Source organism: Mesorhizobium sp. M0028, assembly GCF_040323855.1.
In the GTDB taxonomy this organism is placed as follows: Bacteria; Pseudomonadota; Alphaproteobacteria; order Rhizobiales; family Rhizobiaceae; genus Mesorhizobium.
In genome coordinates, this window is the sequence record NZ_JAMYVG010000015.1 from 56,265 (window position 1) to 113,935 (window position 57,671).

Here is a 57,671-nt window from a genome sequence, read left to right on the forward strand (position 1 = left end):
CGACCAGTTGAGTTGCAGTGACGGTCGATTTGGTCTCGGCCGCCTCGCGCCGGACGCGGGCCACCATCGCGGCTGCCAGATCCGGGTCGAGATCGCGACCGCTTTCGCTCAGCACATGGGCAATCGCAGTGGCGCCGGAATGCTTGCCGATGACGATACGCCGGCAGCGGCCCACGAGAGCCGGATCGAGCCCTTGATAAGTACGCGAGTCCTTCAGCAGCCCTGCGACGTGAATGCCGGATTCGTGGGTGAAAACATCGGCGCCGACGACCGGCTTAATGGCCGCGGTCTGCCGGCGGGCGGCCCAAGCCACCTGGGCGGCGAGGTCGGGCAATGCGGTCAGCTCGATGCCGGTATCCGCGCCGTCGAAGACCGCCATCGCGGCGGCCACCTCTTCCAGCGCGGCATTGCCCGCACGCTCGCCGAGCCCCAGGACGGTGACGGACGCATGGCGCGCGCCTGCGCGGATCGCGGCCAGCGTGTTGGCGGCAGCAAGTCCGAGATCGTTGTGCGCATGAAATTCAAGGTCGATTGGAGACTGCGCCACAAGCTGGGCGACAAGTTCGAAGGTCGAAAACGGGTCGAGAACGCCGACTGTGTCGGCTAGCCTGACGCCGCTTGCGCCGGCGCGTGCAGCCGTCTCGATGATGCGGGCGAGATGATCCCGATTGGCCCGCGAGGCATCCTCGCAGCCCACCGCGACGAAGAAGCCGGCGGCGGCTGCGCGCCTCACCATATGTTCGATGACCTGGAGCGCTCCCGCCTTATCGAGGCCGAGCTTGGCGGCAAGTTGGATGTCCGACGCAGGCAGCGATAGATTGACGGCGTGGACGCCGCTCTCGATCGCTGCATCGAGATCCAGCGACGTCATCCGGCACCAGGCCATGAGCCGAACCGGGAGACACCGCGCGACCACGGCGCGAATTGTTTCGATCTCGTCGGCGCCCATGACCGGCGTGCCGATCTCGATCTCTGTGACGCCGGCCGCCGCAAGAGACTCGGCGATCTCCTGCTTTTCCGTCGTGGTAAAGGCGACGCCGGGCGCCTGCTCGCCATCGCGCAAGGTCGTATCGTTGAGAAAGACATGACGGGTCATGAACGGTAGCCGGTTCTGCTGCCGCTCAGGCATAGACCGGATTGAACGTCTTCGGAGCTTCGCTTACCCGGCCCAGAACTGTGAAAGCCACGCAGCTTCTCCACGATTGCCGGCATGACCTCGAGCACCCGGTCGACGTCCGCTTCGCCGTTGTCCCGCGCCAAGGAGAAGCGGACTGCCGCGTGTGGCGTTTTCATCGCGCTCAGGACATGGCTCGGTTCCAGAGAGCCGGAGGTGCAGGCAGAGCCGGAGGAACACGCGATGCCCACGCGGCTGAGGAGGAGTGGAATTCCATCACTTTCGACATGTTCGAAGGAGATGTTTGCGGTGTTGGGCAACCGTTCCAGGGGATCTCCAGTGACACAGGTGCTTGGGATGCGCTGGAGAATCCCGTCCTCTAAACGGTCGCGGAGCGACTTTACCCGTGTGGTCTCGTCGTCCATGAATTTCAAGGCGAGTTCGGCCGCCATGCCGAGCCCGACTATGCCGGGCGTATTCTCGGTGCCAGCACGCCGGTTGTGTTCTTGGTGGCCCCCCTTGATCAGCGAGTGGAAATTGACGCCACGTTTTACGAAAAGCGCGCCGATCCCCTTCGGCCCGTGCAGCTTGTGGCCGGAGAGCGACAGCATGTCGATTGCGGTCGACTTCAGGTCCATCGGAAGCTTGCCGACCGCCTGCACAGCATCGGTATGGAAAAGGGCGCCCACTTCCTTGGCCAACTCGGCAAGCCTGGCCACGGGGAAGATCACACCAGTCTCATTGTTCGCCCACATTATCGAGACGATTGCCACCTGTGGGGTGAGGGCGGCCATATAGGCGTCGAGGTCGAGCCGGCCACGGCAATCCACCGGGATCCTGTGCACCTTGACGCGGCGGGTCTTCTCAAGATGCGCGCAGAGCGTCAGCACGGCGGGATGCTCGACCGCGGACGTCACGATCTCGGTTCGGTTGGGCGCCGCCTCGAGCGCCGAAAGAAGCGCTGCATTGTCGCTTTCTGTCCCACCCGAGGTGAAGGTGATCTCATCGTCGAACTCCGCGCCGATCAGAGCTTGCAACTGCCTCCGCGCCTTTCTCACCGCCGCACTGACTGAGGCGCCAAGAGCGTGCGCCGACGAAGGGTTGCCGAATTGATCCCTAAAGAACGGCAACATCGCTTGCACGACCTCAGGATCGACCCGTGTGGTTGCGTTGTTGTCGAGGTAGACAGGTTTCATGTGCGATCCTCAGTTGACCGGAATGACGCGAGCGCGCGACCGCCTCATTGAGCCTCTGGCGTATGCCGTTGATGATGATGGGCCCAAACTGGCAGCCGGCGCAGACGCCCGAGAGTTTGACGTAGACCGGATCGGCGTCGACATGGACAAGTCCGCAGTCGCCGCCGTCAGCCCGCAGGTAAGGACGCCCGAACACGACAACGTTATCGGTAAGCCGAATTTGGCGCAGCGGCGCGATTTGGCGGCCAGCAGCTTGGGTGCCACCAGGAACCGAACTGTTTCGGGAGGCGACGTTCTTTGCGTCCTACCTGAAGCGATTGCCGGTCCCAAGATCGGCTTCGACCTTGCCTTGTTCTTGAGGACAGGGACATCTGTTGTGCCGGCCATATAAGCCTCCTCTGCCGCATATGAGTCCGTCGGCGGCAATCGCTTCATGGACCCGCACAGGCGCTTCGGGCGATCAACTGAAGGACTTGCCGCAGCCGCACTTCTCGCGCGCGTTGGGGTTATCGAAGACAAAGCCGGAAGATTCGAGCCCGGTGAGGAAGTCGACGGTCATGCCGGCGACATGCGGTTGGGAGCCCGCGTCCACGAACAGCTTGATCCCATCTGTCTCGGTGATCGCGTCGCCCTCGCGCGACACGCTCTCCAGGCCCATTAAGTATTTGAAGCCGGCGCAGCCGCCGGCCTGGACCATGATGCGAAAGCCTTCCGCCGGCTCGCTGGCGCGGGAAAGAGCAGTCTTGATGGCGGCAACAGCGTTGTCGGTGAGCGTAATCATGGCTCCATTCTCCTCAGTCCGGGACCTGCTTGCGCATCACGCTGCATGCACCGTGCCAAAGCGAAAACCGTTTCAACGCAGCGCGGCATCTCTGACCCTGCGGTGGTTCTTGTGAGTCCATTGCTGCGAAGGTGTCGGCCAACCGACACGTACGTCGGGTTTGTCGGGTCCGCCACGCGGGATGTTGGGCCTGAGTTGTTGGCTGAACTCACATTAAACCAATGACCATTACAGAAGACTCCTTCTGAGCTTGCTTGGGCGCAATTGGCACGGTTTTTGAAGCTCCACTGGCGAGGCGGCAAGAGACTGCCGATCCACAATTGTCGTGGGTGCCCTCGCGAACGATGCGGCGAAGCAAGGGAGCAACATGTCAGGACTGGGTCAGACACGCTTGGTTTGGCGAAGCAGCGCCGCCCGTGGCATCCGAATGACCGATTGGCCGATTGCGACAACACCCACAATCGCTCACCACCGCCCGGTGGCCACCGACCGGCTCGATGAGATTCCATCGGCATGTGCCTGCTCGTGTCACTCGGGTCTCGCCGCTCCGATAGCACCCCCGGTTTTCGCGCGGGTGCGACGACGTGCGCACGCTGTCCAGCGACATTTTGTTCACGGGCTAGCAGCAGATCAGGGTCGAGCATCGCGGCGCGCCCTATCGGCTGAAGATTCACCGGCAGGGCAGCTGATCCTCACACGTAGGTGGAAGCAGGGGTAAGACATGGACCAGCGCGAGAAACCGTCGCCGGACGAAATCCGGCGGGCGTGCGAAGACAATCCGAAAATCCGGGAGCATGATCTCGCCGCTCGATTGGGCATTTCGGAAGCCGAATTGGTCGCGGCGCATTGTGGTCACGGCGCGGTGCGCATCGAGCCGCGCGTCGATGATCTGCTGACCGGCCTCGAAGCGGTCGGCGAGGTGATGGCGGTCACCCGCAACCAAAGTGCCGTGCACCAAAAGATCGGCGTCTACGACAAAGTGGTCACCGGCAACCCGCATGCCATGGTGCTCGGCGACGAGATCGACCTGCGCATCTTCCCGAAAGCGTGGGCGTATGGCTTCGCCGTCGAGAAGCGCGAGGGAGCCGAGATCCGCCGCAGCCTGCAATTCTTTGATGCCACCGGCGAGGCGATGCACAAAGTACATCTCGGGCCCGCCTCGAACCTGCAGGCCTATCAGAATCTGGCGGCAGAGCTCGCATCCTCCGACCAGGAGCCGATCATATCGGTCGAGGCGAGCGGGGCGCTCGATAACGCAGTGAGTCCAGACCAAGCCGCCACGGTCGACGACCTACGCGAGCACTGGAGCCGGCTGAGCGACGTGCATCAGTTCTACCATATGTTGAAGGCACTGAAGCTCAGCCGCTGCCAGGCGATGCGTATGGCCGACGAGGATTACGCCTGGCTGCTCGACAATGATGCCGTTGGCGCCCTGTTCCAACAGGCGGCCGAAGACGAGATGCCGATCATGTGCTTTGTCGGCAATCATGGTTGCATCCAGATCCATTCCGGCCCGATCAAGTCGGTCAAGCAGATCGGGCCGCGGATCAATGTGCTCGACGAGACCTTCCATCTGCATCTTAGGACCCATCACATCCGCGAGGTCTGGGCCGTGCGCAAGCCGACGAGGGACGGTCACGTCACGTCCATTGAAGCCTATGGCGCCGACGGCAAGATGATCATCCAGTTCTTCGGCACGCGCAAGGAAGGCGAACGCGAGCGCAGCGACTGGCGGTTTCTGGCCGAGAGTCTGCCACGCGTTCCCGGGCCGACCGACAGGGATGTGTAGAGCCGACAGGCCCTCGGATTGAACCGGCCGCCATAGGACTCGGCACCACGTTCCGACAGCGGCTCGCGAGGAAATATAGGTCCATGTGCGATAGAGCTTGCCGTGTTAGCGCATACGCACGGTCAGGTGTGCACGCCGGAATTGACCGCATCGATACAGTCAGGCTCGTCGCCGGCCGGATCGCTGCGCACGAGTGCATCGCTCGTCTGACCGGAAATCCTTGCAGCGGCTACAACAACGCATATGCCATCAGCGCCGAACCGAAGCGGAAGCGCGGCCGGGTCTTGTCGGACCGCACCCGAACCTTGCGCTGGATCGCGTCGTTGCTCAATCGGGGCCGTGCGAGCGATCTCCTCGCTCGTCGACCGGAAGGCTGTGCAGCAGCAGCCAAGCCGAACAGCCCGATGTCGCGGACTCGACAAAACCGACCACGGATGTCGGTTGTCGGACGTTGTCCTAAGAATGGTGGACAGGTGATCATCAGCGGCGGGCCTAGTGCAGGCTGGCATTGCTTGGTGCAGCGCCATGGGTACGCCTATCCGGCACGCGACTTGCTTCGACAATTTGATCAGCAGGGCATCATGAGTGCGTCACGGAGCTCAGAGGTGATTGACCAGCCTCTCAACCCTAACGGGGATAAGCGGCGGCTTTGCTTCATGACCGCAGCGCGGCGGAGATGCCCCTTCTGATCGACTTCGCAACCGATCTCATCCGCGCTGGTGCAGGTGGGCTGTATCAGGCGACAGAATCTAGAAGGCGCCCGACAAGAGACGTGCCCATGCTGGAAATCGACTTTATGAACAGCGGTGCAATCTCAATCGAGCCATGAACGCCAATGTAGAGAAAACAAAATGGCGACCAACCCCGTTCCAGATCATGTCCCGCCCGAAATGGTGAGGGACTTCAGCCTGTTTACATCGCCAGGGATGCCACCAACACCCAACGGGGATCCACACGCAGCTGTCGCTTGCGTACATGACGGGCCTCCGATCTTTTACTCCCGCTACAACACGCAAGATGGCCGGGGTACCTGGGTCATCACCCGTGCCGCGGACCAGCGGAAGGTGCTGCAGGACGCAGAGACTTTTTCCAGCCATCGCAGCATCTTCTCCTCCATACTGGGTGAAAACTGGCCGACGATCCCGCTTGAGCTCGATCCACCGGCCCATGGCGTCTTTCGCTCACTGCTCAATCCGCTGCTTTCGCCAAAGCGGGTGTTGGCTTTGGAACCGGCTGTCCGCGAACGGGCGGTCGAGCTGATCGAAAGGATCGCCGCGTCGGGCACAAGCTGCGACGTGATGAAGGATTTTGCCTTTCCTTTCGCGGTGAGCACCTTTCTTCGCTTTCTGGGGTTGCCCGATGACCGACTCGATACATTCGTCGGCTGGGGGAAAGATCTGCTCCACGGCGACGATAAGGAACGACCTGTGGCTGCCCGGACGATCGTGGCATTCATCGACGAACTTGCAGCCATGCGCCGCCAGGAGGCGGTTGACGATTTCATGACCTTTATCGTGCAGGCACAGGTCGAGGGCCGCCGGCTGACGGACACCCAAGTCCGCGGCATCGGCGTGCTTGTCTTCGTCGCTGGGCTCGACACGGTCGCAGCAGCTATAGGCTTTGACTTGGCGTACCTCGCGCGCAACCTCAAAGATCAGCAATTGCTGCGGAGCGAACCGGACCGCATCCCGCTCGCAACCGAAGAATTGCTGCGGGCCTATCCGCCCATTCAGTTGATCCGCGTGGCTACGAAAGATATCGACTTCGAAGGCGCGCCGATCCGGAAGGGGGACTATGTTTCCTGCGCCACGATGATTGCCAATCGTGACCCGGCGGAATTCGAATGCCCCAACACAATCGATTTGGAGCGGGAGGACAACCGCCACGCAGCGTTTGGCTATGGTCCCCACCGTTGCCTTGGCTCACACCTTGCCCGGCGGGAGATTGTCATTGGCCTGGAGGAGTGGTTGGCGCGCATCCCGGCTTTCAGGATCAAGCAGGGTACGGCACCGATAACTTCTGGCGGCCATGTGTTCGGGATCGAAAATTTGATCCTGGACTGGTCTTAGGCCCGCCCCGACCCGGGGCACAGACAATGGAGGCAGCGCCATGCGCATCATCGTCCAAAAGGCCAAATGCCAGGGTCACGCGCGATGCGCGGCGCAAGCGCCGGACATCTTCAAGCTTGATGACGAGGGCTACATCCTGCCTGGTGACATTGAAGTTGCGGAAGGGGAGGAACTGCCTGCATCGCGGGGCGCGCGATCCTGTCCTGAACGTGCGCTGGAACTCACCCGCTGCGCGCTTTGAGGACTCATTCAACCGAGAGTCTGGCGGGCTTGAACCATGTGGCCGCACTCAGCACGCGACCTCTGTCCCGCACGGTTCACGTCCAACTCTGCAGGGGCATTTCCGGCGCCAGTGTTCCCCGTGAGGCGCAAACGGCAGGGCAGGGGTTCGCGAACACCTCTTCCAATCACAGAATTTGCGTCAGAGCCGATGGACCAGACGAGAATTGCCGAACTACTCGACGCGAGGCGACCCGGAGTGCCATACCGAAGAACTGCCCGACCCATGTTGCGGCAGGCCGGGTCTCTGCATGATTTGATAGGACGAAACCAGGAGAACGCACCATATTTGCCCAACATTATGCCCGGCTCAGCACCGGCCAATGGCCGCACATCGAGCTGGAGAGGAGGTTCGACCAGCATGTGCTTGCCTGTGTGCTTTCACGTGCGCTCGAGGAGATCGAGGCCGGCGAGGCGACGGCGACGGAGGCAACCGGACTTTCGCGCGCCGAGTTGCGCGATGTCCTGGTCCGCTGTTTCCCTGCTTTTCCTATCAACGCGTTTGCCTTGAAAGAGGTGAGCGAGCCCGAGCCGGATCTGGAAGAAGAACTTCTGCATGGACTGCTGCTGGCGCATGCCCGACATGGCGACCCGGCGAGCGCCCGCTTCGCCAAGATCATCGCCCGGCGTGCCATGCGCAATGACCACCTCTGGCAGGACCTTGGCCTTTTTAATCGAACCGACCTCGGCCGCCTGCTCGCCTCGCATTTTCCGACGCTGGCGGCCGGCAACACCCAAAACATGAAATGGAAAAAATACTTTTACCGAAAGCTCTGCGAGGCCGAAGGTTTTTCGCTGTGCAGCGCCCCCAGTTGCCGGGACTGCAATGATTTCGAAAGCTGCTTCGGCCCGGATGAAGGCGAAAGCCGCCTCACACGGACCAAGGACAACGCCTAGGATTGAGAGCCGCTTGCGTCAGTCGTACAGCGTCAGCGCTCGCGCCGCGCCATATGTCTGTTGTCAAATCTCGACGGACGCCATCGTTGAGACGGCCATTTCGGCAGCGATAGCCCTCTTTTCGGCCTCCTGGGCAAGATGACTGGCCGCGACCTGCGAATGGCCCCTGCGGCAAGCAAGGCGCCATAAATAACTGCGCCCAGCAGAACCAGTCGGCAAGAACGAACGGAACTGGCCACGTGGACGGGTATATCGAAGCGTCCATTGTTGACGTCAGCATTATACCTGGTAACGCCAGACTTCGACCGATTTTCAGCGGGCCGATAAGAAAGGCGCTCGAAGAGAAGGCGACTTTCGACCTGAACCGGAAATTGCAAAGCTGCAAGCCCAGTTGGAGCAGCAGTTGGCCCGGTTGAAGGATGCAGAAAAGTTGGCGATCAAGCTCAAGACTAATTCTGTTGGCCTCAAACGAATCAACGTCGCCGACGAAGCAATCGAGGTCGTAGCCGGTTTCACAGGACGGCGGACATTGCGGTCGGCAGTCTAGTCCCAGCCAAATAGGGCGCGCGCTTCTGCTACTGCGCAAACGCCTCTGGAGTCGATTTTATCAGCTCATTGGCGTGATCTTCAGTTCCTTCGCCACAAAGCCCGGCGGAGAAGAGTATGCTGCCTGGCCTATTCATTCGCCCAAGCCCGCTTGCCACGGCAGCTATCGTTGTCATTTTTACATCAGACGATCGTCTCGTGAGCAGTGGACCGCAGAGTTGCGAAGACGCAGTTGCCCTTTGCTTCTACTGTGCATAGAAGCCATTTGTGCGGGCAGAGGTACAAAATCTGGGTGCGGTGCTGTGGGAATAAAATTCGAAAAGCTAAATAAACTGCGAGAGTCTCTGCTAGAGGCAAATCACGATTTCCGCGCCAGCACCCAATTGTTCAATAGCTTGGATGTCGCGAAAATTGATCGCGAAATGGATCTTGGAGATCGCGGAAAGCAGCGGGGCGAGGCGAACCAACCTCCGAAGGCGGCCAAGAATTTCGACGACGTTGAGCATGCAGTCATCGAGAGGGTCGAGGACGAAAAAAAGGCGGCACACCACACCCTCGAGGATAGCCTGCAGCTTCTCTCCGGACGTTTGGCGGGCCTAGACTTTGAAGAGCAATTTGGTCTGATCCGTCAGGCGAACGCCGCCAGTGTTTCTGATTTCAAGGCCTCGATCGCGGTAGGCCTGGACGAACTTCACGGATTGCGAAAATCGCTCAACGACGCGGAGAAGGAGCACGCCTGGTTCAAACAGAAGCACGGGCTTGTCCGCGCCGTTAGGATTCAGCACGGAGCAGCCTACGTTTTCCGAATTTCCTTGCTGATTTTCCTGTTTCTGATTGAAACGGCGATGAACGGAAATTTCCTTGCCAAGGGAAATGAACAGGGATTCTTTGGCGGGCTCCTCGAAGCCGCCGCGTTCTCGTTTTTGAACATCGGCGCCGCACTGCTGTTCGCAATATTCTGTGCACGCCTGGTGACTCACAGATCGGTTTTTGTGAAGTTGATCGGCGCGCTGTCGATAGTGGCCTATGTTGGCTTGGCGTTGACCATAAACCTAGCGCTTGCGCATTACCGCGAAGTCAGTGGATCCTTTGTAGACGGAGCCGGCGTCGAGGTCGTGCGCAGCATGCTCGCCAATCCCGCCGGCCTTATGGACGTGAAATCCTGGCTTCTGTTCGCGATCGGCCTCATGTTTTCGATCTTTGCGTTTATCGATGGCTGGTTCGTTCTAGATCCATACCCGGGCTATGCGGGTGTCGAAAACAGATTGGTCGCTCGCAGGGAAGACTACATCGAGCGCAAGAGCGAGCTCATCGAGGCTCTGCAAGAGGTGCGCGATGAGCACAACGAGAAGGTGGAGGACATCGTCAAGCGGCTGGGGAGCAGACGCAGGGAGCATCGGGCGATCATCGATCATCGGTCGAGGCTGCTGACGCTCTTTGCGCAGCATCAAGACCAGCTAGAGCGAGCCTGCAACCAGCTTCTCGCAAAGTACAGGGAGGCCAATATCCAGGCCCGCACAGAGCCAGCGCCAAAACATTTTGCCACACCATACAAACTTGAGCGCATCAAACCCCTGATATCGTCCGACGATGAATGGAGCGAGAAGGACCTGGGCGCCTCAATTCGTGACGCGCAGGAAGAACTAAACGCTCAGGTGCGGCTCATCGGGCTGGAATGCGAGCGCGGGATCGAACAGTACCGAGATCTCGACAAGCTTCATCCGGATAGCGTGAATGGCTAGGCGGGGTCGCAGAAGAAAGAAAGGCAGTGGCGGCACAATTGTCGCAGCAGCCGGATTGGCCGTGCTGTCGGCTGTGATGCTGGCCGGTTTTGTTTGGATGTGGTCGAGATCCGGGAAGGACCAAATCGACACCAGCACGAATTGCCCACTGAACGGACCTGTGAGCCTGACAGCGGTCTTGATCGACGCCACCGATCCGATTTCGCCGATAACCATGGCGGATCTGAAGAATGAATTCCGCAAGACCATTGGGCGCGTCGAGCCTGGCGGCTATCTGAGGATATTGACGCTAGGCCCAACGCCTGGCGACCTGACTGTGATGTTTGACGGATGCAACCCGGGCGATGGCTCAACGGTCGACAGCTGGACGAACAATCCGTCCCGGCGGCAGAAGAAATGGGAAAATGCATTCGAGGACCCTCTGACGAAGCTTCCCGACCAGATACCCAATGGAGAATCCTCGAACCAATCTCCAATCATGGCCGGAATTCAGAAAATCAAACTGTCGCTATTCGACAGCGGTTTGGCGAAAGAGAAGACCGCAAAGCGAATAATAGTCGCGTCAGATATGATTGAACATACGCCGCTATACTCACAATATCGTTCGGGCCTCGATTATCAGAAGTACCTTGATAGCGCGGCTGACAGGACTTACGGGACATCGCTTGATGGCGTTGGGGTCACGTTACTCTACGTCGACAGGGCGAAGAAGCCATTTGGCTCTTACGAACATGCAGAGTTCTGGACCCGGTGGGTTCAAAGCCATCATGGTGATTTTGAGAAGCTGGTAGGATTGGAGGGGTTAAACTGATGGCCAAGAAGCGAGGGGAGTCGTTCTTAGGACATCCGAGCCTGCCCCTTGTCGTCTTTGCGACGCTAACCCTGGGTGGCTGCGTGTTCATCGCAATAGCCAAGCTGTCGGGCGTAGACCCGATAATGGCGGCGAGCGCACCGGTGTGCCTGATGCTCATCTATCTTGCCGCGTCCGTCTTCACCGGCAAGCTACGGCTCCACGATGAGCAAACTGGCGACAATCTCTACTACATGGGTTTCCTGTTTACGTTGACGAGTCTCGGCGTATCGCTGTTTCAGTTTGGGTCCGAAGGATCCACTGACACAATCGTGCGGAACTTTGGCATCGCCGTGACGTCGACGATCACCGGCATTGCTCTACGGATCTTTTACAATCAGATGCGCCGCGATCCTGCCGACATCGAACGGACGGCCAGGCACGAACTCGCGGATATGACGCGGCGTGTAAGAGCTGAGATGGAAAGTGTAACCAGGGAATTCGCTGACTTTCGCCGCGTCAGCAATCAGATGTTGGAGGAGGGTTTTGCCGAAATTGCCGTCCAAGCGGAGCGGAACGGAGAGCACATAAGATCGGCACTGGATAAAATCGCGATGGAATCGATCAAACCGGTTCAAGAGGCCTCGGGAAAGCTCAGCAACGCTTTGAGCGATAATGTTGGGCAGATCGAAAGTCAGTTCTCCTCGATCGCACAGCGCCTCGAGGCGGCAGCCGATCTGCTCGACAAAGCCAACGCCTCAATGTCCTCTTCAGTTCGCAGACTGGGTGAACAGGCCGACAGCGTAGCCACCAAATTGGAAAAGGTTGTCGTCCCCGATGAGGTCCTTAAGAACGATCTGGCGCCGATGGTAAAACTCCTTGGCAGCGCGGTCGCTCAGTATGCTGTCAAAACAGAGACGGCTTCGCAGGAACAGCAAGGCCGCATGGCTGGCATCGTGGATGCTGTGGCTAAAGTGGCCGCAGGTGTGGAAAGGGCTGTGGCAGCCGCAGAGCAAACAGCGGAGAGCGTTCAGGCACAACAGCGCTTGACCCAGGCGCTTGCTGCAGTGGTGCAAAAGCAAAGCAAGGACACCGGAGACCTTGTCGCAACCTTGGCAGGAAGAACCCTTCACGCGCCGAGGCCTGCTCCCCCTCTCAACGCTCCTATCGCGATCGAACAGCACCTGGCAGATCTGGTCGCAAATGACACCGTCGAGAGCGCACCGATTAGGGTCGAGCCTGCGCCCGAACCAGACGCTTTCCAATCTCTGGGAAGCGAGCCTCCCGCCGAACGAACGGAACCGCCTAAGCGAACCAGTTGGTGGGGCAGGTGAGCGACGCTGGTGGGACTTCGGTCGCCTTCGAGCGCAAGGGTTACGGCCGCGGTTTGATACTGGGCCTGACCATGGCCGAGACGATGCTGCTTTTGGTGTTCTGCCTGCTGCTAGCAGCCGGTGCTATCATCACGAAAAAGCAGAGAGAGACCGATGAGGCACTCCGAGCCGCTCAATCAAACAAGGAAAACGTGCAGAGGCTCGAAGCCGAAAACAAGCGGCTTCTGGCTCAGATAAAAGCGGTGTTTCAGCCCGCGAGCGGAGGAACCGTTCCCGACGAAGAATGGCGCGAGCTGGTCCTGGCCAAGGATGCTGTTAAGTCGGTTAAGGAAGCAGGTATTTCCCTGGAGGAGGTCGTGCGAAATGCCCCTGTCGCGAAGGTCCTTGCGAACAACGACATAAGCGTTGACCAGGCTAAGGCCATGATAGATGCGGCGAAGGTCTTGAAAGAATTTGGTTACATCGGCTCCGACAAAGGGCTGCAGGATCTGACTGACGCGCTCAAGAAGGCTGCAGAGCAGACGCAAGCAGCAAAACCTCACGACTGGCCGCCGATAATTAGTCTTAGCGAACTGGATGGCTATAATTTCGATACCGGAAGCGCAGAGCTTTCGGATCCGTTCAAAACAAAGTTGCGCGATCTTGCGAAGACAATCGCCGGCACTGCGACCTCTTACGGTGTCGACGTGATTGAGGTGATTGGACACACGGACGAACAGGCAATGGCGGGCGAATCCTCCAACATGGACAAGGGGCTCCAACCGGTCCTGTCAGGGAAAGTGGAAATCGGCTCACTCCATCCCGCCGACAATGCCGGCCTTGGGCTGGCGCGCGCGATTTCAGTTACAAGTGTGCTCAGTGACATGCCCGCATTAAAGGGGTTTACGATTTTGCCGATGTCTGGTGGTCAGCTCATCCTGCCCGGCGATCATCTCACCGACGGAGCGCAGATGGGCGATGTGCGGGCTCGAAGGCGCATCGAGATTAGGGTGAGGCAGCGATCAAAATTGGCGCCGGTTGGTGGCGCCAAGCCATGAATGGGGACGAGAGACTGGCGCCTTAGCCGGTACGGCAGTTGAGTTGGGGGATTGGGCTATGGGGTTTTACGTTCGAAAATCGATCAGTGCGGGACCATTCCGCTTTAACTTTTCGTCCGGCGGGGTTGGCGCTTCCGTTGGCGTGAAGGGCCTCCGCATCGGCACTGGGCCACGAGGTCACTACATCCACGCCGGCGTCGGTGGGCTCTACTATCGTGGCACTTTAGGCAAGGCTAGCGCCAAGAAGGTAGTACAGCTCTCTCAAACCCGATCTGCGCCGCAACCCCGTCCACAATCCTCGCCCCCGGAGTACGTCTCTGACGGCGTCGTAATGAGGGAAATCGAGTCCCGCGATGTGGTGGAGATGCGTGATGAGACATTTGCCAATGTGCTCGATGAAATCAATGCAAGGCAATCGCAGACGCGGCTGTCCGTAGCACTCGCGGTTCTGTTCGGGATTGCAGGTTTCCTTGTGGGGACCAAGCTCGGAGGTGCCGCACCGGCGCTGGGCGTCGGTGCCGTTGTGCCGGGTATGCTCATTGGCAAATGGTTTGACAGCTACCGCCGGGTAAGCGTGCTCTATTACGATCTGGAAAAAGACGCGGAGGCTGCCTACGGGCGACTTGTCGGCGCGTTCGAAACTCTCACTGGCTGCGCAGGGAGATGGCATGTCGCCGCCGGCGGCAAAATAGAGGAACTGACGGCTTGGAAGCGAAATGCGGGCGCGACGATGTTGGTCGACAAAAAGCCGACCACGCTTGAAAGCTCCTTGCCTAAAATTGTTCGTAGCAACGTCACTCCACCTTCGCTCCATGTCGGCCGGCAAGTCCTTTATTTCATGCCAGACCTCGTCTTGGTGAAGGACGGAAACCGATACGGCGCAGTCGGATATGCCGATCTGCAGACCCAATTCGCCCCGAGTAATTTCATCGAGACCGGCAAAGTTCCATCTGATGCGGAGATCGTGAGCTACACCTGGGCTCACCCAAACAAAAACGGCGGGCCCGACAAGCGCTTCAAAGACAATCGGCAGATCCCTGTCTGCCGCTACGAAGCGTTGCGGTTTTCTAGCCCGTCCGGACTTAACGAGCTGGTGGAATTTTCCAAGACAAACGTCAGCCAGCCCTTTTGCCAGGCTCTATCGGCACTCGCGCAATTGCATCGAAGCTCCGACCGCCAATCCATAACGCTGAACGCGCACTCAAGGGACTGATAGTGGCGATGGCTCAAAGCATGGCCAGGTCAGCAAACGCCTTCGCATGGAATCCCATCGCTATCTCGATCCAACTTGCTCCCCCATGAGCAGTTGGCGAGATACCAACGCGCTTCTTCGCAAGATGAAATCTCCGTGCAAAAGCGGCGAGGTTGGCATGAGTAGCTCTGTGCTACTTGGCGACGGCTGACAAGCCCAAGGGGGCTTTTGGTTGGGCTCGCAGATTCGGCATGTTGTTCGCGCCAATCCCAAGGGTTGTCAAAAGTCCCAATCCAGATTCCAACCTTTGCGGCTACAGCATTAGTTTGCTGTTGCGCATAGGCGCCGTGGCTATAGCGGGGCCAGTCCAAGGCTCGGCCATGTTCGACCATCCAGGACGCGACGCTGACACCGTCCGCGCGCCGACAATCACCGACGAAGCGACGGTACCGATCCCATGAAACAAATGTGCATTGGACAGGCTGCGAAGCCGCAAGGAAATTCGCCAGTGCTTCGGCCGCCTGGCGCCCGCAGGGGTATTGATGTGCGCTAGCGTCATTGCAGTATTGGCGGCTTTCGGGTGCATCCATGCCGTTGAAGCGGACGCGCTGCCCGTGGATCTCTATCGTGTCTCCATCAATCACCGATGCTATGCCTACAATCCGCGCCGGTCTCGACCCGGTCGAGTTTGCTATATCCAGACCACGTAACTGGTCGCCCGAGCCTGTAAAATAGTGGGTCGCGTAAGCAGCCAAGGCCACCACGATCACCAGGATCAGAGGCAAGGGCACATCTGGAAAGAAACGTCTGCGGACGATTGGTTCCGCGCCGCGCCTTGGTCGCGCGCGGCGACGATGAGAATAGCGATTGTTATTCAATTTCCGATCCTTTGCGAAACGCAGGCTGCATGATTTCTAACGTGCCTCTGCACGCTTCGTAGGCGCCTTTTTCGCTGGCGCTGGTTTGCCTTGTAGTTCGGCGCTTTGAACACCATGGTGCCTTCGCAGATCAGCCCGAAGTCACGACTTTGTAGTTGCCCTTTTCGTGAACACGACCATCTTTCCGCGCTGGAGCCTACAAGTTTTCTCGGAATGCAATTAGGAGGGCCGATTGAAAAAGAAGTCGGCTTGCGCCAGTTGGTCGTGGCCGGCGAGGCAGATGCCAGAGCTGCCAACACCTCGTCCAGAGGTATGATGGCATTTTGTCCGAAAGGGAACCTCGAGATCAAGGTGGGGATGCGAAGTGTCCGGAACATTAAACAAACATCCGCAATTTTCCACTAAGCCGCGGTGCTCACAATACTAAAACGATTGAAGTGTTGGTGGCAGCCATTCGAAGTTGAAAAACGAGCATTTTATGTTGCGGACAGCCCTTGTGTAGGCTCTATGTGTCCAGCCTATCAGGGGGGTGTGAGTGTCGGAAGTTGAAAAATCGGTCTTCCAAAGCGATCTGCCTTTAAAGGAAAAGCTCGAGCGAGCCAGGATGGAATTGCTCGACCTTTCTGCTCGCAACCGACTTTTGAATGTGCCACGGTTTTCAAAGAGCGCGAAGACGATCGATATTGTCGACGAGAGGTCGTCTGAGATCTATCGATTGCTGGTGAGCGAAGGAAAGGCTTTTACCTTCCTGGCCGGCAAGCCGGATCGGCCGAAGGCAGGCCAGGTTGAAAGCAGCCCTCCAGACGAGGAAATCGACTATTCCCCCGTTGCTCTTGCTCAGCCTGAGGACGAAGGATTCGACGATAGAGGGGTATCTGCGCGACATTCTGACACCAAGCTTCAGACGAGGATGACCCCAACGGGGCTGCAGCGCCGGCTCCTTGATCTCTACCACGATGCCCGCACACTTGAGGAAGAGCAGGGCGTCAATATCCTCTTTCTGGCCCTTGGCATGCTGAAGTGGATTGACCCGAACAACAAAGAAAACATCCGTCAGGCTCCTCTCATTTTGGTGCCGGTACGGCTTGAGCGAGGGGCCGCTGGAGAAAAGTTTCGGCTGCGAGCTCGTCCGGAAGATCTTACCGCAAACCTCTCCTTGGAACTCTATCTCGACCGCATCCGCAAGCTCGCCCTGCCGCGTTTTGAAGTGGGAGACGACTTCGACGTCTCGGCCTATCTCGATGCCGTTGCCGAAGCAGTGTCGACGAAAGAGGGTTGGCAGGTGCTTGCCGATGATATGGTGCTCGGCTTCTTCTCGTTCGCTAAGTTCTTGATGTACCGTGACCTGGATCCGGATCTCTGGCCGGATGGCGCAAAGATTATCGAACAACCGAAGATCCGCTCGCTTCTTTCAGATGGTTTCGAAGCACGCGAACCGCTGATGTCGGACGACAATGCGATTGATCCGCATATTGCGCCTGCCGAAATGTTGCATATCGTCGACAGTGACAGTTCTCAGACGCTGGCGATCCATGATGCAAGAAAAGGTCGCGACCTCGTTATCCAAGGTCCGCCTGGGACAGGAAAATCGCAGACGATCGCAAACATTATCGGGTCGGCCGTTGCCGACGGAAAGACCGTGCTGTTCGTGGCCGAAAAAATGGCTGCGCTGGAAGTCGTGAAGCGACGGCTTGATACTGCCGGAGTGGGGGACGCCTGCCTCGAGCTCCATAGTAACAAGGCGAACAAGCGCATGATGCTGGAGGAGCTGCGGCGCACCTGGCAACTCGGATCGCCTAGGGGACAGCTTCCTTCTTCCCTGACTGAGCGCTTGCTGGAGGCTCGGGATAAACTCAATGCACATGCTGCACGAATGCACGTTGCATTTGGAACGTCCGAACTCACTCCATACCAGGTTCTTGGCCAGCTAACCCGACTAAGGCAGAACGGGCAAAAACCAGTTGATATTGAACTTGAGGATGCCACCGCTTGGACGAATGACGGTGTCTCGCAACGTCGCAAACTTCTCGATGAGGTGTCTCAGCGGATCAACGAGATCGGCTTGCCGATCCACCACCCATGGCGGGGAGTTGGCCTGGATGTCGTTCTACCAACGACTATTGAGAGGCTCGTCCCACGCATTGCGTCGTCGCTGGATCAAGCAAAGGCTCTGCACGCCAAACTGGCCGATATTGCTGAGCGGATCGAGGCGAAGCCTCCGCAAATCCTCAGCGACAGCGGCGAGGTAGAAGATCGTGCTGAGCTTCTCGCGTCCGCACCTGGACTTCCTGCCGAGGCGCTAGTCTCGCCGGTTTGGGATGAGCGTCCAAAGGACATTGCATCGCTTCTCTGGACAGGAACGGATTTCAACCGCAAATCCGAGGAACTGTCGGAGCAGTTGGTGGCGACGGCTATCGACACGCCAATCGAAGGTCTCGAGACAGAGCTTGCTAAGCTTCCTTCAGACTTTCCGAAAGATGGTTTCGTTCGTGCGCGCCAGCTAACCGTGTTGCTCCCACGCTTACGGGAAGAAGCTGAGCGGCTAAATCAAGAACTGGGGTCTACGGTTTTACCGGACACGCTTGCAGGACTCCTCAGGCTAGTGATGACCGGCGAGAGAGTTGCGGCAGCCCCCGATGCGAGCCCTGAGGCATTTGCAGCCACAGTTTGGGACTCCGGGCTGGAACAGGCTGGTGACCTTGCCGACAGCGTAGCAACGCTAGAGACTGCTAGAGCCGAGCTTCAGGGCAAGGTTGTTGATGCCGCGTGGAGTACCAACGTGGCCGCGGCGCGGCAAGCGCTCGCCACGCACACGGGAATATTGAAAGCATTGAATGGCGACTACCGTCGCGCCACTGCACTTGTGCGGACTATTTTGGTAGCCCCTAGCGCGCCTGCGGCGGAGATAGTGGGTCTCCTCGACATTCTGATGAAGGGCCAGGCGGCCGCAGCAAAAGTGCGCGAAGGCGACGCCTTTGGCCGTTCCGCCTTCGGAGCGGATTGGCGCGGGGAGAGATCGTCTTCGGCACCACTCCAGGCCTTAGTGGAGTGGATGCGCACGCTGAGGGGACTTGGCTCGGAACCGCGAATTATAGCCGGGCGGATGGCGGAGCGCTCTGAAGCGGGCGCGCGTGCGGTCCGAGTTCGTAAGGTGATCGAGATAGGTCAGCCGATTATCGAGGGGTTCTGGAACGATTTAGGCCACCTTGCGTCATCCATGCTAGGTGACGTGGCTTCCGCCGAGCGGGCCTCGCTGCAACTGATGGAAGCGAAGGCAAGCACTGTAGCTCAAGCCGATGACGCGTCACGACAGGTTCTGACTGACGTTCCAGATCTGATCAGTGAGCGGGTGGAGATACTGCGCCGACTAGGCAGACTACAAGCGCTTGCTCAAGAGATCGACGACGGGGAAAGCCTTGGCAAGTTCGCATTCGGCTCGTCGTGGCTCGGTCGAGGATCCGATTGGGCCGCTCTCGCGCAAGCCGAACTTTGGCTGAGAGAAAATGGCTCAATCCGGCATTTGGCTGCGCGGTTGCCTGAAAGAAAAGAGATCGCAAACTTGGCGCGTTCAGCGCGTGAAGCGGCCCAAGCGGCAGCGCGGGAATTGAAGGCGCTTGCAGGGGATTTGAAAGCCGATGCTCCCTCCTTGTTTGGAGTAGACGATTTTCCAGACGTCGCGATAGTCGAGGTTGTTTCTCGACTGGAGGGGTGGCTCGATCATCAGGAACAGCTCTCGAAATGGGTTGCCTATGAAGAGCGATCCGAAACGGCCCGAAAGGCTGGACTGGGACAGTTGATAGACGGCCTAGCCGACGGCCAGATTACAACAGGATCGGCGCGATCAGTCTTCGATATGGCCTACTACGAACGAATGTTTCTAGCGATGGCGACCGATGAGCCGGAGCTGGCAAGGTTCGACGGGGAACTGCATTCCAGGGCTGTACGTGACTTCGCGGATCTGGACCGACAGAGGATCAAGGCCGGTGCCATTGAAGTTGTGACGGCTCATCACCGAAAAATTCCTTCAAGAGACGGCGGAGCTGGACCAGTCGGACTGCTTCGTTCTGAGATGGCGCGCAGACGGGGCCACATGCCTATCCGGCAGTTGATGCAGAAGGCAGGGCCTGCCATCCAGGCACTCAAGCCAGTGTTCATGATGAGCCCGCTTTCGGTGGCCCAATTCCTGTCGCCCGGCAGGATGTCCTTCGATCTGCTTGTGATGGACGAGGCGTCTCAGATACAGCCTGTGGACGCGCTTGGCTCGATCGCCAGGGCCAATCAGGTGGTCGTTGTTGGCGACGAACGCCAACTGCCACCCACGACATTCTTCGCGAAGATGACAGGCTCGCAGTCTGAAGATGACGAGGGTGAGGGCGCGCAGGTCGCCGACATCGAAAGCATCCTCGGCCTGTTCACGGCCCGCGGCTTGCCGCAGCGTATGCTCCGCTGGCACTACCGTAGCCGTCACCAATCTCTGATCGCCGTATCGAACAGCCAGTTCTACGAGAACCGGCTTTTCATCGTGCCAAGCCCCTATACCCAAGAGGCAGGCATGGGGTTGCGGTTTCATCATGTGCCGGAGGGGGTCTTCGATTCCGGTGGCACAGGAACCAATCCGGTAGAGGCGAGAGCAGTAGCCGAAGCGATCATCCGTCATGCGAAGGTGAACCCGCAAGAGACTCTAGGCGTTGCAACATTTTCGGTTACCCAACGCCGCGCGATCCAGGATGAACTCGAAGCGCTGCGGCGACTAAATCCCGATACGGAGGAGTTCTTTCACGCGCATCCCAGCGAGCCATTCTTTGTCAAGAACCTTGAGAATGTTCAAGGCGATGAGCGCGACGTGATCATGATCTCGGTGGGGTATGCCAAGAATGCGCAGGGATACATGGCCATGCGTTTCGGCCCTCTTGGTGCGGAAGGCGGCGAGCGTCGGCTCAACGTCCTCATAAGCCGAGCCAAGCGCAGCTGCGAAGTATTCGCGTCCATCACAGACGAAGACATCGACCTGGAGCGTGGCAAAGGGAAAGGCATCTTCGCCTTCAAGCTCTTCTTGCACTACGCGAGAACAGGGCGAATTTCGCTTGCCCAGGCCACGGTTCGCGAAATGGATTCGATCTTTGAAGAACAGGTAGCCAACGCGCTGATCGAAAAAGGTTATCAGGTTCATGCTCAGGTGGGCATTGCCGGTTTCTTCATCGACCTCGCGGTTGCGGATCCAGAGAGGCCAGGCCGGTATATACTCGGCATCGAATGCGATGGTGCAGAATATCATTCGTCGCGCTCGGCCAGAGATCGAGACCGGCTACGGCAATCCGTCCTTGAGGATCATGGTTGGATTATTCATCGGATCTGGAGCGCTGACTGGTTCCAACGACCTCATGAGCAGCTGGAGCGAACCATACTAGCGATTGAGGCTGCCAGAAAGGAACTCGATGAGCGGGCCGAATTGGGGGTTCAGAGAAATCGTGCTGTAGCCGTTCAGGTTGTTATGGTCGACCGGGGCAACGTGACGGAAATCGGTCTCGAGAGCACAAACGGATCCGAGACTCCCAATCGAGCCTACGAAGAGACTCAGCTAAGGCGACCGGGATCGTTCGAACTCCACGAGACGCCCAGCGGAATCATGGCCGGGCTGGTCGAGCAGGTCGTGGCTACAGAAACACCAATCCATGTCGACGAAATAGTTTCGCGTATTCGGGACGCGTGGGGTCTGCAGCGGGCCGGTGGCAGGATTCAGGATGCAATCGAGCGAGGTGTAGGCATAGCACAGAGAGGTGGTGCAGTAGCCCGTCGAGGCAACTTCTGCTTCAAGCCGGGTGCTCCTGTTCGTCTTAGAGATCGCAGTGCGGTCGTGTCCCCTGGATTGCGTAAGCCCGAAATGATTGCGCAGGACGAGGTCGCCCAAGGCGCTATGGAAGTCGTGAAATCCAATCTCGGTGCGACAGAGGAAGAAATTGCCACAGGCGTTGCGAGGATGCTGGGCTTCAAAGCCACAAGCGCACAATTGAAGCAGCTAATTTCGGCCGCGGTCGCCGATTCAGTTGCCAAGGGATTGTTACGGTCCCAAGACGGCTTGTTGGTGGTCGGCGACTCCACGAGCGAGAAATTAGCCGAAGTGTAATGGGGCGTTGCAGCGACCTCGCTGCAATTTCAGTCGAGCTCAGAACACCTCTTTCCCTGGCGGAGGCCGAATGGCATTTCGATTCGTACACACGGCCGATATTCATCTCGACTCGCCGCTTCGTTCGCTGGCGATGCGAAATCCCGATCTTGCCGGGCTCGTGGGCGACGCCAGCCGCCAGGCATTCGTTTCGATAGTGGATCTCTGCCTTGAGGAACGAGTCGACGCGTTGGTCATTGCTGGCGACCTATACGATGGCGAGCAGACCTCGATGAAAACTGCGCGGTTTCTGGCATCGCAAATGACACGCCTGCACCAGACCGGCATCAGGGTTTTCAAGATCCGCGGCAATCATGACGCCTTGTCGCGGATTTCCAAACAGCTGGTGTTTCCCGACACCGTTACCCTCTTCGGCGGTCGTGCTCAGTCGGTATTGCAGACAGCCGGCGGTCTGGACATCGTTTTCCACGGTTTGAGCTTTGCGAACCCAAAGGCCCCGGACAGCCTGCTGACCAAATATCCGGCTGCTCGTGAAGGGGCCGTCAACATAGGCATCATGCATACCAGTCTGGCTGGATCGCCCGGTCACGACGTTTACGCGCCCTGCAGCATCGCTGACCTGCACGCCCACGGTTTCGACTATTGGGCCCTCGGCCACATTCATGTTCGTCAAGTCTATTCCGGCGCAAGCACCGTGGTGATGCCGGGAATACCTCAGGGGAGGGATATTAACGAGGCGGGTGAGAAATCAGTCACCCTGGTGACGGTGCGCGACGACCGTTCGGTGGAGATCGAGGAACGGCTGACCAGCGTTGCGCAGTTCGAACGGGTGAGCGTCGACCTTACCGGGGCGGTGGAGTGGCCCGAGGCCGTCGCGCGTATTCGTTTCGCGCTCGAAGAGATGCGGGCCACCGTCCGATCGCGTCATGCTGTGGCCCGCGTTGGCCTGAGAGGGACGTCACCATTGTTATGGGCGCTGATCCGCGACAGGGACCTCCTTCTTGCCGAAGCCGAACAGGCTGCGGAACAGCTGGGCCATACGTGGGTGGAGAAGCTCGAGCTTGACCTCGCGCCGCCTCGGACGGAGACCGCCGAGGATATTGCTGATCCGATTTTCGAACTCGGGCAATCAATGCGTGCCGATGCCACCTCGGAGGCCTTCCGCGCTGAGGCGAGGGCGTTCGTCCAAAAGATGGTCGCCGACCTTCCGGCTGACGGACGGGATTTTGCTGGGAAGGACGAAGCCGGGCTGGAGCAGTTCCTCGATCAGGTGCTTTCCAAGGGTGCGGACTTGGTCACTGCCCGCCTTAAGTCCGGTGGATCGTCATGAGGTTGCGGCGACTTGACCTCATTCGCTATGGAAAGTTCACCAATAGTACGATCGACTTCGGACCCAAACCGGAATCCGGACCTGACGTGCATATCGTGTTCGGCCTGAATGAGGCCGGCAAATCGACCGCGCTTTCCGCCTACTTAGACTTGCTGTTCGGCATCGAGGAACGGAGCCGCTACAACTTCCTGCACGAGTACAGCGCCATCCGCATTGGCGGCGTGCTGGAACTGGCCGGCTCCGAGCACACGTTCACGCGTACGAAACAGCGTACTAATTCGCTATTGAACGCGACGGGCCAACCGGTGAGCGACGTCGCGATCACGGCGCATCTCGCCGGACTGTCGCGTGACGCTTACACGACGATGTTCTCACTCGATGACGAGACGCTGGAAGCGGGCGGGAAGTCGATTCTGGAGTCGCGGGGCGATCTCGGCAAGCTCCTCTTCACGGCAAGCGCCGGTCTTGGGAACGCAAGTGATACGTTGAACACCCTCGAGGCCGAAGCAGACGCTCTGTATCGGAAGCAGGCGCATGGCACCGAACTGGCGCTCCTGAAGAAGCGCCTTGTTGACGTGAAGTCGCGCAGGGATGCGATCGATACCCTTGCATCAACCTACGAGGGCCTGGAGGCCGAACGTCTCGATGCAGCGCAGCAATACGACCGGACCATCAGTGACCGAGCGGTGCTGGTGGCCAGGCTGGATACCATTGCTCGTTACGTGCGTGCTGCGCCGATGCGGGCGGATATCCGGCGCAAGATTGCCCGGCTGAATGAGCTGCCGGACATCGCCTCCCCAGCTCGCACGTGGACGGGTAGTGTCACCGGACTCATCGATGACGATGCCAGCCTCAGAACGCGGCTGTCCGCAAACATCGACGAGGTCCAGCGCTTGGCGGCAAAAGTCACTGCGGTCGATGAGGATGAATCGGTCCTGTCGATTTCCGAACGAATTCGCGGGCTTGCGGAGAGCAAAGTGCGCCATACCGCGGCTGGCTTTGACTTGCCCACTCGCAGGATGGGGCTGCAAATCCTCAACAACACCGTGGCAAGCTGCCTAGCCGCCTTGGGTCGATCTTCCGAGCCGGATCCTGCCGCGCTGCTTCTGCCTGCCGTCACCGTTGGCGTCGTTCGCGCTATGGTCGAGCAGAGGTCCGGGATTGCTACCGGGGTGCGCGCCGCCCGCGACGAGGCGGCGGCAGCACTCGATGCGCTGCAGGCGGCAAGGCAGCGGGTCGGCGAGGAAAGGGCAGTGCCCGAACCTGCCAGGGCAAGGCTGGGCTCGGCTTTGTCGAAAGCGCGAGCAAGCGGACACCTGGCGGAGATCAGGACGGCTCGCGAGGCAGAAGATGCGGGAACAATTCGATGGGAGGTGTCGCTCGCGCGCTTGCGTCCATGGAGAGGAGATGCCCTTGCTCTCGCCAACGTCGCGGTTCCGAGCGCCGGGCACATTGCCGCCTGGAAGACAGTAGCGTCAGAACTGGCAAGAAACACCGCCGTACTTGCCGAACGCCTCGCCGAATACGAGGGCAACCGTGCCATGCTCAAGGCTGGATTGGATGCCCTTCGTGCCTCGGTCGACGTTGTCGACGATGATGGGGCTGCCGCGATCCGCCGTGTCCGCGATGATGCGTGGGCAACACACCGCGCAGCGCTGACCGGTGACACCGCTGACGATTTCGCCGTGGCACTGGCGCGCGATGACATTGCCAGCGCGGGCCGGCTGGCCGGCGCGGCGGATCTTGCCGAGATCCGGGCAACGACTCGCGAACTGGCCGAGGTCGCGGCCAACCTGTCACGCAACGGCATCCAACGCACACAGCTCGGCAAGGATGTGGATACCCAATTGTTGGAAATCCGCGCGGCCGCCAGAGACCTGCTCGGAGACGCCGTGGAACCTTCGTCTGAGCGCCTGATCGAAAGGATCGAGGATCAGATCGAGGCGCGCAGCGATGCGCTCGCTGCCTGGGAGCAGATCGAACTTCTCCGCAGGAAGGCGGAGCGAGCCGCTGACGCCGGCGAGCAGATACGCTTGGAAATGAGAGCAGCGCTGGAAAGCGTCGGCATAGTATCAGAGCCCGGCGACACCCTCGAAGCAATCATGGCCATCGCTGAGCTGTTTCTGGATCGGCAGCGCAAGGTGGACGCAGAGTATGCCGAGGCGCTCAGAATGGTGGGCTCCAAAGAAGAGGATCTAGCGGCCCGACGGGTTGCCGTAGGCGTGGCGGAGCGTCGCGAGGAGGAATGGCTGGCCGGCATTGTCGAAGCACTCAAGGGAAGTTGGCTCGAAAGCGGGCTCTCAGCATCCGGCGTCGGCACTGTGCTCGATCAATTGGCCGAACTGTCAAGAAGCCTGCAGGAACGGGACGATCTGCAGCTGCGTATCGACAAGATGGCGGCCGACAGGGCTAATTTTCTGGTCGAGGTCATCGCCGTAGCGGTTGAAGCCGACGAGCCGACGGAGGATGGCGAGCCGGAGCAGTTGGCCATCCGCCTTGCCGAGCGCCTGGAGCGCGCCGAGCGGACACGCGAAACGAAGGCAAGCCTCGGCCACGACCTGAAGCGCCTGAAGGAGGCGCGCGACATCCTCGACAATGAGATTTCGGCGCACGAACGCCGCAAGAACGAAGTGCTGGGCGTTTTTGGCGTCGCCACTTTGTCCGAGGTAGTCGAACGCGATGAGCTGCTGCGCGAGCGGGATGGATTGCGCGCTGCCGTCGCTGAACTTGAGGAACGGGTAGTGGCGGAACTTGCAGTCGACGGATTCGAGGAGGCACGCTCGATCCTGGACGCGATCGATTTCGACAGCCTCACGGTCGAGAAGGCTGAGGGCGAGCAGCGGCTTCGCCAGTTCGATGAGATGATCCAGCAACAGCTGATCCGGCAGACACGCGCGGCCGATAAGCTGGACGCCATCGGCGGCGACAGCGCGGTTGCACACCTGGATGCCGAACGGCGCACAACCCTGTTGGAAATCGAGGAGAAGGCCGTTCGTTACATCGAGCTGAAGCTCGGCATCATGTCGGCTGGAAATGCTTTGCGGATCTACCGTGAGAACCACCGTTCGGGGATGATGGCGCGTGCATCAGACGCATTCAAGCTAATGACCCGTGGGCAGTATTCAGGCCTTACAACCCAGCCCGTGAAAGGCGGGGAGGTTCTCATCGCGGTGCAGCGCGACGGGCAATCCAAGCTCGCTGACGCGCTTTCGAAGGGCGCGCGCTTTCAGCTCTACCTGGCACTGAGGCTCGCCGGTTATTACGAGTTCGCGCAATTCCGGCCCTCGGTTCCCTTCATCGCCGACGACATCATGGAAACCTTTGACCATATTCGCTCGGAGGAGGTTTTCAGATTGTTTGGGGAGATGGCGAACACAGGTCAGGTCATCTATCTCACGCACCACAAGCACTTATGTGAAATCGCCAAGGCTGTTGTGCCACAATCTACCATTCACCAGCTGGATTAGGCTCGATTAGAATTCGCCTCAAAACGGTTCAACTAACCAACTCGTCTGACATAGGAACTTTCGATCGAATCCGTCATGACGTCCCATAGAGGTTGAGAAATGCCTATTTTGTTCTGCAATGTTGCGTGGATGAACGACTACGCCGGGCGGAGCGCGGATGACCCGCCTCTCGGTGGCGGGGCATTTCCGAGTAAGCAGGGTTATTGCGCGGAAGAATGCAACTGTTGCAGCCGATGACGGGTACGTTTACGGCTCTTCGAGACGATTAAGGGCGAATTGGATCGGCAGGTGCGCATCCAGAATCTGGGTTCAGGCAAGCACGACGAATTTGTCGACGGGATCGACATCGTTTTGGACGGCTCCGGAGGAAGGCAAAGATCCGCGCGTGGTGGTCGGGTGGTATCGCGGTGCGCGACTGTATCGCCACCGCCAGCACTTCAAGGGGCGTAACCCTTCCGCCCAGCATTACAAGGATAAGATCAGGTCGTTCAGGGCTAGGACACTCGCCGAAAATGCATTCGTGCTGCCCCCGGAGGATAGGCACCGTGGCAAAGGGTGGAGTGGCCAGGCAAGCTGGTGGTATGCGAACGATACGACAGATCGATCCGCCAGAGCATTCGTCAAGAGAGTAAAGGCATTTATCGAAGGCGAGCCAGTCGCTCATGATGGAGGTCGTGGCCGACCGGCTGGAGCGGCAGCGTCCGACGTCTACAAACGGTATGTGCGGAAGTACGAGATCAATGTCCATCCTCAGCATGACAGTCTGCACAAACAGTTCGTAGCGTTTCTCAGCGAGCGATATCCGCGGATTGATTTTCCCGCTTGTTTTCGCGACGACCTTCGGTTGCGGTTGACGCAATGCCGGAAGTGATGGTCGAGATCAAGCCTGCTGATGCGGCTACGATGCGCTTCGCGATTCGCGCCGCGACCGGCCAGTTGCTCGACTACCGCCAGCATCAGCGGTGGACTGGCCGACAGGTAATTCTCGTCGGTGCGAAGGTGACGAGAAAGAACGATCTAAGTCTGGCGTTTGACAGCGGCTTTGGCCTGGCCTGGCCCATTGGAACCGGCGGATTCGAGATCCGCTGGCCCGACGGCGCTGGTTGATTGGCAAGCAAGCGCCGAACGTCCGGAGGCTAAAGCTCAGGGTCGCGATGGATCGGCATTGCTGCTTTCGGTGCCGAACCCAATCTCTCATGTGGGGATATCGCAGTCCTCCAAACGATGCTCAAGTCGGTAGTAATGGTCCCTCATGCTTCGCAATCGTGCAATCAGTCCTTACTCGCCGGCGCGCAGAGCTGTGACGAACTCGTTTTCCTCCGCGAACCTGCTTGGGAGAGATCGTATCGCGTACGTGCGACATCGATGTTTTGCGCCAGCTCAGTGCGGCCAATCGGCGAGGCGCTTGCGCTGGTCCATGAGTAATCGTGCGGAGGACCGCGCCGTGCATCGCATCTCTCGTGCCGCTTGCGCTGCTGAGGCCTCTTCTGTCAGGCGGTCTAGGTTTCGCGCTTCGGGCCGAGCAGGAACACTGTCAGGGCGGCGGCGAACGTGGCAACAGCACTGTAGGCAATGGCACTGGTAATCCCGGCATTGTCCACCAATACTCCGCCGAAAATCGCGCCGGCTGCGATTGCCACTTGGAATGCTACGACCATCAGCACACCGGCGCTTTCGGCCTGCTCGGGAACGGCCCGCCGCACCATCCACGTCTGTAATCCCACCGGCACGGCGCCGAAGGCAAAGCCCCACCCGGCAACCGCAATCGCCGAGGCGAAGGCCGATGCTCCCGCCATCAGCAGCGAAACAGCAGCTATCGCTATGAGCAGCGGTGCAAGGGCCGCGACTGCCTTGAGACTGTACTCGGCCAGAAGCCCGCCGGCCAAATTGCCGAAGAATCCCCCGATGCCAAAAGCAAGCAACACAAGCGAAATCGTTTCGACGTCCAGAGCGGGAACCTTCTCGAGGAAGGCGCGGATATAAGTGATTCCGGCGAAGTGGCCGGAACCGACAAGCAGGACGACCACAAGCGCGACCTTGACCATCGGAATCTTAGCCACATCCAGCAGGCTGCGGAAGCTAGCCACTCCAATCGGAGGCAGTCTCGGAATGGTTATGAGTTGCACCAGCAGTGTAGCCGCGCCGCCGACTGCGGCGAGCATGAAGGCACTTCGCCATCCCCAGATATCGCCGACATAAGCGCCGATTGGAGCTGCGCAAACGGTAGCCACGGAAACGCCGGTGAGGATGATCGCCATAGCGCGCGGCAGGAGGTGGCTTGGAACGAGCCGCATCGCCAGTGCTGCCGACATCGACCAGAAGCCTCCGAGCGCTATGCCGAGCACGACGCGTGCAGTCAGGAGAACCGCCAGCGACCACGCGCCGGCCGCCAGAACGTCCGACAGGATCAGCAGCAGCGTCATCGCCCACATGACGAGCCTGCGGTCCAGGCGCTTTGTGATGATAGCCACTGTCGGCGCCGAGATCGCCCCGACGATAGCGGTCGCCGTCATCGCCTGTCCAGCCGCACCCTCGGTGACACCGAGATCATGCGCGAGGGGCGTGAGCAGGCTGACAGGCAGAAACTCTGCGGTCACCAGCCCGAAGGTGCCCAAGGAAAGCGAAATGACCGCACCCCATGCGGGACCAGACGGTGGGACGGGCTTTTCTGGGTCGTGCAGAACAGCGTCCACAACGCCTGCCGCGGATTGGGTCATGAACGAAGTCTCCACTTTGATGCAATGCAACCTGATGTTGGCTGCCTTGACCCAAATTTAAAAACACAAGCGCATTTCCCGGCGGCGTTGCACGGAGGAGGGGATGTTCATTGCTTCGCGATATTTTGTGACGGTGCGGCGCGCAACATCGATGCCGGTTTCCTTCAGCCGGGCAGCGATGTCCTCGTCGGAAAGCACGTCGCCGGGAGATTCTGCGGCAATTATCGCTTTGATCCGATGGCGGACAGCTTCGGCGGAGTGCGCATCGCCGCCTTGGCAGGACGCGATCGCGACGGTGAAAAAATACTTCAGTTCAAAGACGCCGCGCGGGGTAAGCATGTACTTGTTCGAGGTCACCCGGCTTACCGTCGACTCGTGCACGCCGATCGCGTCAGCGACGGTTCTGAGATTGAGAGGCCGCAGGTGGGCGACGCCATGTTCCAAAAAGGCATCCTGCTGACGCACGATTTCAGCCGCAACCTTAACGATGGTCTTGGCGCGCTGATCGAGGCTGCGGATTAGCCAGTTCGCGTTTTGCAAGCATTCGTCGAGAAATGCTTTATCCTTCGCACTTTGGGCAGTTTGACGCGAGACTTCGGCATAGTAGCTTTGGTTGATCAGCAGCTTTGGCAGTGTGGCGGGATCGAGTTCGATCTGCCACCCCCCTTGCGGTGAGGGCGTGACCCAGATGTCGGGTATGATTGATTCAGACGCACCGGATTGGAATCGGTTCCCAGGCTTGGGATCGAGCGCCCGAATCTCATGCATCATGTCGAGAAGGTCTTCTTCATCGACTCCGCAATGCTGCTTCAGTGCCTCAAAATCGCGCCGCGCAAGCATTTCAAGATGGGCAACCAAAGCTGCCATTGCCGGGTCGAGCCGGTTACGCTGGCGCAACTGGATCTCGAGGCATTCTCTGAGACTTCGCGCAAAAACTCCCGGTGGATCAAATTGCTGCAAGGTTCCGAGAACCCGTTCCACAACAGCCTCACGGACATTCAGGCTCTCGGCCAGCTCCAAAAGGTTTGCCCGAATATAGCCAGTGTCTTCCAGATCGGCGGCAAGCTGGCCAGCGATCAGCCGCTCCTGTGGTGTGAACGCAGTGAGGGCGATCTGACGAGCGACATGGTCGTGCAATGTTTCGGCGAGGGTGGCAAACTCGTCGAGGGAAGGGCCATTGCCCGGCGGGTTGTTGGTCGTGTTGCGAAGTGATTTCCATTGCCCGAGCCGTTCAGGCGACCCGCCCCCGGTCGGTCCGTCAACGGCGTTTGCGCGTGGGCCGATAGGCTGATCCGCTCCCGAACTCGAAACATCGCCAAAAGGCCCGCCATCGTTTGACGCAGATTCCAAGAGCGGGTTCTTCTCGATTTCCCGCTCCACGAACTGATGCAGTTCAGTATGCGCCAGTTGCAGCAAGCGAATCGACTCAATGAGTTGAGGCGATGCGACCATGGATTGCTTCTGGCGCTGAAGCAGGCTTGCTGAGGATTGCATGGTGAGCGCGATAATCCTGTCGAGGGAGCCTCTTGGGGCGGGCAATGGCACCAGTGAGACGTTTTCTAGGTCATGCGGCGGCTTTCAGCGTTTCGAGAACGTTTTGCGGGGATGAGACGCCATAGGGGTCGGCCTCGCAGTTGTCGGAGAAACCTTCCTCCTCGAACCACTGCTCCACCACGCCATTGTTGATCAGGGCGGCGTAGCGCCAGGAGCGCATCCCGAAGCCGAGATTGTCCTTTGCGACCAGCATGCCCATCTTGCGTGTGAACTCGCCTGAGCCATCGGGGATGAGCTCGACCTTCTGCAGGCCCAAGGACTTCCCCCACGCATTCATGACGAAGGCATCGTTGACGGAGACGCAGTAAATCGCGTCAATTCCCTCCTTCTCAAACTCATCATAGAGCTCTTCGAAATTGGGCAGTTGGTAGGTCGAGCAGGTCGGAGTGAAGGCGCCAGGCAGCGAGAACAGGATGACGCGCTTGCCGGCAAAGTAGTCGTCAGATGTCTTTTCTTCCCAGCGATATGGATTTGGGCCCTGGACTGACTCATCGCGAACACGCGTGAGAAAGGTGACGAAGGGAACCTTCTTTTGAACGGTCATCAACTTGCTCCTCAGGAAAAAACTGGCGCGCCGGATTCTGGCAGAGGCTGGCGCAATACCGAGCAAAGGCTCGTATGCCGGGCATGAAATGAGGCCCTCGCGGCTCGCACCCTCCTTTTTCCATCCCGATGTAGGGGAACATCTTGGCTGCTGGTCTTCGTCACCCGAACGCCATCGATCTGAGCAAGTGGAGGCTGTCGAGCCGCTGGGGCAATCTTTCCACGGCTATGGCGCCGGAAGCGGCATCCATCGCTCGCGCTCGTGCCCGGGACAAAGTGATAGCGGGCCCGAAGTAGCCAATATCGAACGCGTGTGGAGGCCTCAAATGTGACTTCACGCAAGAGACCCGCGTTACTGAGCTGGTTCGGCGTATTGTCGAAGTTTGCCAGTGACCCGCCGACCTTGGCTTCGGTGGCTCTTTGATGGGGCTGTTGGGCACTCACATGCTGATCAGAACCGGTAGACGGCAATTGCGCGAGCGCCATGTGTTGGCGTGCCGGCATCGGACCAGCCGTGCGCAAAGCGGCTACCGAGGAGGGACCTCCGGAGGAGATGATGTACCGATGTTCAGCGGGAACAGGCACCGTCTCCTCAGGCCACGGTCTAGAGCTTCGCGTGTCGGGCATGGCGCAAGTCGCTTTCATCGTGTTTTGATGGGCTCTGACCAGGAGCAGCAAGCGGCGTGCCATTTCAAATAGAGATGCTTTTGGAGCGATCCTTTTTCTTGGGAGGACCGTGTCTCCGCCGAGACCGGGCGCGCGCTATAACCGCCTCGTCACCACACACAACAACGGTGCTGTATGGTGCGGACATTGGGCGCTTCCGCCCCGGCTGGGCAAAGACGAACCGGAAACCGAGCCGATGCACTACCTCACACCGGCGGGAACTGCAGCGATTGCGTAGCGTGTGCCGCTAGCGTGTTCTTGCGTGCGGAGGCACGGCTTTCGCGAACATGCGCCTGTCGCAGCAACCATGAGCGCGCGCTTCGGCAAGCGCCTGACTCCGTGAGGATCGAATTCCCCAATCGTGTCTATTTGCCACCCTCTTATGTTCGAAACTGGACCAGAATGTCGCAAGCCCGACCTAAAGGTCGCCGAGGCGTACTATCCGACACTGTTCTGTCCCCTTTGTTGGCCCGCGACACCGGCCTATTTCGCCGAGCTCTTGTCTGGCCTCAGGCTAACCCGGTGAAAAGCAATCACAATTTTTTTCTTCTGCTGGGTCGGCCAAATTGGCACGAGTTTTGAAGCTCCTTCGTTGCGGGCCGGGAGCTGCCGACCGACCTTCATTTCGTGGATGGCACCGCGATCGATGGAACGAAGAAAGAAAAGCAAAATGTCAAATCCGCATCAGATAGCATTCTATGGGAAGGGGGCCTCGGCGAAACCGCCCCCTACCAAACAGGCTCGCCGCCCTTGTCGACCCTTGCGCAGGAAATCTTGATGGCCGGCTGCGACTCAAAGGCCCGCCACACTCGCTTTATCCTGAACTCGAAGGCGCAGGATAACGTTCTGCATCTCGCCGCGCGGTATGCCTAGGCAGTTACACGTTGGCCGACCTTGATAATCGAATTGGGCTACGCTGCGGAGGACGTCGTCTACATGCCTTCCTAAGCCATTAGCTGCCCGCAGCGCCTGCCGGTCACCTCCCGCTCTTCCATCGCTTAGAGACCAAGTGCCACCATGTCCGAACAACCCTTGCCGACGCTGCCGATGTGGCGCGTCGATCACATCGAGCCCTCGCCCGAGATGTTGGCGCAACGCGCCAACGGTCCGATCCACCGCGTGCGCTTCCCGTCCGGGCACGAAGGCTGGTGGGTGACAGGCTACGATGAAGCCAAGGCGGTGCTGTCCGACGCGGCGTTCCGGCCCTCGGGAATGCCGCCGGCGGCATTCACCCCGGATTCGGTGATTCTCGGATCGCCGGGGTGGTTGGTCTCGCACGAGGGGGGCGAGCATGCCCGGTTACGCACGATCGTGGCGCCGGCCTTCAGCAACCGCAGGGTGAAGCTGCTCGCGCAGCAGGTCGAGGTGATCGCCGCGCAGTTGTTCGAGACACTGGCGGCCCAGCCCCAGCCCGCCGACCTGCGGCGCCACCTCTCCTTTCCACTTCCGGCCATGGTCATCAGCGCGCTTATGGGCGTGCTCTACGAGGATCACGCCTTTTTCGCCGGGCTGTCCGACGAGGTGATGACGCACCAGCATGAAAGCGGCCCGCGCAGCGCGTCGCGCTTGGCCTGGGAAGAACTGCGCGCCTACATTCGCGGCAAGATGCGGGACAAGCGCCAGGATCCTGGCGACAACCTGCTGACGGATCTGCTCGCGGCGGTCGACCAGGGCAAGGCGACCGAGGAAGAGGCGATCGGCCTGGCGACGGGCATGCTGGTGGCGGGGCACGAGAGCACCGTCGCGCAGATCGAATTTGGCCTGCTGGCCATGTTCCGCCATCCGCAACAGCGCGAACGCCTGGTCGGCGATCCATCCCTGGTGGACAAGGCGGTGGAGGAAATCCTGCGCATGTACCCGCCGGGCGCGGGCTGGGACGGCATCATGCGCTATCCGAGGACCGACGTGACCATCGCGGGCGTGGATATTCCTGCGGAGAGCAAGGTGCTTGTCGGCCTGCCGGCGACGTCGTTCGATGCGCGCCATTTCGACGACCCGGAAATCTTCGACATCGGACGCGACGAAAACCCGCACCTGGCGTTCTCCCATGGGCCGCACTACTGCATCGGCGCGGCGCTGGCCAGGCTGGAACTCAAGGTGGTGTTCGGTTCGATCTTCCAGCGCTTTCCCGCGCTGCGCCTGGCCGTGGCGCCCGAAGAACTGAAGTTGCGCAAGGAGATCATCACTGGCGGGTTCGAGGAGTTCCCGGTGCTCTGGTGATGCGCGGACGCCGCGGGGAATCGCGATCTTCTCCGCAATTTGCCGGCGCGCCTGGCGCGCGCCGGTCAGATCAGCCAGCCAACAGGTAACCAAGATGGACGTGCAAGAAACCACGGCAGCATGCCGGGACGCCTTCGCCGAACTGGCGTCGCCAGCGTGCATCCACGACCCGTATCCGTTCATGCGGTGGTTGCGCGAGCACGATCCGGTGCATCGCGCGGCGTCGGGCCTCTTTCTGTTGAGCCGCCACGCCGACATCTACTGGGCGCTCAAGGCCACGGGCGATGCTTTTCGGGGGCCGGCACCAGGCGAACTGGCACGCTATTTCCCGCGTGCGGCGACCAGCCTGTCGCTAAGTTTGCTGGCGTCCACTTTAGCGATGAAGGAACCTCCAACGCATACGCGTCTGCGCCGGCTGATCTCGCGCGATTTCACCATCGGCCAGATCGACAACCTGAGGCCGACCATCGCTCGCATTGTCGCAGCGCGCCTGGACGGCATGGCGCCCGCACTGGAGCGCGGGGAGGCAGTGGACCTGCATCAGGAATTCGCGCTTGCCTTGCCCATGCTGGTTTTCGGCGAACTGTTCGGCATGCCCCGGGACGACATGTTCGCGCTCGTCGCCGGAATCAGCGCCATTCTGGAAGGTCTAAGCCCGCACGCCAGCGATCCCCAACTCGCTGCGGGGGACGCGGCCAGCGCCAGGGTGCAGGCCTACTTCGGCGACCTCATACAGCGCAAGCGCACCGATTCCCGCCACGACATCGTGTCAATGCTGGTCGGCGCACACGACGACGATGCCGAGATGCTGTCGGATGCGGAATTGATCAGCATGCTCTGGGGCATGCTGCTGGGCGGCTTCGCCACCACTGCCGCGGCCATCGGCCATGCGGTCCTGGCGATGCTGGCGTATCCCGAACAGCGGCACTGGCTGAAGGGAGATGCCGTGGGGGTGAAGGCATTCGTCGAAGAAGCCCTGCGCTACGACGCGCCCGCCATGTTCAGCTCCATTCCGCGTATCGCCCAGCGCGACATCGAACTGGGCGGCGTGGTGATCCCGAAGAACGCGGACGTGCGCGTTCTGATCGCGGCCGGCAATCGCGACCCGGACGCCTTCGCCGATCCCGACCGCTTCGATCCCGTGCGGTTCTACGGCACCAGTCCTGGCATGTCGATCGACGGGAAGATCATGCTGACCTTCGGGCACGGCATCCACTTCTGCCTTGGTGCGCAACTGGCCCGGGTGCAGTTGGCCGAAAGCCTGCCGCGGATCCAGGCGCGCTTCCCCACGCTGGCATTGGCCGAGCAGCCGACCCGGGAGCCCTCCGCGTTCCTTAGGACGTTCCGCGCGCTGCCGGTCCGGCTGCATGGGCAGGAGGGCTGAGATGCGCGTCCTGGTCGATCAGGATCTGTGTGGAACTACCGGGCAATGCGTGCTGACGCTGCCGGGCACCTTTCGCCAGCGCGAACCGGACGGCGTGGCCGAAGTGTGCGTGGCGACGGTCCCGCACGCGCTGCACGCCGCCGTGCGGCTTGCGGCCAACCAGTGCCCGGTCGCCGCCATTCGGGTCATCGAAAGCGACGCCGGCCATGACGAGCGCGCCAGCGCCGACCCGACGCCTTCTCCGGCGCAGGCCCAGCGGCATGCCGCGAAAGACCAATGCAATTCAGGAGACACGATGGGACGGTTTGAAGGCAAGGTGGCCGTGGTGACCGGCGCTGGCGCCGGCATCGGCAAGGCATGCGCTCTCGCCATCGCGCGCGGGGGCGGCAGAGTGGTGGTGGCCGACATTGATGGCTCCGCGGCCATAGCCTGCACCGCGCAGATCGCGGCCGAAGCAGGCCACGCGCTGCCCATAGCCATGGATATCGCCGAGGAGCAGGCGGTGGCAGCGCTGTTCGAGACGGCGGAGCGGCACTTCGGGGGGGTCGACCTGCTGGTGAACAATGCGAGCGCCATGCATCTGACCCCGCGCGACCGCGCGATCCTCAACCTGGACCTGGCAGTCTGGGACCAGACCATGGCGACCAATCTGCGCGGCACGCTGCTCTGCTGCCGGCAGGCCATCCCACGGATGATCGCCCGCGGCGGTGGCGCGATCGTCAACATGTCGTCGTGCCAGGGGCTCAGCGGTGACACGGCGCAGACGTCCTACGCCGCGTCGAAGGCGGCGATGAACATGCTGTCGGCTTCGCTCGCCACCCAATACGGTCATGCGCAGATCCGCTGCAACGCCGTTGCACCGGGTCTCGTCATGACCGAGCGTCTCCTCGCCAAGCTGGACGAGTGCATGCAACGGCATCTGCGCCGGCACCAGCTCCTGCAGCGCGTCGGCCGCCCCGAGGATGTGGCCGCGCTGGTGGCGTTCCTGCTCTCCGACGATGCTGCGTTCATCACCGGCCAGGTCGTGTGCATCGATGGCGGCATGCTGGCGCATGTGCCGACATACGCCGACGGTGGCAACAGCTGCGCCGCGCGCCCTGCCGGCGACACCGAACCGGCGGCGGCGGCGCGCTGCTGATGGACATACTGCTCAACCCACTCAACCGTCGGCACCGGCTGCGATGCGACATCCCGGTCATGCCTGGCGCTTTCCCCCTGGTCGGGCATCTTCCCGCCATTGTCTGCGACCTGCCGCGCCTGCTGCAGCGCGCAGAACGGACGCTGGGCAGCCACTTCTGGCTGGATTTCGGCCCTGCCGGACTTCTGATGACCTGCGTGGATCCGGACGCGTTCTCACTGCTCAAGCACAAGGACGTGTCCTCGGCGCTGATCGAAGAGATCGCGCCCGAATTGCTTGGCGGAACGTTGGTTGCCCTGGACGGCGGCGCGCACCGGCAGGCGCGCGATGCCATCAAGGCAGCGTTCTTGCCCAAGGGGCTGACCCAGGCCGGGATCGGCGACCTGTTCGCGCCCGTCATCCGGGCGCGGGTGCAGGCATGGCGCGCCCGCGGCGAGGTAACCATCCTGCGCGAAACCGGCGACCTGATGCTCAAGCTCATCTTCAGCCTCATGGGAATCCCCGCGCAGGACCTGCCGGGATGGCATCGCAAATACCGGCAACTGCTGCAGTTGATCGTCGCGCCCCCGGTCGACCTGCCCGGACTGCCCTTGCGGCGAGGCCGCGCCGCCCGCGACTGGATCGACGCGCAGTTGCGCCAGTTCGTCCGCGACGCGCGCGCGCATGCCGCGCGCACCGGGTTGATCAACGACATGGTGAGCGCCTTCGACCGCAGCGACGATGCGCTTTCCGATGACGTCCTGGTCGCCAATATCCGCTTGCTGCTGCTTGCCGGTCACGACACCACTGCCTCGACGATGGCCTGGATGGTGATCGAGCTGGCGCGGCAGCCTGTGATGTGGGACGCCCTGGTCGAGGAGGCGCAACGCGTGGGCGCGGTGCCGACCCGTCACGCGGACCTGGCGCAGTGTCCGGTCGCCGAGGCGCTGTTCCGCGAGACGCTGCGCCTGCATCCGGCGACCACGCTCCTGCCGCGTCGCGCCCTGCAGGAATTGCAACTCGGCCAACGGCGCATTCCCGCGGGCACCCATCTGTGCATCCCGCTGCTGCATTTCTCGACCTCGGCGCTGCTGCACGAGGCGCCTGATCAGTTCCGCCTGGCGCGGTGGCTGCAACGCACGGAGCCGATCCGGCCGGTGGACATGCTGCAGTTCGGTACCGGCCCACACGTCTGCATCGGCTACCACCTGGTATGGCTGGAAATGGTGCAGTTCTGCATCGCCTTGGCGCTGACCATGCACAAGGCCGGGGTGCGGCCGCGGTTGCTGAGCGGCGTCGAAAAAGGCCGGCGCTATTACCCGACCGCACATCCGTCCATGGCAATCCGCATAGGCTTCTCATGAGCTGGCATCGCATGCCCCGTGTGGCGAGGCATCGGCGCCGGCGAGGCGCGGCATTGCTGCACTCAGCGCACGCGCTCGGTGCGGCGCCGGCAACGCCGCTGCGGCTTGGCGCTCGCCGTGGCCATCTCGTGTCAGGTACAAGGACATGAACAACATGCAGACCGGTTCCACGCTACACGACGACCGAACTGGCCTTTCCGCGCTCGGCGGATTGGGCGCGCAGGCGCGCGGCGCATCCGGCAGGCTGCTGCCGGAGATCTGGATGGAGGACGGCGCAAAGCGGGTCGAACAGGCGCTGGCGCGTCTTCTCTGCGCCGAAGACGACGGTGAGACCGAGCTGATGGCGGCGATGCGCTACGCCACCTTGCATGGCGGGAAGCGCACCCGCGCCTTGCTCTGTCTGGCTGCCGGCGCACTGGCCGACACGCCGGCGCACATGCTCGACGACGTCGGCGCCGCCATCGAGATGATGCACGCCTGTACCCTGGTCCACGACGACCTGCCCGCGATGGACGACGACGTGCTTCGCCGCGGCCTTCCGACCGTGCACGTCAAGTTCGGCGAAGCCACTGCGATCCTCGTCGGCGATGCGCTGCAGGCGCACGCCTTCCTGACCCTGGCGAGCCTTGATGCGCCGGGCGACAACTGTATCGCGCTCGTGCGCGAACTGGCGCAGGCCGTGTCCGCCGAGGGTGCCGCAGGCGGGCAGGCCATGGATCTGTCGCTGGTCGGAAAGCACGCCGAGCTGGACAGGATCGTGGCGATGCACCGGATGAAGAGCGGAGCGTTAGTGCGCGCGTCCGTTCGCATGGGCGCGCTATGCTCGATCGCGGAGGATGCCGCGCACGCTGCGCTGTACTGTGCGCTCGATCGCTACACCGCCTGTTTCGGCCTGGCGTTGCAGGTGGTTGACGACATTCTCGACGCGACAGCGGATACCGCGACGCTGGGCAAGACCCCCGGCAAGGACGCGGCGGCGCAGAAGCCGACCTGCGCGTCGATCATGGGGCTGCAGGCAGCGCGCCAGTTCGCGCTGGATTTGTTGCGCAACGCCGGGGAGGCCATCGCCCCGCTGGGGCCGCGTGCGGAACGGTTGGCGCAGATGCTGCAGCGGGCCAACGCGTATCTGTTCAAGCACGCGCCATGCGCATGAGCACGCCCGTCCGCATAGAGTCGCCCCTGTGCAGCTTCGATCGGCCGGCGGCAGCGATGCATGCTGCACTGTGTCCGAGTCCGCGGCGTCTGCCGATCCTGGATCTCGTCAACCGTCTGCAGAAGGAACATCCTGCGTGAACGCGCTGTCCGAACAGATCCTTTCCGAATTGCGCCACCTGCTGAGCGAGATGAGCGACGGCGGCAGCGTCGGTCCGTCCGTCTACGACACGGCGCGAGCTCTGCAGTTCCACGGCAACGTCACCGGTCGGCAGGACGCATACGAGTGGCTCATCGCGCAGCAACAGGCCGATGGCGGATGGGGAAGCGCGGACTTCCCGCTGTTCCGCCATGCGCCCACGTGGGCGGCGTTGCTGGCATTGCAGCGTGCCGATCTTCTTCCCGGCGCTGCCGACGCAGTTCAGGCTGCAACCCGGTTTTTCGAGCGCCAGTCCGATCCCTACGCGCATGCGGTGCCGGAAGACGCGCCGATCGCCGCGGAGCTGATCCTGCCGCAGTTGTGCGGCGAGGCCGCATCCTTGCAGGGCGGCGTGGCGTTTCCGCGCCACCCGGCGCTGTTGCCGTTGCGGCAAGCGCGCCTGGTCAAGCTGGGGGCGGTGGCGACGTTGCCGAGCGGCCATCCGTTGCTGCACTCCTGGGAAGCCTGGGGGACGTCGCCGACCACCGCATGCCCGGATGACGACGGCAGCATCGGCATCAGTCCGGCGGCCACCGCCGCGTGGCGTGCGCACGCCGTGGCACAGGGGAGCACGCCGCAGGTCGGGCGCGCCGACGCGTATCTGCAGGCGGCATCGCGGGCGACGCGCAGCGGCATCGAAGGTGTCGTTCCCAACGTCTGGCCGATCAATGTGTTCGAGCCATGCTGGTCGCTGTACACCCTGCATCTGGCCGGGCTGTTCGCGCATCCCGCGCTCGCCGAGGCGATGCAAGTGATCGTCGCGCAGCTCGACGCCCGCCTGGGCGTGCGCGGTTTGGGCCCGGCGTTGCACTTCGCGGCCGATGCGGACGACACTGCCGTTGCGTTGTGCGTCCTGCGCCTTGCAGGCCGCGACCCGGCGGTCGATGCGTTGCGCCATTTCGAAATCGGCGAGCTGTTCGTCACCTTCCCCGGCGAGCGCAATGCCTCGGTGTCGACCAACATCCATGCCCTACATGCGTTGCGACTGTTGGGAAGGCCCGCCCCCGGCACCACCGCCTACGTCGAGGCCAATCGCAACGCGCACGGTCTATGGGACAACGAAAAATGGCACGTTTCGTGGCTGTATCCCACCGCGCACGCGGTCGCTGCGCTGGCGCAAGGCAAGCCCCAGTGGCGCGACGAGCGCGCGCTGGCGGCGCTGCTGCAGGCGCAGCGCGACGACGGCGGCTGGGGCGCCGGTCGCGCGTCCACATTCGAGGAAACCGCCTATGCGCTGTTCGCGTTGCACGTGATGGACGGGAGCGAAGAGCCGACAGGGCGCCGGCGCATCGCGCAGGCGGTGGCGCGTGCGCTGGAGTGGATGCTCGCCCGCCATGCGGCGCGTGGATTGCCGCAGACGCCGCTGTGGATCGGCAAGGAACTGTATTGCCCCACCCGGGTGGTGCGCGTGGCCGAACTCGCCGGGTTGTGGCTGGCGCTTCGTTGGGGGCGGCGCGTCCTGGCCGAGGCAGCAGGAGCGGCGCCATGATCCAGACGGAACGCGCGCTGCAGCAGGTGCTGGAGTGGGGGCGTACCCTGACCGGGTTCGCCGACGAGCATGCCGTGGAAGCGGTCAGGGGCGGCCAGTACATCCTGCAGCGCATCCACCCGAGCCTGCGCGACACCAGCGCCCGCACCGGCCGCGATCCGCAGGACGAAACGCTGATCGTGGCGTTCTATCGCGAACTGGCGCTGCTGTTCTGGCTCGACGATTGCAACGACCTTGGCCTGATCGCGCCAGAGCAGCTCGCCGCGGTGGAACAGGCGCTGGGGCAGGGCGTGCCGTGCGCGCTCCCCGGATTCGAGGGCTGCGCTGTGCTGCGCGCTTCGCTGGGCGCGCTCGCCTACGATCGTCGCGACTATGCTCAGCTTCTCGACGATACCCGGTGCTACTGCGCGGCGCTGCGCGCAGGACACGCGCAGGCGGCAGGGGCGGAACGCTGGTCCTACGCCGAGTACCTGCAAAACGGCATCGATTCGATCGCCTACACGAACGTGTTCTGTTGCCTGTCGTTGCTGTGGGGGCTGGACATGGCGACCTTGCGCGCGCGTCCGGCGTTTCGCCAGGTCCTGCGGCTCATCTCCGCGATAGGGCGCCTGCAGAATGATCTGCATGGACGCGACAAGGACAGGTCGGCCGGCGAGGCCGACAACGCGGCGATCCTGCTGCTGCAGCGCTATCCGGCTATGCCTGTGGTGGAGTTCCTCAACGACGAGCTGGCCGGCCATACGCGCATGCTGCACCGGGTCATGGCGGAAGAACGCTTTCCCGCGCCGTGGGGACCGTTGATCGAGGCCATGGCGGCTATCCGCGCGCAGTACTACCAGACCTCGACCAGCCGCTACCGCAGCGACGCTGCGGGGGGAGGCCAGCGTGCGCCGGCCTGAACGCGCGGGAGGCGGCGGCGTGCGCGCGCTGCCGTCGGTCCGATCCGACGCAACGCCGTCGCCCCATGCCACGGATGCAGCGAGCATGAGCGACACCGCCCTGAGCCGGCGTAAGGACGACCATCTGGACATCGTGTTGGATCAGCGAACGGCGCCGGCCACGGTCGCCGCCGGCTGGGAGTACATCCGTTTCGAACACTGCGCATTGCCCGAGTTGGACCTGACGGAGATCGACCTGCGCGCCTCGCTGCTGAGCAAGACCATGCGCGCGCCGCTGCTGATCAGCTCCATGACCGGCGGCATGCCACGCGCCGAGGCCATCAACCGGCATCTGAGCGAGGCAGCGCAAGCCTTGGGGATCGCCATGTGCGTCGGTTCGCAGCGCGTGAGCCTGCAATCCCGCAACTCCCAGGGACTGACGCGCGCGCTGCGCCGCCTGGCCCCAGACATTCCCTTGCTGGCCAATATCGGCGCCGCGCAACTGCGCGAGGCCGAAGGCCTGGACCTGGCGCGCCGGGCGGTGGATGCGCTGGAGGCCGATGGACTCATCGTTCATCTCAATCCGCTGCAGGAAGCGGTACAGCCGGAGGGCGACCGCGACTGGCGCGGCGTCCTGGCGCAGATCGCTCGCGCCGCGCGCAGCGTGGGCGTGCCGATCGTGGCCAAGGAAGTGGGGTCGGGCCTGTCCGCTTCGGTGGCCTGTGCGCTCGTCGACGCGGGCGTGGCGGTGATCGATGTCGCCGGGGCCGGCGGCACCAGTTGGGCCGCGGTGGAGGGCGAGCGCGCCCGCGACGCCGCCGACCGTGCAGTGGCGATGGCGTTCGCCGATTGGGGGATTCCGACCCCGGCCAGCGTGCAGGCGGTACGTCGGGCGCTGCCAACGGTGAAGCTGATCGCGTCGGGCGGGATCCGCGACGGCGTCGACGTGGCCAAGGCCATCCGCCTGGGCGCGAACATCGTCGGGCAGGCGGCCGGCGTGCTGCGCGCGGCTAGGGTATCCACCGAGGCGGTTGTCGCGCATTTCGAGATCGTCATCCGCCAGTTGGCCGTGGCCTGCTTCTGCACCGGCTCGGCTGATCTGGCGGCGTTGCGTCAGGCGCGCTTGTTGCCCTCGGCGCATCTGCCCGCCGGTTGATGCCGGCGTCGCCCGCACGTGGCGGCGGGCGCCTAGTCTTACTGAGTCAGAAAGTCGCGGATGCGGGGGGATTCGCGCTGGTCGCGGATTTGTTCGGGTGCTGCTTCGTGATCAGGCAGGCGCCCCGCCATGCCCGACTGGACAGCCGAGAGTGAAGCCGTATTCGACGGCTATGTCGATGCTTTGACCAGGCTGATCGGTCACGCCGACCGAGCTGAGCCCCTGAAGGGGTCGGAACAAGGTGCGCCGGGAGACCGGAAGGGAGTAGATGGTGCAAATCCATTGCAATGAAGGAGTAGCGATCCACATTGACCCCGAGTCATGTGCGGTCGGTCGTGAGGAGACCGGTAACTTCTCTGGGGTCAAACACGGTTGTTAGGCTCGACCAGTCCATCAGCATCGTTTGAGACAAAGCGATGGCGGTGGACGGTTACGATCGAGGGCCGGAACGAATTTGGCGACACATGCCGGAAGGAGGTCCGCATAGACAAGAGCTGGGAGAGCCGTGTTCCACGGCGACATCGGCTTGTCGATCGGCGATAGCAAGAAGATCATGGCAGCGCTGCAGAACGCGGTCGTGAATCATGAGGCGGAGACGTATGCCCTTCTTCGCCGGGTTTGCCCGGATTGCCATACGTTGCGACCGGTCAAGGGCTACACGACACGCCGGATCCGAACCGTCTTCGGCACCGTTGAGGTTCGCAATCCCCGATGGATGCTGTGCCGGGAATGCCATCCAGGAATGGTCGGTGCCATCGCGCCGCTGAAGGAAATTTGTCCCGATCGAGCGACACCGGAGCTGATGGAACTGCGCGGCTAGGAAGCATGCTGCCCTACCGGCAGGCGGCGAAGGTGCTGGCCGATTTCCTGCCCACTGTCGTTGACAGATAAAGTATCATGGTGATACATAAGTGCATGTGATTCACCCCGTCTCCCTAGGAGCGCCGTGCTCCGGAAAGGAGGTGATGAGCATGAGCAGGAAGACGATTACGATTGGCCGCAGTGCGGTCTCGGGTCGGTTCACGACTGTTACGACTGCGGTTCGCAAGCCGAACACGCATATCGTGACGCACATCAAGAAGTGATAAATAGGGCGCCCTTACCTCCCAGGGCGCCCTTTTTTATCGTGGAGAGATTTTTTACCAAATTACAAATTTTAAGGGAAAGGGACGCTTTTAAAATGTATCATGGTGATATAACGTGAAACCAAGCGGGCATGGGGGCGTTGTAGTCCGTGGTTGTGATTGGCCAAAAGGGCAGGCAACGGACGAAATACGCGCCATTGCGCGTTCGAAAGCGCTTACGATTTCCGATAAGCGCCACGCGATCGAGCGTATGGCCGAACGAAACATCATCATGGGTGACGTTTTGTACGTCCTCAAACATGGCTTTGTGGATATGGAGCCCATGGAGAGTACGCGACCGGCGTACAAAAAATATGCGATAGAAGGTCTCTGTCCCAACGGCAATAGCCGAACTCTGAGAGTGATAGTCGTTCCCGAGAAGACCGGCACCTTCCTAAAAATTGTTAGTGTTATGTGGGTTGACGAGCCGTCTACCCGCGCAGGTACGTTGAATGGAGAATGCGATGAATAGCCACCACTACACCGAATGCGGACTGAAGAACGTTTTCATTAGCGGTCTTGATTTCGTAAACGACGATGAAGGTGACGAAATCATCACCATCCCGGCTGTCAATGAACTTCATCGTGTAATCGCTCTTGGCATAGTCTCACACGAGCATGGGATTAGCCCTGACGAGCTCCGTTTTCTGAGAACAGAAATGGGGTATACTCAAGCTGAGCTTGCTGTGCTGGTTCACCACGACAAGCAGTCAGTGGGACGATGGGAGCGGGGCGAGTTTGTGATCGATGGGTCGGCCGAGACAATCATCCGGCGTTTGGCGATTGAAAAACTCGATCTAGCCTCCGGAGCTGGAATGGATGAGCTGTCGCGTCGGAGTGTGCACACACTGAAGCCGCAACCGATCCAAATTCAGCACAGCAATGATGACGGATACCAGCTTCTAGCTGCCGCTTAGACCAGGCCATGGGTGGTCGTCCCTCCCGCACGAGTGGGAGGGATGACTACCTGGCGTCCTTGCCAGCCTTGATCAGCGGCCATGATTCAGCATACGGCATAACGCTTTCGTGCTTCGACTTCCAATGCGCGTCGATGCCGCCCATCCATTGCCCTAAGACGTGCTGGCATTAGGGGCAAACTTTTAGCCCCTGTCCGGACGCCACCACCTTTTCAAAGGCTTCAGCTCAAATCGCTCGTCTCTTTCGCGTTCATAGGGCTACCGTCGGGCGCATCGGCGCCGAGGTCTAAATAGCCGTTCGCTGAATGTTCTTTCAGTTGGCCGTTTTCGCAGCGATGTACGCACCGGGCCCATTCGCTAGAAACGCCGGTGGGCGGTGTCCATAGCAGCTGTTCTCGGAGGAACGCCGTTCGGCGCGGCGCTAAAGAGCAGGGAAATCTCGAGTGAAGGATTGATCTCTTTGCATATCATTATCCTAATATATGACACGCGAAAAGATTCAGAGTTTTAACTCGCTCTCTGGACGAGATACCTTGGCGTCTCATTGCGCATTGGAATGGATCGTAGACGTATCATGACGGAGTCTGAATCGGAGATTCTGCGCGAAATCGGTGGGCTTTTCAGGCAGGTGAGGCTGGCCGCTGCCATGACGCAGGAGCAGGTCGCTGACTTGGCGGGTATATCCCGTCCCCGCTATCGCGACATCGAAAAGGGAGCCGCAGCGGCGCGTGCGACGACGCTCATGAATATCGCTCGCGCGCTCGGTCTGGAAATGATGCTGGTTCCGCAAGTCATGGTGCCGGCTGTCCAGGCTCTATTGCGTCCGCATGATGATGACGATCGACCCGCCTTTGTTTCTCAACCTGACGATGACGATTATGGCTCCAGTTTTTCGCGCACCTAAGACGATCCCGTCGCTGGAGGTGCTCTTGAACGCACTGAAGATCGGCACAATCGTTAGGACGCCGGGTGATTTCAATGCCTTCAACTTCGATGAGGCCTACCGCGCGACGGGCGGCTTTCCAGTTTTCAGCCTGTCGTTCCGGGCAGCGACGGGAGGATTGCGGAAAGATCCGAAGCCTCTAGCGGGCGCCTTGCCCACTTTTTTCGCGAACCTCCTACCGGAGGAGAAATTGCGCGAGGCGATGGAAAAGCACCACGAAGGCAATGTGCGGCCAGGCAATGATTTCGATCTTTTAGCGGCGCTGGGCGCCGATCTGCCGGGAGCCGTACGGGCGTTGCCCAGTGACGGCGCGATAGCGGTATCGCAGGATGCTTCAAAGGATAAGCCCAAGGCACGGTTCTCACTTGCCGGCGTGCAGATGAAGCTCTCGGTCATGAAGAACACTGGAAAAGGCGGCGGCCTGACCTTGCCGATGGACGACGAGCAAGGCCGATACGTCGCCAAGTTCCCTTCGAAGGCCTTTCCAGGCGTTTCCGAAAATGAATTCGCCAACCTCGCGCTGGCCGCAGCGATCGGCATGGAGGTGCCTGAACGCGAACTAGTCGAGAAGTCCGATTTCGAGGATATTCCCGAAGAATTCAACACGCTGTCGAAGGGCAAGGTCCTTCTCGTCAAACGCATCGATCGCGGCGCCGATGGCGAGAGGATACACATCGAGGATTTCGCTCAGGTCTTCGGTGTCTATCCCTCGCGCAAATATGAGGGGGCCGCTTATCACGACATAGCCTTGGCCCTTGGCATGGCCGCCTCGCCTACGGCGGCTCTCCAATTCGTCCGCCGCCTGGTGCTGACGGTCATCACCGGCAATGGCGACATGCACCTGAAGAACTGGTCTTTGATTTATCCCGGCAACGGCGACAAGCCGGTGCTTGCACCAATCTACGACGTCCTGTCGACTGTGCCATATATTCCCGCCGACGCCATGGCGCTTTCGCTTGGAGGGGAGCGCTCGTTCAAGTCGCTAGCAGCACCGCGATGGAAAGCATTTGCGAACCGTGCAAGGCTTCCGGAGCCGGCAGTCCTCAAGGCAGTGGTCGAGACCGTCGAACTCGTCAACGAGCACTGGTGGCATCTGCCTGAGCGCGACGTTGTCGCGGCGAAAGTGCTCGAGCGGATCGACGAACATGTGAAGGCGATGACGCCGATACTGAACTCCTGCGCCGATAAGTGAGCCGAGCGCCCTTGAGCTGGTATATGGCGGAATTATCGCCCGCGGCCCCGTATGGATGGCCGTGGATCGATCGTATGCCAGCGTGGCGCGCAAGATTCCGCGCAGTGTCCACGAGGACACGCGAGACCAAGCACGTCGGCTCGCCGGAACAGAAGAGTTCGCAGCATCCCGCAATTAACGTTAGAGGGCGAGATGCTGGTCGCCCACCTCAACACAACGATGCGGTTGAACGAATGCGGTGACTGAGGATCGCGATCCGACGCTTTTGTGTCGCCATTGTCGGGTCCGCTACACGGCTTGTTCCGACGATCCTTTCTTTGGCCTCAAGCTAAATCCCTGAAAAGCAACCACGAAATTATTCTTCGGTTCGATCAGCCAAATTGGCACGAGTCTTGAGATCCTTAGGTGCGAGGCGGCTACAGCTGCCCGACCGGCATTCATGTCGCGGCAGCCGCGATGAATGGAACGAAGGAAGGAAAGCTACATGTCAGGTTTGCGTCAGATCGCCTTTTACGGCAAGGGCGGCATCGGCAAGTCCACCACCTCCCAAAATACGCTCGCCGCCCTTGTCGACCTCGGGCAGAGAATCCTCATCGTCGGCTGCGACCCCAAAGCCGACTCCACCCGCCTGATCCTGAACGCGAAGGCGCAGGATACGGTCCTGCATCTCGCGGCAGAGGAAGGTTCGGTGGAAGACCTGGAACTCGCGGACGTGCTCAAGGTCGGCTACAAAGGCATCAAATGCGTGGAGTCGGGCGGACCCGAGCCAGGTGTCGGCTGCGCCGGCCGCGGCGTGATCACCTCGATCAACTTCCTCGAGGAGAACGGCGCTTACGACGATGTCGACTATGTCTCCTACGACGTGCTCGGGGATGTGGTGTGTGGCGGTTTCGCGATGCCGATCCGAGAGAACAAGGCCCAGGAAATCTATATCGTCATGTCCGGCGAGATGATGGCGCTCTATGCCGCCAACAACATCGCTAAGGGCATCCTGAAATACGCCCATTCGGGCGGCGTGCGGCTCGGCGGCCTGATCTGCAACGAGCGCCAAACCGACCGCGAGCTCGACCTCGCCGAAGCGCTGGCTTCCAGGCTCAATTCCAAGCTTATCCACTTCGTGCCGCGCGACAACATCGTCCAGCACGCCGAGCTCAGGAAGATGTCTGTGATCCAGTATGCGCCGGACTCGAAGCAGGCCGGGGAATACAGGGCGCTGGCCGAGAAGATCCACGGCAATTCGGGCCAGGGCACCATCCCGACCCCGATCACCATGGAGGAGCTCGAGGACATGCTGCTCGACTTCGGCATCATGAAGACGGACGAGCAGATGCTTGCCGAGCTTCAGGTCAAGGAAGCGGCTAAGGCGGCCGCACAGTAGCGACCGCTGCCGACATGAGGCGCCGCCTGACCTGGTGCGCCTTCCAAAGAACGGCGCCTCGTCGGTGAGGCGTCACCCTGAACCTTGAAAGGGGTCCCATGAGCCTGGAATACGAGAATGACGGTGCCCTCCATGCGAAGCTTATCGAGGAGGTGCTGTCGCAATATCCTGACAAGTCGGCGAAGCGCCGCAAAAAGCACCTCAGCGTCGCAAAGAGCGGCGACGAGGCTGGCGAGGAAAGCGAGGTCCTTTCCGAATGCGAGGTCAAATCGAACATCAAGTCCATCCCCGGCGTGATGACGATTCGCGGCTGCGCCTATGCCGGCTCGAAAGGCGTGGTGTGGGGTCCAGTCAAGGATATGGTCCATATCTCGCACGGCCCGGTCGGCTGCGGACAATATTCCTGGTCTCAACGCCGCAACTACTACGTCGGCACGACCGGCATCGACACGTTCGTCACGATGCAGTTCACCTCCGATTTCCAGGAGAAGGACATTGTTTTCGGCGGCGACAAGAAGCTGGAACGGATCATCGATGAGATCGAGGAACTGTTTCCGCTGAACAAGGGCATGACTGTGCAATCCGAATGCCCGATCGGCCTGATTGGCGACGACACCGAAGCTGTGTCCCGCAACAAGGCCAAGGAGCACGAAAAGACAATCGTGCCGGTGCGCTGCGAGGGCTTCCGCGGCGTCTCGCAATCCCTCGGCCACCACATCGCCAACGACGCGATCCGCGACTGGGTGTTCGAGAAGAAAGGCGTCGAGTTCGAGGCCGGCCCGTACGATGTCAATGTGGTAGGCGACTACAACATCGGCGGCGACGCCTGGGCTTCGCGCATCCTGCTCGAGGAGATGGGCCTGCGCGTGGTCGGCAACTGGTCGGGCGACGCTACGCTGGCCGAAATAGAGCGGGCGCCAAAGGCGAAGCTAAATCTCATCCATTGCTACAGGTCGATGAACTACATCTGCCGGCACATGGAGGAAAAGTATGGCATCGCCTGGATGGAGTATAATTTCTTCGGCCCCTCCCAGACCGAAGCCTCTCTGCGCAAAATAGCCAAGCATTTCGGGCCGGAAATCGAGGCCAAGGCCGAGGCGGTCATCGCCAAATACCGGCCGTTGGTCGATGCCGTCATCGCGAAGTACCGGCCGCGCCTCGAAGGCAGGACGGTGATGCTCTATGTCGGCGGGCTGCGCCCCCGTCACGTCGTCACGGCATATGAGGATCTGGGCATGGTGATCGTCGGCACTGGCTACGAATTTGGCCATAACGACGATTATCAGCGCACCGGCCACTACGTGAAGAAGGGCACGCTGATCTATGACGACGTGACTGGTTACGAGCTGGAGAAGTTCATCGAGGGGATCCGTCCTGATCTCGTTGGCTCCGGCATCAAAGAAAAGTACCCGGTCCAGAAGATGGGCATACCGTTCCGGCAAATGCATTCCTGGGATTATTCCGGCCCGTATCACGGCTACGACGGCTTCGCCATCTTCGCCCGCGACATGGATCTGGCCATCAACAACCCAGTCTGGAACCTCTACGACGCCCCCTGGAAGAAAAAAGCCGAGCCGTCGGCGGCGATCGCAGCCGAATGAAAACCTGGCCTCCCGGAAGCCAGGGAGGCCGTTGAACGCCTGTGGCCCTTTGTCCGCGGGAGACCTGAAACTTTTCGACGTCCCTGTGCCGCCGTATGGCGCGGCCAGATGGAAAAGAGGTAACCACCCATGCCGCAGTCGGCTGAAAAAGTTCTCGACCACGCGCCCCTGTTCCGCGAGCCGGAATACAGGCAGATGCTCGCCGAGAAGAGGCTGAATTTCGAATGTCCTCACCCGGATCAGGTCGTTACCGACCAACGCGAATTCACCAAGACGTGGGAATACCGCGAAAAGAACCTCGCTCGCGAAGCGCTTGTCGTGAACCCCGCCAAGGCCTGCCAGCCGCTCGGCGCGGTATTCGCGGCCGCGGGTTTCGAGCGAACCATGTCCTTCGTCCACGGCAGCCAAGGCTGCGTGGCCTATTACCGCTCGCACCTGTCGCGCCATTTCAAGGAGCCTGCTTCGGCAGTTTCCTCCTCGATGACCGAGGACGCGGCGGTGTTCGGCGGCCTGAAGAACATGGTCGACGGGCTCGCCAACACGTATCAACTCTATGACCCGAAGATGATCGCCGTCTCGACCACTTGTATGGCCGAGGTCATTGGCGACGACCTGCACAGCTTCATCGAGAACGCCAAGGACGAAGGCTCGGTCCCGCGCGACTTCGACGTGCCCTTTGCCCACACGCCGGCCTTCGTCGGCAGCCATGTCGACGGCTATGACGTTACGGTCAAGGGCATTTTGGAGCATTTCTGGAAAGGCGAGGAGCGCACGGAAGCCGAGGGGACCATCAACGTCATTCCGGGTTTCGACGGCTTTTGCGTTGGCAACAACCGGGAGCTCAAGCGCCTGCTCGATCTGATAGGCGTGTCCTATACCTTCATCCAAGACGCCTCTGACCAGTTCGACACGCCGTCGGACGGCGAATACCGCATGTACGACGGCGGCACGAAGATCGAAGACGTGAGGAAGGCACTCAACGCCGAGGCGACACTCTCGCTACAGCATTACAACACCCGAAAAACACTGGAGTATTGCGAGGGGGTAGGGCAGGCGACTGCCTCGTTCCATTACCCGCTCGGAGTCCAGGCGACCGACGACTTCCTGATGGAGGTCTCCGCGATTTCCGGGAAGCAAATCCCCGAGGCACTCCGCCTCGAGCGCGGCCGACTTGTTGACGCCATGGCGGACAGCCAATCCTGGCTGCACGGTAAGAAATACGCCATCTACGGCGATCCGGACTTTGTCTACGGCATGGCCCGCTTCATCATGGAGACGGGCGGCGAGCCGACCCATTGCCTCGCCACCAACGGCACCTCGGCATGGGAAGCCGAGTTGAAGGAACTGCTTGCATCATCGCCCTTCGGCAAGGATGCTCAAGTCTGGGCGGGCAAGGACCTCTGGGCGATGCGCTCGCTGCTCTTCACCGAGCCGGTGGACCTGCTGATCGGCAACTCCTATGGCAAGTATCTGGAGCGCGACACCGGCACGCCGCTGATCCGGCTGACGTTTCCGATCTTCGACCGCCACCATCACCATCGCTTTGCGCTGATGGGCTACCAAGGCGGGCTGCGCGTACTGACGACGATCCTCGACCAGATCTTCGACAAGCTCGATCGCGAGACAAGCGAGACGGGCGTGACGGACTATTCGTATGACCTCACCCGCTAAGCGTGACGGTCGGCTTTGGCCGGTCGTCTTCCCGAAGGACTTTGGAGACCGACGCAATGTCCTTGCTCAGAGCCAAAATCCAGGATGTCTTCAACGAGCCCGCCTGCGAGCAGAACCGCGGCAAGGATGTCAAGGCGCGCAAAAAGGGCTGTTCGAAGCCACTGACCCCCGGGGCGGCGGCCGGCGGCTGTGCCTTCGATGGCGCCAAGATCGTGCTGCAGCCGATCACCGATGTTGCGCATTTGATCCATGCGCCGCTCGCCTGCGAAGGCAATTCCTGGGACAACCGCGGTGCGGCTTCGTCCGGGTCAACCCTGTGGCGCACAAGCTTCACGACCGACCTCACCGAACTCGATGTTGTGATGGGGCAGGGCGAGCGGAAGCTTTTCAAGGCGATCCGCGAGATCAAGGAAGCGTATGGGCCGCCGGCGATCTTCGTCTATCCGACCTGTGTTACGGCGCTGATCGGCGACGACATCGAGGCCGTCTGCAAGCGCGCGGCGGAAAAGTTCGGCCTGCCGGTGGTGCCGGTCCATGCGCCGGGCTTCGTCGGCTCAAAGAATCTCGGCAACAAGCTTGCAGGCAAGGCGTTGCTCGAGCATGTCATCGGAACGGTCGAGCCCGACGATGCCGGCCCTTACGACATCAACATTCTTGGCGAATTCAACCTCTCGGGCGAATTCTGGCTGGTGAAACCGCTCCTGGATCGGCTCGGCATCCGGGTGCGCGCCTGCATTCCGGGCGACGCGCGTTACTTCGACATTGCCTGCGCGCACCGCGCCCGGGCGGCTATGATGGTGTGCTCGACCGCGCTCATCAATCTCGCCCGCAGGATGGAGCAGCGCTGGGACATCCCGTTTTTCGAGGGCTCCTTCTACGGCATCACCGACACCTCGGAAGCACTCCGACAGATCTCTCAGCTGCTCGTGAAGAAGGGTGCCGATCCGGAGATCCTCGGCCGCACCGAGGCATTGATTGCAGAGGAGGAGGCGATCGCTTGGAAGAAGCTCGCGGCCTACCGGCCGAGGCTCGAAGGCAAGCGCGTGCTGCTCAACACCGGCGGTGTGAAGTCCTGGTCGGTCGTCCATGCGCTGATGGAGATCGGGATCGAGATCGTCGGCACCTCTGTCAAGAAGTCGACCGTCGAAGACAAGGAGCGCATCAAGCAGATCCTCAAGGACGACAACCACATGTTCGAGCAGATGGCGCCGCGCGAGCTTTACGCCATGCTCTCAGAACACAAGGCCGATATCATGCTGTCGGGCGGGCGCACGCAGTTCATCGCGCTGAAGGCCAAGACACCCTGGCTCGATATCAACCAGGAGCGCCAACACCCTTACGCCGGTTATGACGGCATGGTGGAACTCGTACGCCAGATCGACCTCGCCATTTATAACCCGATCTGGCGCCAGGTGCGGGAGCCGGCACCATGGGATTGCCAGCCTGCGGTGAGGGAGGAACTGCCGCGCACGAAAAGCGAGGCCGTGACCTTGCATGCTGTCCAGGAACTCGCCGGCACGACGGCCGACGATTTCGGCGAGTGTTGAGGAAAGCCGATGGTCCGCATCCTTCCCCAGACCAAAGCGGCGGCGGTCAATCCGCTGAAGTCATCGCAGCCGCTGGGTGCCGCCTTGGCCTTTCTTGGCGTCGACGGCGCGATGCCGTTGTTCCACGGCAGCCAGGGGTGCACCAGCTTCGCGCTCGTGCTCTTCGTGCGGCATTTCAAGGAAGCCATCCCCTTGCAGACAACGGCGATGGACGAGGTGGCGACGATCCTCGGCGGGGCAGACCATCTGGAAGAGGCGATCCTCAACCTCAAGGCCCGCACAAGGCCAACGCTGATCGGGGTCTGCACGACGGCGCTGGTGGAAACCCGGGGCGAAGACTGCGCAGGAGATATCGCCAGTATCAGGCTGAAGCGCACGGAAGAACTCGCGGGTACGGAGGTGGTGCTAGCCAACACACCGGATTTCGGCGGCGCGATCGAAGAGGGCTGGGCCAAGGCTGTCACCGCGATGATCGAAAGGATTACGCGGCCCGGCGAGCAGGCGCGGCAGTCGAAGAAGATCGTGATCCTGCCTGGCTGGAACCTCACTGTGGCTGATATCGAGCATTTGCGTGAAATGATTGAAAGCTTTGGACTCAAGCCGGTGATTCTGCCGGACGTCTCCGGCTCGCTCGACGGTACGGTGCCCGACCGCTGGATCACGACTACCTACGGCGGCACCAGCATCGAGGATATCCGCGAGCTTGGCACGGCCGAGCAATGCATCGTCATCGGTGAGCATATGCGCCGCCCGGCCGAGCTGCTTCAGAGGTTGACCGGCGTGCCTTACGTGCTGTTCCGGTCGCTGACTGGGTTGAAGGACGCCGACCGGTTCGTCTCTCTGCTGTCCGCGGTTTCGGGCGCGGCGGCGCCGGCTGGGGTGCGCCGTCGCCGGGCGCAGTTGCAGGACGCGTTGCTCGACGGGCATTTCCACTTTGGAGGCAAGAAAATTGCGATCGCTGCTGAACCAGACCAACTCTACCAACTCGCGAGCTTCTTCATCGGAATGGGCTCCGAAATCGCGGCGGCGGTCACCACGACCGACATGTCGAAAATTTTGGAGGAAGTACCGGCGCAGTCGGTTCAAATCGGCGATCTCGGCGATTTGGAAGTTCTTGGCGCCGGCGCTGATCTTCTCGTCACCCATTCCCACGGCCGCCAGGCGGCGCAGCGCCTCGGCATTCCGCTCATGCGGGTCGGCTTCCCGATCTTCGACCGGCTCGGCAGCCAGCACAAGCTCACAATCCTCTACCAGGGGACCCGCGACCTGATCTTCGAGGTTGCCAACATTTTTGAAGCCAACCGGCACGCGCCGACGCCTGAGGCGCTTGATGCACTCCGTAAGCGAGAAATGCCAGATGAGCTCCGTTCGTCGCCTCTCGCTCGTCACTGACGAGGTTCACGCACCGACGCCGGAACGCCAAGCCGGCGCATTGCGCGTGGCAATCGCCACGCAGGACATGAAGAACCTCAACGCCCATTTCGGGTCGGCCAGGCGCTTTGCTGTCTACGACGTGATGCGCGAGGCGTGGAATCTCGTGGAAGCCGTGGCCTTCGATGACGTTTCCGACGAGAGCGGGAAGCATCGGACTGAGGGCGACGACCGCATCACCCCGAAGGTGGAGGCGCTGAAGGGCTGTCATCTCCTGTTTTGTCTGGCTATCGGGGGGCCTTCGGCAGCCAAGGTTGTTTCGGCAAAAATTCATCCGATCAAAGTGCCGCAGCCCCAAACCATCCAAGAGGTGCTGTTGCGCACGCAGATGATGCTCAGGACGTGTCCTCCCCCTTGGCTTCGCAAGGTGCTGGCGCAGGCAGGGGTCGCCGTACAGAAAAAGTCCTTCGGGGACGAGGACTGAAATGAGGAGTAGGCGAAATGTCTGACGCCGTGGTTAGCCCTGCTGTCGCCGAGGACGAGGCGGCCCTTGCCACCCCGTTCGTCAAATGCCTCGTGCGCCTGGTCCGGGCTCATGATTCCCACGGGTCTTGGGAAGGCAAATCGGAGGCCGAGCTGCTGGGCGACTTCATCATCACCAGGGAACAGCGCCGTGCGATCCCGATCATCGGCGATCCCGATCCGGACGTGCTGTGGAGGCTTGAGATGTTTTACACCGCCGTCGGGCTTGCGATCGAGGAGCGCTCCGGCCTGATGGCATCACCGATGATGGAGATGAGCCATGAGGGCTTCGGGCGCGTGCTTCTCACGGCCGGGCGGTTGGTCGTTCTGTCGAAGACCCTGCGCGACGTCCACCGGTTCGGCTTCGAGACGTTCTGGAAACTCGCCGCGGCCGGTACCAAACTGGCCGGCGATGCCACCGCAGCCATTGAGGCTCATCCCGAGGTGGCACGGGCGTGATGAAACCGATTTTCGAGCAAAGGGATCATGTCAGGCCTTGAGGACATGCCATGGCCAGCCCACTCAACCGAGGCGGTCGATGCCGATTTGGTTCTTGGGGTAGCGCTGATGAAGCCACTGGTCCTGATCTGTTCGCAAGATGCTGAGTTGTATCTGTTCCTCAGCCACATTCTGGGAGTGGACGGCTTTACGAGTGAGCCGGCAGGCGGGGTGAAGGAAGCACTTGCATTGGCCGATGAACGGGAGCTCCAGGCGGTAGTGCTGGACTGCGGGCCAGCAAGCGCGACAGGCTCTACAATCTGCGCCCGGCTCAAGGGGGAGCCCCGGACCGGCGGCCTGCCCGTTATTGCCCTGATCGCGCCCGGCGCCGAGAACCAGCACCTCGATCTCTGGAAGGCAGGCATTGACGAGAGCTTTGTGCGGCCCTTCGCGCCGGCCAAGCTGCTTGACTGTCTACGGATGAAGCTCGCGCTGCCACAGCCGGGTTCAAACGGGATCGAAAACGGCAGCTGGCTCTGCTGCGGCAGCCTTGAGATGAAGCTCGATGCCCACCGAGTTCGCGGCAATGGCCACGACATCCATCTCGGACCGATCGAATTCAACCTGCTGCGGCATCTGCTTGAGAATCCCGGCAAGGTCTTCAGCCGAGACGAGCTGATCGACGCGGCCTGGCCGGACAATATCCACATCGGTACACGGACCGTCGACGTCCATGTCAGCCGGATCAGAAAGGCGCTGAAGACGGCCTCGCCCAGCAGCGTCATTCGTACCGTCAGGTCTGCCGGCTACTCGCTCGAGAAGCCGGACGACTGAATAGCGAACGGATGGAACTCTCCATCTCCGTCGTGCTGAGGGCAAGTCTTGCGGCTTCGAAACGCGCCTACAGGTACGACATACTCTAAAAAGAAGCAGTCAGATGGCCTTCAAGAAAATACTCAGTGTGACGGGATCTGACCACTCCGATCAGGATGTAAGAATAGCAGCCGGCCTGTGTGCCGAGGTCGGCGCGTATCTTTCCGTACTGATTATGTCGCCTCCGCGGCTCGTTATGTCGCCTCCGCTGCTAGGCGATGGCATCCCCGCGTGGCCTACGCAACGCGCACAGGCCATTGCCCGACTGGAAAAACGGTACAGGCAAAGCGAGACATTTTCACAGGACATAGCCAGTCTGGAAAAAACATCCAGGGAAATTCACAAACTGCTGAGAGCCACGTGGCGGTGCTATGATGTCGATATTGCCAACTGCGATCAGGCCAGCGTCGATGATGCGGTGCGACAGCGGGCGCTCTGCAACGACCTGACAATCGTCGGCCCCGCACTTCTCAACGACATTAACCTCGGACCCCTTGTTATCAACGGCAGCTTGTTTGATACCGGAAAGCCGGTGCTTGTCGTGCCGGAGTGCGCTGAGGCGACTCTGTCGCCACGGCGCGTGCTGGTCGGCTGGGATTCGCGAGTCGAGGCGTCCCGTTCGGTTCGGGAAGCGCTGGATCTGCTAGCCGGTGCTGAGGAAGTTCGTGTCGCACTAGTCGATCCGGAGGCGACCTGCACCGGAAATGGCGCCGAGCCGGGAGCCGACATCGCTGCCTATCTCACTCGGCACGGTGCTCGGGTGTCGGTTGACCGGCTGGCGAGCGCCGGCAAACCGGTGGCTATGGTGCTCGCGCAGCACGCAATCGACACGTCTGCCGATATGATAGTCATGGGAGCTTATGGCAGCCGCCGGCTGCGCGAGCGGCTCTTCGGTGGCGTGACGAGATGGATAGTTGGGAAGCCGCCATTGCCGCTGTTTTTGGCTCGCTGACGGGTTCCGAAGCAGCACCGACACTGTTCGAAACTCTACTCACTGGGTCACTATCCTGATGCCAAGTCGGAGAAAGATCGCGGCAAACGTGCAAGCTTCGCGAAGCTTCTCGGAGCCAATCTGCACGCGCCGCCCGAG

Annotated in this window: 43 protein-coding genes and 2 pseudogenes (1 of these 45 only partly in view); 37 read left to right on the forward strand and 8 right to left on the reverse strand. The window is 60.9% G+C overall.

All coding sequences use genetic code 11. The annotated features are described in order from the left end of the window. The 4 genes from nifV to NKJ93_RS23685 form a co-directional block, all read right to left on the reverse strand. Positions 1–1,096, reverse strand: the 5' portion of a protein-coding gene (nifV, locus tag NKJ93_RS23670; protein ID WP_352591390.1) for a homocitrate synthase. The gene continues 113 nt to the left of window position 1, outside the view; 1,096 of the gene's 1,209 nt are visible here — the first part of the coding sequence; its start codon is at positions 1,094–1,096; the stop codon falls past the left edge of the window. Further along, complete coding sequence (gene nifS / locus NKJ93_RS23675; RefSeq protein WP_352591393.1) at positions 1,093–2,310, reverse strand: cysteine desulfurase NifS; 1,218 nt, start codon at positions 2,308–2,310, stop codon at positions 1,093–1,095. The genes nifV and nifS overlap by 4 nt, the downstream gene beginning before the upstream one ends. Further along, the gene (locus NKJ93_RS23680) at positions 2,261–2,506 is read right to left on the reverse strand and encodes a NifU family protein (RefSeq protein ID WP_352472419.1); all 246 of its coding nucleotides are present in this window, start codon (positions 2,504–2,506) and stop codon (positions 2,261–2,263) included. The genes nifS and NKJ93_RS23680 overlap by 50 nt, the downstream gene beginning before the upstream one ends. A 264-nt stretch (positions 2,507–2,770) precedes the next feature. After that, positions 2,771–3,091, reverse strand: a complete 321-nt coding sequence (locus tag NKJ93_RS23685; protein WP_023678237.1) for a HesB/IscA family protein — start codon at positions 3,089–3,091, stop codon at positions 2,771–2,773. Positions 3,092–3,812: 721 nt separating this feature from the next. On the opposite strand from NKJ93_RS23685, the gene NKJ93_RS23690 reads away from it, so the two are divergent. The 9 genes from NKJ93_RS23690 (at position 3,813) to NKJ93_RS23730 (ending at position 14,787) form a co-directional block, all read left to right on the forward strand. Continuing rightward, entirely contained in the window at positions 3,813–4,880 is a 1,068-nt protein-coding gene (locus tag NKJ93_RS23690) for a hemin-degrading factor (protein WP_352591396.1), read from the forward strand. Between the two features lie 851 nt (positions 4,881–5,731). Next, the gene (locus tag NKJ93_RS23695; RefSeq protein WP_352548234.1) at positions 5,732–6,949 is read left to right on the forward strand and encodes a cytochrome P450; all 1,218 of its coding nucleotides are present in this window, start codon (positions 5,732–5,734) and stop codon (positions 6,947–6,949) included. Positions 6,950–6,989: 40 nt separating this feature from the next. After that, positions 6,990–7,190 (forward strand): ferredoxin, encoded by a 201-nt coding sequence (locus tag NKJ93_RS23700; RefSeq protein ID WP_352491466.1) that lies wholly within the window; start codon positions 6,990–6,992, stop codon positions 7,188–7,190. 323 nt (positions 7,191–7,513) lie between these two features. Then, positions 7,514–8,125 (forward strand): nitrogen fixation protein NifQ, encoded by a 612-nt coding sequence (locus NKJ93_RS23705; RefSeq protein WP_352491520.1) that lies wholly within the window; start codon positions 7,514–7,516, stop codon positions 8,123–8,125. Positions 8,126–8,979: 854 nt separating this feature from the next. Further along, positions 8,980–10,413 carry a hypothetical protein gene (locus NKJ93_RS23710; RefSeq protein ID WP_352591527.1) on the forward strand — a complete coding sequence of 478 codons (1,434 nt, stop codon included), beginning with the start codon at positions 8,980–8,982 and terminating at the stop codon, positions 10,411–10,413. Then, complete coding sequence (locus NKJ93_RS23715; RefSeq protein ID WP_352591399.1) at positions 10,406–11,224, forward strand: hypothetical protein; 819 nt, start codon at positions 10,406–10,408, stop codon at positions 11,222–11,224. Before NKJ93_RS23710 ends, NKJ93_RS23715 begins: the two co-directional genes overlap by 8 nt. After that, positions 11,224–12,537 (forward strand): coiled-coil domain-containing protein, encoded by a 1,314-nt coding sequence (locus NKJ93_RS23720; RefSeq protein WP_352591401.1) that lies wholly within the window; start codon positions 11,224–11,226, stop codon positions 12,535–12,537. Before NKJ93_RS23715 ends, NKJ93_RS23720 begins: the two co-directional genes overlap by 1 nt. After that, positions 12,534–13,574, forward strand: a complete 1,041-nt coding sequence (locus tag NKJ93_RS23725) for an OmpA family protein (RefSeq protein WP_352591404.1) — start codon at positions 12,534–12,536, stop codon at positions 13,572–13,574. Before NKJ93_RS23720 ends, NKJ93_RS23725 begins: the two co-directional genes overlap by 4 nt. Positions 13,575–13,632: 58 nt before the next feature. After that, the gene (locus tag NKJ93_RS23730) at positions 13,633–14,787 is read left to right on the forward strand and encodes a DUF4236 domain-containing protein (RefSeq protein WP_352591407.1); all 1,155 of its coding nucleotides are present in this window, start codon (positions 13,633–13,635) and stop codon (positions 14,785–14,787) included. Between the two features lie 29 nt (positions 14,788–14,816). Here NKJ93_RS23730 and NKJ93_RS23735 read toward each other — a convergent pair whose 3' ends face one another. Next, positions 14,817–15,557: a thermonuclease family protein gene (locus tag NKJ93_RS23735; protein ID WP_352591530.1), complete on the reverse strand. Its 741-nt coding sequence runs from the start codon at positions 15,555–15,557 to the stop codon at positions 14,817–14,819. Between the two features lie 622 nt (positions 15,558–16,179). Here NKJ93_RS23735 and NKJ93_RS23740 point away from each other — a divergent pair. From NKJ93_RS23740 to NKJ93_RS23755, 4 genes are all read left to right on the forward strand, one after another. Next, a complete protein-coding gene (locus NKJ93_RS23740) occupies positions 16,180–21,768 on the forward strand; it encodes a DUF3320 domain-containing protein (RefSeq protein ID WP_352591410.1) in 5,589 nt (1,862 codons plus the stop codon). Between the two features lie 70 nt (positions 21,769–21,838). Continuing rightward, positions 21,839–23,098, forward strand: a complete 1,260-nt coding sequence (locus NKJ93_RS23745; protein WP_352591413.1) for a metallophosphoesterase family protein — start codon at positions 21,839–21,841, stop codon at positions 23,096–23,098. Further along, entirely contained in the window at positions 23,095–26,565 is a 3,471-nt protein-coding gene (locus tag NKJ93_RS23750; RefSeq protein ID WP_352591416.1) for an ATP-binding protein, read from the forward strand. Before NKJ93_RS23745 ends, NKJ93_RS23750 begins: the two co-directional genes overlap by 4 nt. An 858-nt stretch (positions 26,566–27,423) precedes the next feature. After that, complete coding sequence (locus NKJ93_RS23755; protein WP_352591419.1) at positions 27,424–27,672, forward strand: hypothetical protein; 249 nt, start codon at positions 27,424–27,426, stop codon at positions 27,670–27,672. 392 nt (positions 27,673–28,064) lie between these two features. Here NKJ93_RS23755 and NKJ93_RS23760 read toward each other — a convergent pair whose 3' ends face one another. From NKJ93_RS23760 to NKJ93_RS23770, 3 genes are all read right to left on the reverse strand, one after another. Beyond that, positions 28,065–29,282, reverse strand: a complete 1,218-nt coding sequence (locus NKJ93_RS23760; protein WP_352591422.1) for an MFS transporter — start codon at positions 29,280–29,282, stop codon at positions 28,065–28,067. Positions 29,283–29,339: 57 nt separating this feature from the next. Beyond that, the gene (rpoN, locus tag NKJ93_RS23765) at positions 29,340–30,776 is read right to left on the reverse strand and encodes an RNA polymerase factor sigma-54 (protein ID WP_352591425.1); all 1,437 of its coding nucleotides are present in this window, start codon (positions 30,774–30,776) and stop codon (positions 29,340–29,342) included. 70 nt (positions 30,777–30,846) lie between these two features. Then, complete coding sequence (locus NKJ93_RS23770) at positions 30,847–31,380, reverse strand: peroxiredoxin (protein ID WP_352466644.1); 534 nt, start codon at positions 31,378–31,380, stop codon at positions 30,847–30,849. Positions 31,381–32,715: 1,335 nt separating this feature from the next. Between NKJ93_RS23770 and nifH (NKJ93_RS23775) the strand changes: the two are divergent. The 24 genes and pseudogenes from nifH (NKJ93_RS23775) to NKJ93_RS23890 form a co-directional block, all read left to right on the forward strand. After that, positions 32,716–32,909: pseudogene (gene nifH / locus NKJ93_RS23775) on the forward strand (nitrogenase reductase); the annotation flags it as partial. 153 nt (positions 32,910–33,062) lie between these two features. Beyond that, positions 33,063–34,265: a cytochrome P450 gene (locus NKJ93_RS23780; protein ID WP_352591431.1), complete on the forward strand. Its 1,203-nt coding sequence runs from the start codon at positions 33,063–33,065 to the stop codon at positions 34,263–34,265. Positions 34,266–34,359: 94 nt separating this feature from the next. Next, entirely contained in the window at positions 34,360–35,649 is a 1,290-nt protein-coding gene (locus tag NKJ93_RS23785; RefSeq protein WP_352591434.1) for a cytochrome P450, read from the forward strand. Between the two features lies 1 nt (position 35,650). Next, positions 35,651–35,776: pseudogene (locus tag NKJ93_RS23790) on the forward strand (ferredoxin); the annotation flags it as partial. A 168-nt stretch (positions 35,777–35,944) separates the two neighbouring features. Further along, the gene (locus NKJ93_RS23795; RefSeq protein WP_352566082.1) at positions 35,945–36,787 is read left to right on the forward strand and encodes an SDR family oxidoreductase; all 843 of its coding nucleotides are present in this window, start codon (positions 35,945–35,947) and stop codon (positions 36,785–36,787) included. Continuing rightward, entirely contained in the window at positions 36,787–38,130 is a 1,344-nt protein-coding gene (locus tag NKJ93_RS23800) for a cytochrome P450 (protein ID WP_352591437.1), read from the forward strand. The genes NKJ93_RS23795 and NKJ93_RS23800 overlap by 1 nt, the downstream gene beginning before the upstream one ends. A gap of 154 nt (positions 38,131–38,284) precedes the next feature. Further along, complete coding sequence (locus NKJ93_RS23805) at positions 38,285–39,283, forward strand: polyprenyl synthetase family protein (protein WP_352591533.1); 999 nt, start codon at positions 38,285–38,287, stop codon at positions 39,281–39,283. A gap of 136 nt (positions 39,284–39,419) precedes the next feature. Then, complete coding sequence (locus NKJ93_RS23810) at positions 39,420–40,970, forward strand: hypothetical protein (RefSeq protein ID WP_352591440.1); 1,551 nt, start codon at positions 39,420–39,422, stop codon at positions 40,968–40,970. Then, a complete protein-coding gene (locus NKJ93_RS23815; protein WP_352591443.1) occupies positions 40,967–41,869 on the forward strand; it encodes a terpene synthase family protein in 903 nt (300 codons plus the stop codon). Before NKJ93_RS23810 ends, NKJ93_RS23815 begins: the two co-directional genes overlap by 4 nt. 85 nt (positions 41,870–41,954) lie before the next feature. Beyond that, entirely contained in the window at positions 41,955–43,004 is a 1,050-nt protein-coding gene (fni, locus tag NKJ93_RS23820) for a type 2 isopentenyl-diphosphate Delta-isomerase (protein ID WP_352591446.1), read from the forward strand. 505 nt (positions 43,005–43,509) lie between these two features. Next, positions 43,510–43,824: a hypothetical protein gene (locus tag NKJ93_RS23825; protein ID WP_352591449.1), complete on the forward strand. Its 315-nt coding sequence runs from the start codon at positions 43,510–43,512 to the stop codon at positions 43,822–43,824. 380 nt (positions 43,825–44,204) lie between these two features. Then, positions 44,205–44,600 (forward strand): DUF4258 domain-containing protein, encoded by a 396-nt coding sequence (locus NKJ93_RS23830; protein ID WP_352591452.1) that lies wholly within the window; start codon positions 44,205–44,207, stop codon positions 44,598–44,600. After that, entirely contained in the window at positions 44,593–45,045 is a 453-nt protein-coding gene (locus NKJ93_RS23835) for a helix-turn-helix domain-containing protein (RefSeq protein ID WP_023706400.1), read from the forward strand. The genes NKJ93_RS23830 and NKJ93_RS23835 overlap by 8 nt, the downstream gene beginning before the upstream one ends. 574 nt (positions 45,046–45,619) lie before the next feature. Continuing rightward, positions 45,620–45,949 (forward strand): helix-turn-helix domain-containing protein, encoded by a 330-nt coding sequence (locus tag NKJ93_RS23840; RefSeq protein ID WP_352591454.1) that lies wholly within the window; start codon positions 45,620–45,622, stop codon positions 45,947–45,949. After that, positions 45,924–47,180 carry a type II toxin-antitoxin system HipA family toxin gene (locus tag NKJ93_RS23845; RefSeq protein ID WP_352591456.1) on the forward strand — a complete coding sequence of 419 codons (1,257 nt, stop codon included), beginning with the start codon at positions 45,924–45,926 and terminating at the stop codon, positions 47,178–47,180. The genes NKJ93_RS23840 and NKJ93_RS23845 overlap by 26 nt, the downstream gene beginning before the upstream one ends. A 484-nt stretch (positions 47,181–47,664) precedes the next feature. Further along, positions 47,665–48,558, forward strand: a complete 894-nt coding sequence (gene nifH, locus NKJ93_RS23850; RefSeq protein ID WP_023706403.1) for a nitrogenase iron protein — start codon at positions 47,665–47,667, stop codon at positions 48,556–48,558. 98 nt (positions 48,559–48,656) lie between these two features. Then, the gene (gene nifD, locus NKJ93_RS23855; RefSeq protein WP_352591459.1) at positions 48,657–50,159 is read left to right on the forward strand and encodes a nitrogenase molybdenum-iron protein alpha chain; all 1,503 of its coding nucleotides are present in this window, start codon (positions 48,657–48,659) and stop codon (positions 50,157–50,159) included. A gap of 129 nt (positions 50,160–50,288) precedes the next feature. Beyond that, the gene (nifK, locus tag NKJ93_RS23860; protein WP_352591462.1) at positions 50,289–51,830 is read left to right on the forward strand and encodes a nitrogenase molybdenum-iron protein subunit beta; all 1,542 of its coding nucleotides are present in this window, start codon (positions 50,289–50,291) and stop codon (positions 51,828–51,830) included. Positions 51,831–51,886: 56 nt separating this feature from the next. Continuing rightward, positions 51,887–53,377 (forward strand): nitrogenase iron-molybdenum cofactor biosynthesis protein NifE, encoded by a 1,491-nt coding sequence (nifE, locus tag NKJ93_RS23865; protein WP_352591465.1) that lies wholly within the window; start codon positions 51,887–51,889, stop codon positions 53,375–53,377. A 9-nt stretch (positions 53,378–53,386) separates the two neighbouring features. Continuing rightward, entirely contained in the window at positions 53,387–54,769 is a 1,383-nt protein-coding gene (gene nifN, locus NKJ93_RS23870) for a nitrogenase iron-molybdenum cofactor biosynthesis protein NifN (protein WP_352591468.1), read from the forward strand. Continuing rightward, entirely contained in the window at positions 54,735–55,232 is a 498-nt protein-coding gene (gene nifX / locus NKJ93_RS23875; RefSeq protein ID WP_352591471.1) for a nitrogen fixation protein NifX, read from the forward strand. The genes nifN and nifX overlap by 35 nt, the downstream gene beginning before the upstream one ends. A 17-nt stretch (positions 55,233–55,249) precedes the next feature. Further along, positions 55,250–55,729: a NifX-associated nitrogen fixation protein gene (locus NKJ93_RS23880; RefSeq protein WP_352591474.1), complete on the forward strand. Its 480-nt coding sequence runs from the start codon at positions 55,250–55,252 to the stop codon at positions 55,727–55,729. A gap of 27 nt (positions 55,730–55,756) precedes the next feature. Next, the gene (locus tag NKJ93_RS23885; RefSeq protein WP_352591477.1) at positions 55,757–56,542 is read left to right on the forward strand and encodes a response regulator transcription factor; all 786 of its coding nucleotides are present in this window, start codon (positions 55,757–55,759) and stop codon (positions 56,540–56,542) included. Positions 56,543–56,645: 103 nt separating this feature from the next. Continuing rightward, a complete protein-coding gene (locus tag NKJ93_RS23890; RefSeq protein ID WP_352591480.1) occupies positions 56,646–57,533 on the forward strand; it encodes a universal stress protein in 888 nt (295 codons plus the stop codon). Positions 57,534–57,671 lie beyond the last annotated feature (138 nt).

Bases quoted from the DNA above. Each gene is read 5' to 3' on its own strand.
- nifS (WP_352591393.1), bottom strand. From the start codon at position 2,310: ATGAAACCTGTCTACCTCGACAACAACGCAACCACACGGGTCGATCCT.
- NKJ93_RS23685 (WP_023678237.1), bottom strand. From the start codon at position 3,091: ATGATTACGCTCACCGACAACGCTGTTGCCGCCATCAAGACTGCTCTT.
- NKJ93_RS23690 (WP_352591396.1), top strand. From the start codon at position 3,813: ATGGACCAGCGCGAGAAACCGTCGCCGGACGAAATCCGGCGGGCGTGC.
- NKJ93_RS23695 (WP_352548234.1), top strand. From the start codon at position 5,732: ATGGCGACCAACCCCGTTCCAGATCATGTCCCGCCCGAAATGGTGAGG.
- NKJ93_RS23700 (WP_352491466.1), top strand. From the start codon at position 6,990: ATGCGCATCATCGTCCAAAAGGCCAAATGCCAGGGTCACGCGCGATGC.
- NKJ93_RS23715 (WP_352591399.1), top strand. From the start codon at position 10,406: ATGGCTAGGCGGGGTCGCAGAAGAAAGAAAGGCAGTGGCGGCACAATT.
- NKJ93_RS23720 (WP_352591401.1), top strand. From the start codon at position 11,224: ATGGCCAAGAAGCGAGGGGAGTCGTTCTTAGGACATCCGAGCCTGCCC.
- NKJ93_RS23730 (WP_352591407.1), top strand. From the start codon at position 13,633: ATGGGGTTTTACGTTCGAAAATCGATCAGTGCGGGACCATTCCGCTTT.
- NKJ93_RS23745 (WP_352591413.1), top strand. From the start codon at position 21,839: ATGGCATTTCGATTCGTACACACGGCCGATATTCATCTCGACTCGCCG.
- NKJ93_RS23750 (WP_352591416.1), top strand. From the start codon at position 23,095: ATGAGGTTGCGGCGACTTGACCTCATTCGCTATGGAAAGTTCACCAAT.
- NKJ93_RS23755 (WP_352591419.1), top strand. From the start codon at position 27,424: ATGCCGGAAGTGATGGTCGAGATCAAGCCTGCTGATGCGGCTACGATG.
- NKJ93_RS23760 (WP_352591422.1), bottom strand. From the start codon at position 29,282: ATGACCCAATCCGCGGCAGGCGTTGTGGACGCTGTTCTGCACGACCCA.
- rpoN (WP_352591425.1), bottom strand. From the start codon at position 30,776: ATGCAATCCTCAGCAAGCCTGCTTCAGCGCCAGAAGCAATCCATGGTC.
- NKJ93_RS23770 (WP_352466644.1), bottom strand. From the start codon at position 31,380: ATGACCGTTCAAAAGAAGGTTCCCTTCGTCACCTTTCTCACGCGTGTT.
- NKJ93_RS23780 (WP_352591431.1), top strand. From the start codon at position 33,063: ATGTCCGAACAACCCTTGCCGACGCTGCCGATGTGGCGCGTCGATCAC.
- NKJ93_RS23785 (WP_352591434.1), top strand. From the start codon at position 34,360: ATGGACGTGCAAGAAACCACGGCAGCATGCCGGGACGCCTTCGCCGAA.
- NKJ93_RS23795 (WP_352566082.1), top strand. From the start codon at position 35,945: ATGGGACGGTTTGAAGGCAAGGTGGCCGTGGTGACCGGCGCTGGCGCC.
- NKJ93_RS23800 (WP_352591437.1), top strand. From the start codon at position 36,787: ATGGACATACTGCTCAACCCACTCAACCGTCGGCACCGGCTGCGATGC.
- NKJ93_RS23805 (WP_352591533.1), top strand. From the start codon at position 38,285: ATGCAGACCGGTTCCACGCTACACGACGACCGAACTGGCCTTTCCGCG.
- NKJ93_RS23815 (WP_352591443.1), top strand. From the start codon at position 40,967: ATGATCCAGACGGAACGCGCGCTGCAGCAGGTGCTGGAGTGGGGGCGT.
- fni (WP_352591446.1), top strand. From the start codon at position 41,955: ATGAGCGACACCGCCCTGAGCCGGCGTAAGGACGACCATCTGGACATC.
- NKJ93_RS23835 (WP_023706400.1), top strand. From the start codon at position 44,593: ATGAATAGCCACCACTACACCGAATGCGGACTGAAGAACGTTTTCATT.
- NKJ93_RS23840 (WP_352591454.1), top strand. From the start codon at position 45,620: ATGACGGAGTCTGAATCGGAGATTCTGCGCGAAATCGGTGGGCTTTTC.
- NKJ93_RS23845 (WP_352591456.1), top strand. From the start codon at position 45,924: ATGGCTCCAGTTTTTCGCGCACCTAAGACGATCCCGTCGCTGGAGGTG.
- nifH (WP_023706403.1), top strand. From the start codon at position 47,665: ATGTCAGGTTTGCGTCAGATCGCCTTTTACGGCAAGGGCGGCATCGGC.
- nifD (WP_352591459.1), top strand. From the start codon at position 48,657: ATGAGCCTGGAATACGAGAATGACGGTGCCCTCCATGCGAAGCTTATC.
- nifK (WP_352591462.1), top strand. From the start codon at position 50,289: ATGCCGCAGTCGGCTGAAAAAGTTCTCGACCACGCGCCCCTGTTCCGC.
- nifE (WP_352591465.1), top strand. From the start codon at position 51,887: ATGTCCTTGCTCAGAGCCAAAATCCAGGATGTCTTCAACGAGCCCGCC.
- nifN (WP_352591468.1), top strand. From the start codon at position 53,387: ATGGTCCGCATCCTTCCCCAGACCAAAGCGGCGGCGGTCAATCCGCTG.
- nifX (WP_352591471.1), top strand. From the start codon at position 54,735: ATGAGCTCCGTTCGTCGCCTCTCGCTCGTCACTGACGAGGTTCACGCA.
- NKJ93_RS23880 (WP_352591474.1), top strand. From the start codon at position 55,250: ATGTCTGACGCCGTGGTTAGCCCTGCTGTCGCCGAGGACGAGGCGGCC.
- NKJ93_RS23885 (WP_352591477.1), top strand. From the start codon at position 55,757: ATGTCAGGCCTTGAGGACATGCCATGGCCAGCCCACTCAACCGAGGCG.
- NKJ93_RS23890 (WP_352591480.1), top strand. From the start codon at position 56,646: ATGGCCTTCAAGAAAATACTCAGTGTGACGGGATCTGACCACTCCGAT.